Origin of the sequence: Acinetobacter sp. YH16044, from assembly GCF_013417145.1 — a bacterium.
GTDB classification, from domain to species: domain Bacteria; phylum Pseudomonadota; class Gammaproteobacteria; order Pseudomonadales; family Moraxellaceae; genus Acinetobacter; species Acinetobacter amyesii.
In genome coordinates this window covers 1-57,671 of record NZ_VPEK01000011.1, presented here as the reverse complement: position 1 = coordinate 57,671, position 57,671 = coordinate 1, and the positions used below count along the sequence as shown (strand labels likewise).

At 35.5% G+C, this 57,671-nt stretch carries 34 protein-coding genes (1 of these 34 running past the window's edge); 28 read left to right on the top strand and 6 right to left on the bottom strand.

What is annotated here, in order from left to right:
• The 3 genes in view from FTV38_RS08635 to FTV38_RS08625 are tightly spaced (each overlapping or abutting the next) and all read right to left on the bottom strand, a layout consistent with a single transcriptional unit that may run on beyond the window.
• On the bottom strand, window positions 1-1,489 hold the beginning of the coding sequence (locus tag FTV38_RS08635) for a tyrosine-type recombinase/integrase (protein ID WP_180022240.1). The gene continues 1,496 nt to the left of window position 1, outside the view; 1,489 of the gene's 2,985 nt are visible here — the first part of the coding sequence; the start codon lies at window positions 1,487-1,489; the stop codon falls past the left edge of the window.
• Window positions 1,486-3,705 (bottom strand): hypothetical protein, encoded by a 2,220-nt coding sequence (locus FTV38_RS08630; protein ID WP_180022239.1) that lies wholly within the window; start codon window positions 3,703-3,705, stop codon window positions 1,486-1,488. The genes FTV38_RS08635 and FTV38_RS08630 overlap by 4 nt, the downstream gene beginning before the upstream one ends.
• The gene (locus FTV38_RS08625; protein WP_180022238.1) at window positions 3,702-4,289 is read right to left on the bottom strand and encodes a hypothetical protein; all 588 of its coding nucleotides are present in this window, start codon (window positions 4,287-4,289) and stop codon (window positions 3,702-3,704) included. The genes FTV38_RS08630 and FTV38_RS08625 overlap by 4 nt, the downstream gene beginning before the upstream one ends.
• A 590-nt stretch (window positions 4,290-4,879) precedes the next feature.
• Here FTV38_RS08625 and FTV38_RS08620 point away from each other — a divergent pair.
• From FTV38_RS08620 to FTV38_RS08585, 8 genes are all read left to right on the top strand, one after another.
• Window positions 4,880-5,461: a class I SAM-dependent methyltransferase gene (locus FTV38_RS08620; protein WP_180022237.1), complete on the top strand. Its 582-nt coding sequence runs from the start codon at window positions 4,880-4,882 to the stop codon at window positions 5,459-5,461.
• 21 nt (window positions 5,462-5,482) lie between these two features.
• Window positions 5,483-6,508, top strand: coding sequence for an HNH endonuclease domain-containing protein (locus tag FTV38_RS08615; protein ID WP_151730876.1), 1,026 nt, complete (start codon window positions 5,483-5,485; stop codon window positions 6,506-6,508).
• A gap of 46 nt (window positions 6,509-6,554) precedes the next feature.
• On the top strand, window positions 6,555-7,832 hold the full coding sequence (locus FTV38_RS08610; RefSeq protein WP_151730875.1) for a DUF6361 family protein: 1,278 nt from the start codon (window positions 6,555-6,557) through the stop codon (window positions 7,830-7,832).
• Between the two features lie 3 nt (window positions 7,833-7,835).
• Window positions 7,836-9,668 (top strand): hypothetical protein, encoded by a 1,833-nt coding sequence (locus tag FTV38_RS08605; protein WP_180022236.1) that lies wholly within the window; start codon window positions 7,836-7,838, stop codon window positions 9,666-9,668.
• The gene (locus FTV38_RS08600) at window positions 9,655-12,882 is read left to right on the top strand and encodes a DEAD/DEAH box helicase (RefSeq protein WP_151816971.1); all 3,228 of its coding nucleotides are present in this window, start codon (window positions 9,655-9,657) and stop codon (window positions 12,880-12,882) included. The genes FTV38_RS08605 and FTV38_RS08600 overlap by 14 nt, the downstream gene beginning before the upstream one ends.
• 193 nt (window positions 12,883-13,075) lie before the next feature.
• Window positions 13,076-13,657, top strand: coding sequence for a restriction endonuclease subunit S (locus FTV38_RS08595; protein WP_151730872.1), 582 nt, complete (start codon window positions 13,076-13,078; stop codon window positions 13,655-13,657).
• A gap of 14 nt (window positions 13,658-13,671) precedes the next feature.
• The gene (locus tag FTV38_RS08590) at window positions 13,672-14,934 is read left to right on the top strand and encodes a class I SAM-dependent DNA methyltransferase (RefSeq protein WP_151730871.1); all 1,263 of its coding nucleotides are present in this window, start codon (window positions 13,672-13,674) and stop codon (window positions 14,932-14,934) included.
• Between the two features lie 132 nt (window positions 14,935-15,066).
• Window positions 15,067-15,669 carry a type I restriction-modification system subunit M N-terminal domain-containing protein gene (locus FTV38_RS08585; protein ID WP_151730870.1) on the top strand — a complete coding sequence of 201 codons (603 nt, stop codon included), beginning with the start codon at window positions 15,067-15,069 and terminating at the stop codon, window positions 15,667-15,669.
• Between the two features lie 107 nt (window positions 15,670-15,776).
• Here FTV38_RS08585 and FTV38_RS08580 read toward each other — a convergent pair whose 3' ends face one another.
• On the bottom strand, window positions 15,777-16,073 hold the full coding sequence (locus tag FTV38_RS08580; RefSeq protein ID WP_151816877.1) for a hypothetical protein: 297 nt from the start codon (window positions 16,071-16,073) through the stop codon (window positions 15,777-15,779).
• 243 nt (window positions 16,074-16,316) lie between these two features.
• Between FTV38_RS08580 and FTV38_RS08575 the strand changes: the two genes are divergently transcribed.
• Both FTV38_RS08575 and csm6 read left to right on the top strand, forming a co-directional pair.
• The gene (locus FTV38_RS08575; RefSeq protein WP_180022235.1) at window positions 16,317-16,871 is read left to right on the top strand and encodes a hypothetical protein; all 555 of its coding nucleotides are present in this window, start codon (window positions 16,317-16,319) and stop codon (window positions 16,869-16,871) included.
• 11 nt (window positions 16,872-16,882) lie between these two features.
• Entirely contained in the window at window positions 16,883-18,019 is a 1,137-nt protein-coding gene (gene csm6, locus FTV38_RS08570; RefSeq protein ID WP_180022234.1) for a CRISPR-associated ring nuclease Csm6, read from the top strand.
• 48 nt (window positions 18,020-18,067) lie between these two features.
• Here the strand turns inward: csm6 and FTV38_RS08565 are convergent, their stop codons facing one another.
• Together FTV38_RS08565 and FTV38_RS08560 are read right to left on the bottom strand one after the other, a co-directional pair.
• Entirely contained in the window at window positions 18,068-19,198 is a 1,131-nt protein-coding gene (locus FTV38_RS08565) for a hypothetical protein (RefSeq protein ID WP_180022233.1), read from the bottom strand.
• Window positions 19,199-19,462: 264 nt separating this feature from the next.
• Window positions 19,463-20,002: a thermonuclease family protein gene (locus FTV38_RS08560; RefSeq protein ID WP_151730646.1), complete on the bottom strand. Its 540-nt coding sequence runs from the start codon at window positions 20,000-20,002 to the stop codon at window positions 19,463-19,465.
• A 242-nt stretch (window positions 20,003-20,244) separates the two neighbouring features.
• Here FTV38_RS08560 and FTV38_RS08555 point away from each other — a divergent pair, with 242 nt between their 5' ends.
• From FTV38_RS08555 to FTV38_RS08470, 18 genes are all read left to right on the top strand, one after another.
• Window positions 20,245-21,042 carry a methyltransferase domain-containing protein gene (locus FTV38_RS08555; RefSeq protein WP_151816880.1) on the top strand — a complete coding sequence of 266 codons (798 nt, stop codon included), beginning with the start codon at window positions 20,245-20,247 and terminating at the stop codon, window positions 21,040-21,042.
• Between the two features lies 1 nt (window position 21,043).
• The gene (locus FTV38_RS08550) at window positions 21,044-21,805 is read left to right on the top strand and encodes an alpha-ketoglutarate-dependent dioxygenase AlkB (protein ID WP_151816881.1); all 762 of its coding nucleotides are present in this window, start codon (window positions 21,044-21,046) and stop codon (window positions 21,803-21,805) included.
• A gap of 124 nt (window positions 21,806-21,929) precedes the next feature.
• Window positions 21,930-22,610: a VWA domain-containing protein gene (locus tag FTV38_RS08545; RefSeq protein ID WP_151816882.1), complete on the top strand. Its 681-nt coding sequence runs from the start codon at window positions 21,930-21,932 to the stop codon at window positions 22,608-22,610.
• Window positions 22,611-22,639: 29 nt separating this feature from the next.
• A complete protein-coding gene (locus tag FTV38_RS08540) occupies window positions 22,640-23,314 on the top strand; it encodes a PP2C family serine/threonine-protein phosphatase (RefSeq protein WP_180022232.1) in 675 nt (224 codons plus the stop codon).
• 2 nt (window positions 23,315-23,316) lie between these two features.
• Window positions 23,317-24,744, top strand: coding sequence for a lipopolysaccharide kinase InaA family protein (locus tag FTV38_RS08535; protein WP_180022231.1), 1,428 nt, complete (start codon window positions 23,317-23,319; stop codon window positions 24,742-24,744).
• Window positions 24,745-24,748: 4 nt separating this feature from the next.
• A complete protein-coding gene (locus tag FTV38_RS08530) occupies window positions 24,749-28,087 on the top strand; it encodes a DEAD/DEAH box helicase (protein WP_180022230.1) in 3,339 nt (1,112 codons plus the stop codon).
• On the top strand, window positions 28,071-29,588 hold the full coding sequence (locus FTV38_RS08525; RefSeq protein ID WP_180022229.1) for a hypothetical protein: 1,518 nt from the start codon (window positions 28,071-28,073) through the stop codon (window positions 29,586-29,588). The genes FTV38_RS08530 and FTV38_RS08525 overlap by 17 nt, the downstream gene beginning before the upstream one ends.
• 7 nt (window positions 29,589-29,595) lie before the next feature.
• Window positions 29,596-32,088, top strand: coding sequence for an AAA family ATPase (locus tag FTV38_RS08520; RefSeq protein ID WP_180022228.1), 2,493 nt, complete (start codon window positions 29,596-29,598; stop codon window positions 32,086-32,088).
• Window positions 32,085-33,929, top strand: a complete 1,845-nt coding sequence (locus FTV38_RS08515) for a hypothetical protein (protein WP_180022227.1) — start codon at window positions 32,085-32,087, stop codon at window positions 33,927-33,929. The genes FTV38_RS08520 and FTV38_RS08515 overlap by 4 nt, the downstream gene beginning before the upstream one ends.
• 123 nt (window positions 33,930-34,052) lie before the next feature.
• Window positions 34,053-37,394 carry a DEAD/DEAH box helicase family protein gene (locus FTV38_RS08510; protein ID WP_180022226.1) on the top strand — a complete coding sequence of 1,114 codons (3,342 nt, stop codon included), beginning with the start codon at window positions 34,053-34,055 and terminating at the stop codon, window positions 37,392-37,394.
• A gap of 55 nt (window positions 37,395-37,449) precedes the next feature.
• On the top strand, window positions 37,450-39,033 hold the full coding sequence (locus FTV38_RS08505; RefSeq protein WP_180022225.1) for a class I SAM-dependent DNA methyltransferase: 1,584 nt from the start codon (window positions 37,450-37,452) through the stop codon (window positions 39,031-39,033).
• On the top strand, window positions 39,030-40,211 hold the full coding sequence (locus tag FTV38_RS08500; protein ID WP_180022224.1) for a restriction endonuclease subunit S: 1,182 nt from the start codon (window positions 39,030-39,032) through the stop codon (window positions 40,209-40,211). The genes FTV38_RS08505 and FTV38_RS08500 overlap by 4 nt, the downstream gene beginning before the upstream one ends.
• A 4-nt stretch (window positions 40,212-40,215) precedes the next feature.
• Complete coding sequence (locus FTV38_RS08495; protein WP_180022223.1) at window positions 40,216-40,680, top strand: single-stranded DNA-binding protein; 465 nt, start codon at window positions 40,216-40,218, stop codon at window positions 40,678-40,680.
• A gap of 16 nt (window positions 40,681-40,696) precedes the next feature.
• On the top strand, window positions 40,697-44,338 hold the full coding sequence (locus tag FTV38_RS08490) for a DNA polymerase (protein ID WP_180022222.1): 3,642 nt from the start codon (window positions 40,697-40,699) through the stop codon (window positions 44,336-44,338).
• A 24-nt stretch (window positions 44,339-44,362) separates the two neighbouring features.
• On the top strand, window positions 44,363-46,624 hold the full coding sequence (locus tag FTV38_RS08485) for an AAA family ATPase (RefSeq protein WP_180022221.1): 2,262 nt from the start codon (window positions 44,363-44,365) through the stop codon (window positions 46,622-46,624).
• Window positions 46,624-47,565, top strand: a complete 942-nt coding sequence (locus FTV38_RS08480) for a hypothetical protein (protein ID WP_180022220.1) — start codon at window positions 46,624-46,626, stop codon at window positions 47,563-47,565. Before FTV38_RS08485 ends, FTV38_RS08480 begins: the two co-directional genes overlap by 1 nt.
• Before the next feature lie 290 nt (window positions 47,566-47,855).
• Window positions 47,856-51,224, top strand: coding sequence for an STY4851/ECs_5259 family protein (locus FTV38_RS08475; RefSeq protein WP_180022219.1), 3,369 nt, complete (start codon window positions 47,856-47,858; stop codon window positions 51,222-51,224).
• 1 nt (window position 51,225) lies between these two features.
• On the top strand, window positions 51,226-57,525 hold the full coding sequence (locus tag FTV38_RS08470; RefSeq protein WP_180022218.1) for a DEAD/DEAH box helicase: 6,300 nt from the start codon (window positions 51,226-51,228) through the stop codon (window positions 57,523-57,525).
• The last annotated feature ends 146 nt before the right edge of the window (window positions 57,526-57,671 follow it).

Genomic DNA, 57,671 nt, shown 5'->3' with positions numbered 1-57,671 from the left:
ATTGAAGGGCTTTATGAAAAAGATGGGGTGAAACGAGATCCGTTTTACAGATTTTAATGGTCAGTAAATTTTCTAAATTTACTTCAGGCACATTAAAAAATAAGACTTGTTTATGGTGAAATTCATTTAAACGTTTTTGAGTATTTGAGCGAGTTTGTTCTGCTTTTAACGCTAAAATTTCAGCATAAAGTTCTTCATAATCAGTAACAGTGAACGCATTAATGTTTTTATCTTGGGTTAAATAAAGCCAGTGAAAGACAAATTGCGAGAAAAAGGTATTCAGTGAGCTGGGTTTAAGAGGCTGAAAGTCTGCATGAATTAATGCTCTTGAAAGCCTATTTTTACTGCAAATAATGTCATTCAGTTTAGCTAATTCATTGCTACTAAGTCTTGAACGAATGATTGACCAAAACACTATTCGCTCAATTGCAGGAGAGAACTCAGATGCATAAAGTTCAATGAGTTTTTGAACATAATCATTCTTTTTGCGAAGAATCATGCGAATGTCTTTTAAAAAGCTTGCTAATCCAGTTTCTATATCGCCTTTAATACTACGTTCATTTTGTTCGAGGGCTTTATATCGAGATCTTGTTGCAAAGGTATCAAATTGATGAAAGTAGACGGCTAGTTGGTTTTTGAGTGGGCTCGAACTTGGAATTTCATGCTTTAATAATCCTATGGACATTTGGTCAAGCTGAGCGTTTTCCAAAAATTGCGTGTAATAGAAGGCATATTTAATCAGCCATCTATATCGAATTTTTACATCAGGCAAATAGGTACGAATACAGTCGTTGATAATGTGTTCTGGGTCTAATGCTTGTGTAAACAAATCTTTTTCAAATTGGTTAAGTCTGAATAACCAGCATTTGACAATATCGTGTATGACGATCGTTTTTGTGTAAGTTGTACTGTAATGAGGATGATCAATTTTTTTATTGCCATACTGAGAGTTCGGTATTTCAAGACTAATGAAATGATCTTTGGTATCTAAAAAAGAGTCAAAATATTTTGTAGTTTCAATGATATGTGAAAATGCTTTTAACTCCGCATCATTCCAAACACCATTGAAGAGAATAGCGCTGATTAGTGCAAATCCATGGCAATGTACAGGGTGATTAATGGGTGTTGTATCCCAGAGATGAGTTAATTTTTTTGCAAATATGATGATTTCTTTGCCGTGCTTGATGGTTTCAATGCTTTGAAGCGGTACATTAGATTCATAGATGACAGGTGTGCTGGGAACTGGATAATCTGTACCATTGGCATGATTGAAACGTTTGATATATTTTGCTAAATGTAAACGGTCAATACGATAGTTTTTTAAATTCGAACCTGCTTTTTCTAACAATTTTTGGTCGATTTCATTGCAAATGATTTGAAAGTCCTTTGTTTTAATGTCTTCAAATTTTTCCGAAAATAATGTAAGCAGTGATTTAATTTTTGCTTTATTTTTTTGTTTGCGGCGCAGGCTATGCGGATGATTACTCATATGAAAGCAACCTCATTCAAATCAGACATACTATTTAAGTTTAATATTGCGACTAATTTATCCTGAGCCTTTCTGATTTGACTCAAGCTAGTTGGCTTAAAGCTAGAATATTGATCAAAAAGACCCTGCATATTTTCATCATGTCCAAAAATGGATTTGAGAATGTCTTCATCACAAAACTGTGCAAAGAAATAACGACAAAAATGTCGGGTCCAATTTTTTTGCAGATCTAAGTTTTCATAAATATGCTGCAGATCAGACAGGCCAAACGGTCTTAATTTATGTTTATCTTGGAAAAGGAGAATAGGAGCTTGCCCATTGAGAACATCTTGAATGGGTTGGATATATTCAGAAGGATAGAGTATTTGCATTAAGGTCTTAAATTTATTTAAGAATGCCAAATAATGCTGTATCTCTGCTTTAAGAAAATCATTAAAAGGAATACATCGTCCAATCGTACTCATGTAACGTTGCTCTTTATCTGCAACCCCCATTATCTGCATTTCAAAGTCAATATATTCTAAATTTGGGGGAAAGGAGTGACTTGGTCGAGCTGAGGTGATGATCATGCAGATGTGCCATAACCAAATAGAATAATGATTTAGGCGAACAAATGGGTCAGTGGCTTGTCGAACACAGCGGTCCAGTTCATTAAAGAATACTCGAGTGAATGCTACATCTGGGGATTGTTGACTTCCGAAAGAGATTGGACTGCTAAACTTATGTATGTAATTCGTTTCAAAAGTAGGGGCAATTAATTTTAAAGTTTGTTCATAGCTATCAAGTAAGTCTACGATTTGGGTAGAAAAATAATGGCCGGGTATATAGTGCCGAATACTCGTACCAGCTAATAATTTACTCTCTAGTTCGTAACCAAGTTCATTTAAAGTGATATCACTGATTAAGCGTGGAAGATTTTCTGCCGTTAAGTTAAATGTTAAATCCTGAGCAATCCTTCTTAAATATTCTTGCAGATCCGATTCAATATCAGCCATATCCCATTTTTTTAGCTGAATGAGTGTTGAGTAATATGATTGAGGCAAGGGAATAGCATAGCTGTTTGTGGTGTTCAGCTTATGCTCTTTGAGTTTGATGAGATTACTTTTAAAAGTAGAAACGTCAAATGATTGCTTAAAGTAACATTCAAATTTATTCAAATACAATTTTTTTGTGCGATTGGATTCACATGGTTTGTTGCTAAAACTTACTATGTCCTTATAGTGCGTGAGGCTTAGTACTGAAAATAACAATAAACTATGAATAGGTGAGTCTGTGGCATTTTCAAGTATGCGTTGCATAATGATCTGAGCAGTCAAAAGATCAAAAACACGCGGATTTGATTTACTCATCAAGTTATTTTTTTGTTGGTGTTGCGCTTGTGCCTTTAATTTGATTTTTTGGAAAGCAACGGAATTTTTCTCTTTTTCATCAAAGTTAAAGCCATGATCTTGAAGTGTAGATTGTTCCTGATCCTCAATATCATGAGTATCCTCATTACTGCGAAAAGTAGTGAGCAGTAAAACTTCATCATCAAATGACATTTTTTTATGTCTATAAGCGGGTTGATCAATTGACTTAGAAGACTTTCTAGCATGACTAGAATGTGTACGTTGTCTCTTTTGCTGTGTAACGATGAAGTTATACGCATTTTTAATGACACTTAAACGATTGATATCTTCTTCGGACAGACTTGGTAATGAGCGTTTGAATAGATTTTTATTTTTGCCAATTATAGCATCGAGCTGATCTACAAGAACTTGAGGATCTGATGGAATGACAGATAATGTTTCATACAGCTTATTTCTATTACTATTAGCCAAACGAAAACATCTACATATATCGCAAATAGTGCTTGTATATTTTTCGATGATCTCATTGAAATTGTTCTCTGTTATGTTCTCTGTATGAACAATAGACTCAAAACAGTAAATATTGAAAATCGCCCATTTCAAAGCAATTAATTTATTCTCTACTGAAACATTAAATAATGAAAACAAATAATGAACTAGTGGTAACTCAGTTTTAGTTCTCTTAAGTGCATTTTTCTGTATTAAATCTATGAGAATATTTCTTTCACTAGGTGTTATAAAATCTTCTAAGCGAATATTTTCTTCTATTATTTGATTATTTATTTGAGCTAATGCTGTATAAAAAGCCTTGAAGGCTGCTAAATCAACCTTATCGTAATCTAAATAGGCATGTCCAATCACGTTCATTCTGATTGATCCTTTAAGGCATTGAGCAGGTTATCTAATGAAAAATGCATACTTGATAGGTTTTGTGACAAGCTAGCAGGACTTTGTCTCATTGAAAGTTTTGTAATTTCTCTTAGGATATCCAGGGAGAGTTCGCGGTGCCCAAACACGTCATTTAATTGTTGAGCGGTGTAATTTTGATTCAAACATTTTGCGATAACATCAAGTTTTAAAAGAAAATTAAACTGTCTTGACTCTAGTAAATTTAAAACTTCATGCAGTGATGAAAGAATAGTTTCATAATGTTTAAAGTCTTGATAAACCTTGAATTTAAATTTCAGCGATGGGTTGTAGAAATAGCCGTATATGCCAGCGAAATGACTATTAAATAAATACGTATCTTCATTATCTGTAGTGATAATGGGGATCTCACATTTCGCATCTGACAATAGTTTAAAAGTGAACTCACGTTGTTGAATGTCAAGCTGTGAAAACAGCGCATGCCAACACACAAAAGCATGGATGCTTTGTGGATAACAATATAAATTCAGGTTTTTGGATGACACCCGAAATGTTTTTAGTACTTTAGTCGTTGAATTTGTCATGAGCAAAACCCAATTTTAAGACTGCTTTAAGATGACTATTTTCTTTGGTTGGTCGTATTTTGTGCATTTATTTTTAATGTATGCAGGAATTTTTTTAATGTAAATAGTTTTTTATAGTTTTATTTAATTTTTATTGCATTTATTTTTTTAAAAATACGTTTATTGTGGTTCTTTGGTAGCATAATACCCATGTTTCATTGAGTATTATAATACTCATGGCTTTAACTATTATTACTGCCCATAACTTTTTATTATGTGCAGTAATTTTTTTATAAATAAATTAAGTCATTGTTTTATTTGGATTATGGTGATAATTAAAAAATGCACGTGATTGATTATATGAAGCAGAAACATCTTAAAAATATGTAGATTTTTTGAATTTTATTCTGCATATCAAGATTACTGAGTTTTAGGGCTTGGATCTAGATGCTCTATTGACGAACAAAGTCAAGAAGTGCTGTAAACTAGATTCTGCGCATAGAAAATGAATGGTGAATAGCAAGTTATTCGGGCTTACATCGTGAAGTAGCTCTCCCTAATTTTTTTGTTTTTTAGTAGACTGAGTTTAGTTTTTAGCCTAAGCCTGAACTATGAAAACAATAGATTATTACAATCAATATGCAGATGAATTTACCCAAGCAACATTACACGTAGATATGGAAAGCTTGTACCAGCCTTTTTTAGCTGAGTTACCAGAGGGTGCTTGTATTTTGGATCTGGGATGCGGATCCGGGCGCGATACGTTGGCATTTAAAAATAAAGGCTACATGGTTGAAGCAATGGATTATTCCCAAGCCTTGGTTCAACAGGCTACGGAGTTAACAGGGCTTCAAGTTCGTCATGCAAGTTTTTATGACTTAGTTGAATCTGATCAATATGATGGTGTTTGGGCGTGTGCCTCCTTGTTACATTGTGAGCGAGATAAATTGCTAGATGTATTGCGTAGAATTCATCGTGCATTGCGCTGTACTGGCATTTGTTATATGTCTTTTAAATACGGCACAACGGATAGAGTAAAAGACGGTAGAGCATTTACTGATTTAGATGAAGAACAAGCTCAGGTATTTTTAGCTCAGTTGGATGGGGTTATGGTATTAAAACAATGGATCACTGTGGATAAGCGTCCTGATCGAGATGAAAAGTGGCTGAATGTACTTTGGAAAAAGAAATAAAATAATAAGGAAAAACCATCTATGTCCGAATTCTATGAGATCGAACCATCTTTAGAAAATTATTGGCGTTCTGTGATTCTGTTTGGACGTAATGTTGCCTCCTATAAATTTGCCTTAGCCAAATCACTTTATAATCTGAAAGCTGAAGGCAATACTGTTATTACCCTTGATCAATTGGCACAGCCTTTTAGTCACCATATTTGTGAACATTTGAAGCTTGTAGATAAACAGGCGACTTCAAGCTCAAGTAAATTCTTGGATTTTTGTCGTTCTTATAATGCCGGTGAAATAGATCAACAAACCTTAATTGCAAAAACCGTGCAGTATGGCTTCGTAAATGTGATCGATGCCTTTCACAACGTACATGGACAAGAATTGCCTAAACGATTCTTTATGGATGCCCGTAAAACCCATGGTGGCATTATTTTGACTGATGAAGTATTTCAATTATTTGAAGCACAGAATGCAGGTGATTTAGTGGATGAAACTGAAGCAAGATGGCGATTGGTCGAAACTGCGTGGGATATGAATTTACCGAAGCATTTGGTGCAGATTGAGCATGATGATCAGGGGATTTTGGTTGCGAATAATAAAATCAGACGTGTGAATGTCACTTCAGCGAAGTCAGCTTTAAATGGTTATCAAAAGAGTCGCTGTTTCTACTGTTTTGCACCGATTACTATTGAACAGTTATTTGAACATTCTGCCGATGTAGATCATTTCTTTCCACATAAGTTACGTGAATGTGATATTCAAAAACCAATCAACGGCGTAGCGAATTTAGTATTGGCGTGCCCGAGTTGTAATCGAGGGCAACAGGGGAAATTTGATCATTTACCATCGGTGAATTTATTAGAGCGTTTGCACAAGCGTAATGAGTATTTAATTACGAGCCATCATCCATTGCGAGAAACGCTGATTGCTCAAACAGGGTTTACAGAACCAGCGCGTCGTAGTTTTTTACAAGATGCGTATAACTGTGCGACATTGACGATGGGTGGTGGGAAAAAGTGGGAGCCAATTAAAGGTGGGATTAGTGTATTCTAATAGTGGAAGCAATCTATTTAAATCATAGCTTAAACTGAAACTTAATATGAATTTGGTACTTAAATCATCACTATCATGGATTGATAATAATAAAGATGCGAGAGAAAAAGTATTTGGGCTTTTATCTCAGTTTAATGAAAAAGACAGTCGTGATGAACTTGGAATAGGAAGTATTCGAGATCGGATTTCTGATTTATTATTTCCTGGTACCAGTACGATTCAAACTAGATTACGATATTTTTTCTTTGTTCCTTGGTTGTATCAGAAGGCCGAAAAACCTTCTTTAGGTGAGAGAAAATCAGAGGAAGTTATTGATGACTTAGAAAGAGATTTAATTGAGACACTGATGCAATCAGATGATCTTGATGGTGTATTTGGGAAAACATCTGGCAAAGAGTTAAAACGATTACCTAGTTCTGTTTATTGGTCTGGCTTAGAAAAGTGGGGCATCAAAAAAGAGTTTTGCTCACAATCGGAATATTTTGATCGGGCAAAATTTTTAAGCGCTAAGCGATTGGAGCTAGAGAAAGAAATTGCACATTCACAAAAACATCAAGACGATTGCACAGAAATCCAAATTCAAAAAAATAATGCTTCGATATGGGATATTAATTTACCAAAAGCGCCTCAAGATTTTCCACATAGTGCGAACTTAAAACTTACAAACGAAGAGGCTACATTTATAAAAGATCAACTGCGCAAGCATTGTGGTGAAAGCTTGTTAGCATATCTTGCTGATCATACTGAGTATAAATCTAGCAAAGAAATAAGTGCACCTTGGGACCATCCAGAATTTGAGCAGTTTGATATAGATACACAACAGCTTCTTCATCATGCAGAGTTTTTTGCCATATTGATCCATGGAGCTTATTTACTCTATAACATGTTGCTTGCTCAGCTAAGTAATGATGAAAAAGCCACTCAAAATTATGAAGATCAATTATGTGCATGGTATGCAGAACTACAGCATAGAGACTCGAAAAAATTTAGATTAGATAATTGGTCTTTAGATGAATTTTGGTCAACTATAGAAAGCAGCAAGGTCTCTTATGTTGAACCAATCATGATTAATCGAATGACTAAAAATTTTATTGAAACATGGTTCAATATTCTTCAGCGAAAAGAGCCTGATTTCTATAAGTCAAAGGAAGTAATAATCTTGATTAGAGAACGTGAAAAACGTTTAAAAGGGGCTAGATCAAGATTTAGCAATAAAAAAGCGTTAGAACAGTGGGGTGGAGCATCAGGGGTAAATGAGCTTAGGTATCGTTGGTCTACAGCAAAACAATTTTTAAAAGATTTATCTGTTGCTGGGGATAATTAAGTCATGCTAAGTCCGTATGATCGAAGTTTAAATACATCTTTTTTAATCCCGCCACATGGTATGACATTTGATGAGGCAATATTAACAACATATTCATTAGATCCAGCTGTCTTGTTAGAAATACCAGTCTATTTATCATTATTAGCAACAGATAGTAAGGAAATAGATCCTTATTCAGTATTAGCGTCTATCAAAAAGTTAAAAGACAGGATTACTGTATTTTCACAAAAAGGCTTAATACAAGTTCCTAAAGAAAAAAAACCAAATCCAGTCTTTAGTTACCTAGAAGATATGATTATCGAAAGCGTATCTCCCAGAGGCGGTGTTTTTCATCCAAAGATCTGGCTAATACGCTTTGTAAATGGGAAAGATACGGTATACAGATTGGTGATACTTTCCCGAAATTTAACCAGAGATAATTCTTGGGATATTGCTTTACAGTTGGATGGACTTGTTGAAAAGCAGCAAAATTCGAAGAATGATCCAATAATTTATTTCCTTTCAAGCATTATAGGTCGTATTCCAGAGGGTGAATTTAAAGCTAAAAAGACCCAACAAATGAATAAGATGATTGGTGACCTAAGGAAAGTTAAATGGTGTTTACCTAAAGGATTTAATGACATCTCTTTCCATTTTTTAGATAAAGGGCCGTATCCATGGAGTATTCAAAAGAATGAGAAATTACTGATTATTTCCCCTTTTTGTTCGGATACGGTGTTAAGACAGTTAGCCAATTCAAGTAAAACATGTTTTCTGCTGACGCGAGAAGAAGAGCTTTTAGCTTTAAAAGCTGAAACACTTCAAGCTTTTGATCAAGAAATTTATACCTTAGCTGATGGATTGGTTGATAATGATTCTGCAAATGATGAGCAGAGTGAAAGTTTCCAAGATGTGAAGGGGCATATATTAACGAAAGGCTTACATGCAAAAGCTTATATCTATGAAACTTTAGAAGCTAACCAATCTAAGACACATGTGGTCGTGGGTTCTGCTAATGCGACTAATGCAGCTTTGAATCATCAAATAAATGATGAAATATTGGTTGAACTCGTTAGTAAAGATACAGAGTCGATAAATGTTACCCATTTCCTTTCAACTATGACAGGTTATTTGACCCAGTACGATGATTTTACAGTAGTTGAAGATTCAAATCTGAGTGAAGATGATCAGTTCATCGAAGAAATTCGAAAACGTCTATGCAGTACAACAATTCGAGGTTGTTGTTTATCTGACGATAGCTCAAATGCTTGGGTCTATGTGCTGGAGTTAGATGTAGAGGAAGAAAATGCTCAGAGTAACTATCAAGACTATGAAGTAAGACTATGGCCAATCACTTTAAATGAAAAACGGGCCCAGCTTTGGAATATTAGTGGTAAAACTGAAAAGGTAGTTTTTGATCATTTAACGAGCTCTGAAATCTCTAGTTTGGTTGCGTTTGAGATTAAGCATAAGTCTCGTCAAGAAAATTTACGATTTGTATTGAAGATTAAGGTCACGAATCTACCGTTAGATCGTGATGCAGAGATTATTAAAGCCTTGATCAAGAATAAGGAAGGATTTATTCAATACTTAAGGTTGTTACTAGGTTGCTTTTACGATAACACCAGTTTAGGTACAAAAAATAGTGAAGCAGATTCTTATTGGCTTAGCCGTTTGTTGGATGATGAGTCAACGCTATTTGAGGATTTATTTCGTATTTATATGCAGGAACCTGAACGACTACAAGATATTCAGAATTTAGTACAAGATCTTGGCGGTGGAAACAGCGAACATATTCCTAAAGAATTTACTCAATTGTGGCATGCATTTGAACAAGCAATAAATGGAAAAAACTAAATTGAATACAAAGGCATTTTCATCTGAACCAATTCTTAATAATTTAAAAGATTTTCAGTGTCAAACAGTCCATTGGGTTTTTTCTAAACTTTTTGAGCGTGACCGAAATTCTAGATTTTTGGTGGCTGATGAGGTGGGTTTAGGTAAAACTTTAGTGGCACGAGGTGTGATTGCCAAAACGATTGAACATTTAAGTCATCAGCAAGAGCGAATAGATATTCTTTATATTTGTTCAAATGCCAGCATTGCGAGCCAGAATATTCGGAGATTGAATGTTACCAATCAAGATGATGTAGTGAGAGCAACACGCTTAACCTACTTGATCAGAGAAACTTCACTTTTGAAAAAAAGTAAGGTTAATTTTATCAGTCTTACACCTAGTACTGCGTTAGACCATACACGGAGTAAAGGTGGGAAAGCGGATGAACGAATCATCCTTTATACCTTACTTGTCCCTTTATTTGATTCGCTGCAAATAAAAAAAGGACTCAAAGAACTACTCAGATGTTATGTTGGACCTGAACGTTGGGAACAGAGCATCGAAGCATGTTTGAACCAAGGAGAGGGAATTTATGATCAGAGTATTGTGGCATCATTTAGGCATGAAATTGAAACCAATAAAAAACTAAAACAGCAGATTGAGTTATGTAGCCAAGATTTTTGTTGTGTAACGGCTTTAGAGAATCAAGCTGTTGTACATACAAGAGATCGTTTAATTGCCAAACTGAGATCAATATTGGCTTCAGTGAGTTTGTCTGCATTGAAACCAAGTTTAATCATTTTAGATGAGTTTCAGCGCTTTAAAAATTTACTGATTCAACAAAGTAGTGAGCCGATAAATGCTAATGAAGCAAAGATGATTGCGCAGAAAATTTTTTCAGATGATCAAAGTAAAATTTTGATGCTATCAGCGACGCCGTATAAAATGTATAGCGTGCAAGGAGAGGAAGAAGCAGATCACTATGCAGAATTGATGCAAATTCTTGGCTTTTTATTTAATGATCATGCTCAATTAGAATCTCTGAAAACTCTAATGCAGGATTACAGAAAAGAGCTAGCAATTGGACTTAAAAACAGAGAAAAAATTCTTAAGTTAAAAAGTAATATTGAATCCAACTTACTTAAAGTCATGTGCAGAACTGAAAGGGTATCTGTGAGTCATGACCATAATTCTATGTTGTCAGAGCCTAATGAGGTAGCAGTTCTTGAGGTAGATGATCTAAAATATGCCGGCTCAATTCGAGGATTGTTAGAGACCTTAAGAGTTAATAACATTACAGAATATTGGAAATCTATTCCCTATACACTGAATTTTATTAAAGATTATGATTTAGGGCGAAAAATTGAAAATGCTAAACTTGCTCCCGAATCAGAATTTACAGCAAAATTTAAGCTTGGATTAAAAGAAGCAAGTAGATTTAGTATAAAAAAAGATCACATCCAGAAGTATAAGCCAATTCCTTTGAACAATGCGAAATTACGCTTGTTGTTTAAGGAAACAGTTCAACAGGGAATGGCTGATCTATTATGGATGCCACCCTCTTTAGCATATTGGGAACCTTCTGGTTTGTATCGAGGCAAGGATCATTTATCAAAACAATTGATTTTCTCAGCTTGGAATGCAGTACCTAATGCTATTGCAACTTTGACATCGTATGAAGCCGAAAGGTTGATGTATACAAAGTTAAAAAATACTTCATATACACGAACAAAAAGGCCTTCAAGACCATTAGATGTAAAGCCTAATTTTTTATATCCATTCAGTCTTTTATACCCATCTATAACACTCGCAAAATTAGATCCGCTAGCATTTTCTCTAGTTCAGATTGATTCAACGAGAATAGGTCTTAGTTCTGTTAAATCACTAGTCATTAATCAATTAAAGCAACAATGCAAACGATTAGATCAGTATTGTGATCCCACAAGATCGGATGTTGATGCAAGTTGGTATTGGTTGGCGCCTATTTTATTAGATATTACATTTGAAGAACATTTAGATTGGAAATCGAGGTTGGCTACATGGGCAAGTCATTATTCTAAAAAAGATGATGAGTCAGAGCATACAGAAAGTACGATTATGTTAGGGGTTATGAATGTCATTCAGTCTATCGTAGAAAGTGTTGTGAATGGTCATGGTTTAGGTAAACGTCCAGACGATTTTTTCGAGGTGCTCTCCGATATTGTTTTAGCTTCCCCTGCTTTATGTGCTGCACGAGCTCTACAACGTATTTTAGATATAGAACCTCATGGAAATGAAGAAGCATTGTTTGTAGGGGCAGTGCGTATAACATCTGGTTTTCAAAGTCTTTTTAATGCACCAGAAAGCGTGGCTTTACTTAAGTCTATTCATGAAAAGTCATATTGGCGAAAAGTGCTTAAATATAGTCTGCAAGGTAACTTACAAGCGGTATTGGATGAACATATACATGTGTTGTTAGAGGCTTTGGGTTTAACAAATCGGCCTAATGAAAACCGTATTAAAGAGATTTCAGATTCGCTTTACTCTGTATTAACATTGCGTACAAGTCACGTCAGGGTACATCAATTTAAAGTAGATAATCAGCAAGTCATCGATGATGCATTCGACATGCGTTGTAAATTTGCTTTACGTTTTGGTAGTGGAAAAAATGAAGTAGGACAAGAAATCCGTATTGAAAAAGTAAGGGATGCTTTTAATTCGCCATTTAGACCTTTTGTACTTGCTTCAACATCTATTGGTCAGGAAGGTCTAGATTTTCATCTTTGGTGTCATGCAGTAATGCACTGGAATTTACCTTCGAATCCGATTGATTTGGAACAGCGTGAGGGGCGTGTGCATCGTTATAAAGGATATGCGGTACGTAAAAATATTGCTGAAGTACAGACACTGCATTCATTAAAATCTATCTATCAGTCTGGTCGGGACCCATGGAAGATATTGTTCGATCAAGCCTATCTAGGAAAATCTAAATCTAAAAATGACATGATCCCTTTTTGGATGACTGAAAATGGGACTACAACGATTCAACGTTATGTTCCTAGGTTGCCTTATAGCAGAGAAGAAAAGAATTTGGCTCGGCTTAAATCAGATTTAAGCCTGTATAGGATGGCATTTGGTCAACCTCGACAAGGAGACCTGTTAGCAAGATTTCAGGATGATCAACAAGAAATTGAGCAGTTGTCAGAGTTTTGGTTTGATTTGAGACCACCATCTTTTAAGAAAGATTCGGCATAAGAGCTAGATAAAAGTCGATGTTATAAAGATTTATAAGTTATTGATATATATATTATTTAAGTGATACTAGTTTAAGTTTTATTTTTATCTATTAAAAAGTTTTAATAAAACTATTTACAAGATGCTTTTCTGAAGCTACTATTTGCTTGAGAAAATATTAAATAGTTTTAATAAAACTATATTTGGAGTAATTATGAAACTACATGAAATATGTTCAAGTATTACAGTTGGAATCAATAAATTCAATGATACTCAAGATGAAAATCTCATACAGGTCAGTTTATTGACAGGTCAAAGCCTAAACGATAAAGGTTTTCTTGATGTAGATACTCGTACAACGAAGACAGTATTTGTCGATGAGGAGCTTATTGAAAAAAAGAAATTAAAAGAAGGTGACATTGTTTTTTTATCAAAGGGCACAAATCTACGAGCTTCAATTGTGACTGCGGAACAGGAAAAATTAAATTTATTTGCTCCTGCAACATGCCTAGTCATCAAGGTAATTTCGGAAGTTGCTTTACCAGAATTTTTAACTGTTTTCTTAAACAGTGAATATGGTCAAGCAGTCATCAATAGTCTGAATAAAGGTACGACGATTATGAATATTCCTGTGAGCAGTCTAAAGGATATTGAAATTTCAGTACCAGACTTAGGCATACAGCATAAATTGGCAGAAGTATTTCACAAAAATAATCAAGTCTTGCATGCAATAGAGCAACTGAAAGTTCAACAAATTAAAGCAACCAATGCCGCTTTTCAAAAGTTGATGGCCTAAATAGGAAATTAAAAATGAAAAATACAATCGAATATTTAGATGCCTTATCGACTATGACAGGTACGATGACACGTGGTACTGCATTAGAGCTATTTACTTTGATTGCTTATCTTGTAAAAGAGAATGGAGAGGAAAGTGAAAATATCCTGTTATCAACACACGATAACATCTCAACTTTTATTTCTGATTTCGTATCGGAAAAAGAATTACACTGGTTTTCTAAGGACGTAATTCGTTGGAACACAAATCAGCTTGTGAATATTGTTCAGGTGTTTTTAAGCCTGCGGGAACAGTGTTCGAATAATCAAGATTATGGGGAAAAAGCTTTTGAAGTATTAAAAGCGTTTGCACTTAATTCAAATAAAAATTGGGATATGTTTAACGTTGATTCGCAGAATATCCTCAATATTTTTAAAGTGGTCGTTGGCTCAGTAGAGGATAAGCTACTTTATGATGGTGCATGTGGTTTAGGGTTATTAGCTCATGAGCTTAATGCTCAAAAAACCATATTACGTGATATCAATGAAGCAACAGTAGGGGTAACAAAACTGCTTTTTGCTTTAAGTGAAAAAGAGGCAGATATTCAGCGGGAAAATTCATTAAGTGAAGGCTCTTCAAGCTATAGTGTTGATCTTGTCGTGAGTACGCCACCAGTCAATATGAAGGTCTCAGAATCCTTTGTAGCAGGACAAAATTATTTAAAAGAATTATTTATTACTGCTCGTATTCCTACCAGTGCATCTGAGAGTCTGTGGATTCAACAAGCACTGCATAACTTAAATGCGCATGGTAAAGCATACCTTCAGATTATCCCTGGCTGGCTATTCAGAGGGGGATATGATGCAGAACTTCGAGAAAAATTGGTTCAATTGAATTGGGTGGAGGCTGTTGTTTTACTACCTGCTGGTATGTTGGCTGATTCAAATATTGAAATGAGTTTACTTATTTTGAATAAAGCCAAAGTTAAAGAGACCATTCGTTTAGTCGATGCTCGAAGTTTTGGTGAGCGTCAGCGTCGAAAGCTTCATTTAAGTCTGAATGATGCACAGAAAATTAAGGAACTGCTCACGGTTGATCAAGAGACTGAGTGGTCAAAAGATGTCACTATCCAACAGGTTAAAGCCAATAAATATAGCTTACACTGTGCCGAATATTTTGATGTGCATATTGAAGTTGAGCAGTTAGATCTTGAGCATGAGCTCGCAGTACTGCAAGAAAAGCAACGTCAGTATTTGAGTGTGAAGGATGAATTTAATCAGCTCTTAAACAACATTTGAAAATGCAGTTGTTACTTTGATAAGTATCACTGATACCACTGAATTTAGACTTAAACATTTGAAACAGATTTCAGGTGTCAGAGCGGAGTCATGATGAATCAGCTCTGACACAAACCAATAAATTGAGGCAATATGAACATCTCTTTAATTGAAAAAGATTTATGGGAAGCAGCAGATGACCTGCGTGCCAACTCAAAGCTCACAGCAACAGAATATGCACAACCCATTTTAGGTATCATTTTCTTATCGCATGCAACGTCACGTTTTTACTCGTTAAAAAAAGAATTGTTGCAAGATCATCAAATGGCAAGTTATCAGAAACTTGTTGATGAAAACAAAATGCCAGCGGAAGCATTTGAAAAGCAACTTGAGATTGCTTTTAAAGCACGTAGTGCCTTGTATTTGAATCAAGAACAACGTTTTGATTATTTAGCAAACTTACCAACAGGCCATAACTTGGGTGCTGAACTTGATGCCATTATGGAATCAATTGAAACTCAAAACCCAATTTTAAAAGGCGTGTTACCAAAGACCTATCAGCATTTTGAAGAAGATCTATTAGAGCGTGTGGTTCGTATTTTTAACCGAGATACGTTATTAAATGCAGAAGGTGATGTGTTTGGTAAAATTTATGAATATTTCTTAAATAAGTTTGCTCAGTCTGGTGCACAAGAAGGGGGGGAGTTTTTTACACCGCCATCATTAGATCGCTTCAAACAGTCCTTATATGTATAGATTATTGCTAAGTTCCTCATGTTATCTGAACATTTGCTATAACATCGCTTTATAAGACTCGAACCTTTTGATTTATTTTATATTCTGTTAGAGTTTTTTATTTTCATTTACCGATGCTTTAATAAGCTAAAATCTTTATTTCGAAATAATGTAATGACACAGCCATTTGTTGCTGTCACTAGATGCATACCATTCATTTCTTTTAATTCAGGGCAAATATTTTGGAACTTAGAGATTTCTTTTTTTCCAATGCTGTAATAGACAGCACCATTTTGATAATTCTTGCGTCCGAATTTAAGTAAGTTGGCAACATGTTTGTTTTTTATCCCACGTTGAGATGAGCGTTTAACTGCATGGCCTGTTAGTCCCAAAAACACGTGTTCGGGGTTTATATAAATCGTCATAAATTTTTTCCTTTTGCTTGTATTTTGTTCTAATGAATATATTAAAATACAGCGAAGGAATATTGATTTGATAAGCTTACGTAGGTTTACTTATCCTTCCTAACATGAAAAATAAAATCGAATAACAAAACTGGACCTAAAGTGAGTTCATGCTTGGAAGCTTACATTTTTGCTTTCATCTTATAGATATTCTTTAAGATCATTGAGTGCTTTTGTTCCACTTATTATAAAAAGGTTAGTCATATGTACATTGCTTTTGAAGGCACTGATGATTTGCTAAAAGAAAAATTTTTTTTACAAAGCATTGAATTTTATAAAAATAAAAATGAACCATTTGAGGTTTTTCATCCTTTAGAGCCAATGCCTTCTTATGTGTGGTGGGAGCAAGTTTATTCCAATTATGCTAAGAATAAATTTTTTACGTCAGAATTATTGGTGTCTCGTGCAAAGTATCACTTAAGGAATGCAAAGTTGAATAGCCAAAGATTGATAGGAGTTGGCAGTATTTTTGCAAACCTGGTTGAAAACTGGCCAGAAAAACACTGTTTAGTTCAAGCACATGTTAGAAATCTTTTAAATGAATTAAAGCCCATACCTGTACCTGATAAGGTAATTTATATTGTCAAAAATTCTGATTTAGATGTGGATAAACATCAACGCTATTTGTATATATTTGAAAATCTAAAACAATATGGGCTTGATAGCATGAAAATATATTATCTTAATGAAAAAGAGCTAGAATCAAATTCTGTAAATAGCTGTGATCCACTGCTTGAAATTTTGATGAGCACTCGATAGGGAAAGGCCATATGCAAAAAAATATACTATTTTTAGTCACAGGAATGACACCGCAGATTGTCACAGAGACACTTTATGCTTTGGCAGCAGACCCTGAAGTAAGTGAAAAGTGGGTGCCAACGGAAATACATGTTCTCACGACTGCGAAAGGTAAAATACAAATTCGTTCTAGACTGTTTAATGATGGTATTTTTGCGCAATTTCTAAAAGATTTTCAATTATCCAATATTCAATTTGATGACTCCACTGTGCATGTGATTACACATCAAGGTGAAGAGTTAGAAGATCTTAAGACATTAGAAGATAATGAACTGGCAGCAAATGAAACCTGTCGTTTGATCAAATTATTTACTGAAGATGATGATTCTACCTTGCATGTATCGATTGCGGGTGGACGAAAAACGATGGGCTTTTATGCCGGTTATGCACTTTCATTATATGGACGAGCACAGGACAGTATGTCGCATGTACTAGTCTCAGAAGAATTCGAATTTGCAACAAACTTTTATTATCCAACACCTTATGAATATTTTGTCAGCAAACATAACTCTCAAGAACGTTTAAATGCACAACACGCTAAAGTTTTTTTAGCCAATATCCCTTTTGTTCGGTTACGTCACACCTTGCCAGATACACATCCCTTAAAAATGGAAAGCTATCAATTTTCAGATGTGGTTGAACAAATTAATCAAGCCAACCAAAAGCTTTCATTAGAAATTGATACAACACACCAATACATTAGAGTAAATGGTGGAGATGCTATCGATATTCCTGCTAGAGAAATGGCAATGCTCATATGGTTTGCTGATTATAAATGTAAAGGCCTTGTTGGTATCAAGGCACCAACCGGGAAGGCAAAAGGTGAAAATTCTCTTGCCGAAATACAAATTATAGATGAATTAACCGCCGAGTACTTATCGCACTATGATGAGTTAAAAGTTGGTGACACATCGATTGAAGTCAATAAAGAGTTCTTTGAATCTACAAAATCTAAGTTAAAAAAGCATTTAGAAAAAAAGCTAGGTGTTGAGTTGGCTGCGAGGATCGTACCAAAGCAAAATGGCAGGAGTATGCCTTTTTACCTGCCGATAGAAAAAGAAGACATTGTTATAAAAAATAATTTTAAGGATCGGGCAATATCTTTTTAATACATACAGGGTAGCAGATAGCCACCCTGTATTGATTAGACTCATTTTTCAGTAAATATCCTGCTTTTGCAGTTTATCAATTGCCTGATCCAGAATTTTAATATTATTTTTTAAATCGTGAATAATGTGTTGATAACTGTTTTGATTATCAACATTAGATGCATGCATGATGCTATTTCGGAATTTACGAACAAGATGTAAGTTATCACGTAAATCTTGATTAATGATGGCTTGATTGTATAGATCATCAATCATGACGGATACAGATACAGCTTTCGCTTTGGGATTTCTTAACTGTTCTTGTATGTCGGTGGAACAAAGGCGATGTAGCTGTTTTTCAAAATAAGTCCAATACCGTACAAACTCTCCTACGAGCGTGTAGCCATTTTTGATCTCATATTGTTCAACTCGGTTTTGTAATTCTTCTTGTGCTCGGTCTTTTTGAGCTAGTGTTTCTAAAAGGTTAAATTTTTCACGTTCATTATTTTTGAGTTCATTTTCGAGACTGCTTTTTTCACTGAGTAGGATATCAATTTCTTTACGATCAACTGAATTTGTAATTCTCTCATTTAGATCTTGAATGCTTGAGCTGAGAAGAAGGGCTTCGTGATCTTTCTCTTCGAGAGCGCTATTTAATTGTTGAACAGATATTTTCAGTTCAAATTTTTCTTGATCAAGACGCTGTTGTTGCTTAATCAAGCCAATATTAATCTTTTCAATTTGATGTCTACGCCAACCACCGTATAGTGCTACGCTTAATAGGGTCAATACAAATGGGAGCGCAGGATAGAAGCGTTCCCACGCAACTTTTCTAGCAAATTCATACCATGACATTCCTTTGATCATTGGGGGATTGCCACTGAGCCGACTGATCGCATCTTGGGCAAAATTCCAAGAGGAAAAAGTCATAGCATTTAAGGAGTTTAGCCAAAGATTAGGATAACTCGTCAATTTTGAAATTTCTAATTGGGGTTGAAGCGTTTTAAATTCTGTAAAAGTATGAGTCACGGTGACGGGGGTACGATGGTCATAAATGGATTCATCTTTTTTATGTAGGAGGAGTTGATGATTCGTACCATATAACGTAATCGTGCCACGGTTGGTATAGCTGCTGAGTGCATTGTAAAATTGTTCAAAACAAGCTTGCTCAGTTTTACTTTGTAAGCATTCTTTATTCATTGCCTCAAAGATAAAAATAATATCCTGATAGTGGAATTTTCGAGATTCTTCCAACTGTTTGTAATATTTATCCTGATTCAAAAACGTAGAGATGAAGAGTGTAAATAGCACAAATAGGCAAACTTTAAGATATGTGTGCATTTTAAAGTTAATACTTTTAAAATTTACCATTCACTATACCCTCTATATTTTTATAAATCATTAACTTAGATTGATATAGTAATAAAGAAGTATAGGATAAATAAAGTAAAATTTAAGTAATTTTTAATTGCATGGCGTTTGTTTTTTATAACGCCAGTCCCAAGGTGCGATAGGACAAGAGAATTTCCATAAACCTACTTTTTGAGATCGGGCTTTGAGTTCTGCTTGTGCATAATGCAGTCTATCGATCGCAGGTTGGTCTGCTTCAAAATATTTATAATGCCAAGCATAGCCATTGATGATCTGTTGCAGGTTGCAATCTTTTTTGTCTGCAATAACTTTTGCAAGAAGTCGCTGATATTTATCTGTTTTACTCCAGTTGATAATTAAAGGTTTGGCTGACAAACATTGTTCTAGACTTTTTAGACTCTGTTGCCCCATAGGTTGATCATTTTCTGGTGCATCTATACCCGTTAAACGAATACGTAATGTCTTACCTTGTGGATCTATGCCGGAGATTGTATCGCCATCAATCACTTCATATTGAGTAATCTTTATTTGCTGATCATAGCTGATGAACTTTTTTGGATTATCTACTGTTTCACAGCCATTGATGAGAAATAAAGTGCAAAGCAGGAATGTATTTTTTATGCCAATGTTCATTTAAATCCAGCCGCATACTCGACATGTTTTTAAGTATTTTAAGCAAGCTTCGTAAGCTTACGCAATGCATAATACGAGATTCGCTCAATTAGCACCGATTTAAGTAAAAATTACTGATTTAAAGACATTGATTGGTCATATAGCACATTTGGTTGCATGCAAGCTTCCATAAACTCTTCTCACATTAAAAATCTAAATATCATGAGCCCATAGACACGAATTTTAATATACAGGGTACGCTGATGAATAATTTAGTGATTAATGAAATCCACCATGATTTAGTAATTAATGCAATTCAGAAAAAAACTTTAAATATATCTAATTTAAACTTCAGTACCTTGCGTAAATTTGCAGGGATTGATAGTGATAAGCGTGATGAGCTTGATCGAGGTCGCTTAACGATTCATCGCCAAGATTTATTAAATCAATACCTTTACTCGTATGGATTAATGGTTCAGCGTCAATGGTTACACACCTTACCTAAGACTGTTGATATGTTAAATGACAGCCAATATCAAAATCTCCACATTTATGATTATGGTTGTGGTCAAGGGTTGGCAACATTGCTGTTTTTAGAAAATCTCACAGAGTTAGGCTCAATTGATGAGGTAACGTTAATTGAGCCGTCTCAAATTGCGCTTCAACGAGCACGTCAGATTATAGGTTGCGTGCAACCAGAAGCGGAAATTCATTCAATTCATAAAAAGATTGATGATTTGGACGAAAGTGATCTTCAGATCAACCCTGAAAAGATGAATATACATTTATTTTCAAATGTATTAGATATAGATAGTTTTGATCAATTTGAAGTCTTTAATAAGATTTTAAAAGATGGTGGTACGCATTATGTGATTGCTATCAGTAATGATCGAAACTGTTATGGTGGTACTAAACGGCTACAGTCTTTGTATAAAGCACTATTGAATATGGAACAACAAGAAGGCGAGAGCTTATCTGTTACGCATACACAATTTGAGCGATTTACAGATACCAAGAATATGAATCACGTTTATTTTTGTTTGAAAATTGAGATTAACTAAGATGAATGATTTGTTTGATGAAGTAATTGATACTGAAATTAAAAAACTTCCCTTTGATTTACCTAACGTTGATGGATTTTCTAGTCAGTGGGATGAATCACGCCAAGGCTTTATCATTCAGATTCCAAATGGTGTGCTCTTTTACGCACCTCAGTTTTTTTCTCAAAAAATCAGTGATCGTTCGGTGGAGTATTTTTTAGAAAATGATACTTACGAGATGCAAAAGGTTGATTGGAGTGAAATTCAACCCGATGACCTTAAAGAGATAAAATTCCATAATATTTTGTGGAAACAAGATTTTATTAATCTCTATGGAAAGAAAATACCTTTACCAAGATTGACCAGTTGGTATGGTGATGACGGAAAAGCTTATAAATATTCTGGGATTTTATCGCAGCCAAATCCATGGAATAAAGGTTTGTTATATATCAAAGAACGAATCGAAAAGGTCTTTGGTACACAATTTAATAGCGTCTTAATGAATTGGTATCGTAATGGTGAGGATTATCTGAATTGGCATACAGATGATGAGCCTGAGCTTGGGAAAAACCCCACTATTGCGTCTGTAAACTTTGGTGAAACCCGTGATTTTCAAGTACGTCATAAAGACGACCATCAGCTTAAATTTACTGTGCCATTACAACATGGCAGTTTGTTGATCATGTCCGGTGAAATGCAACACTTTTGGCAACATGCGGTACCGAAGCGGAAGAAAGTACAGCATTCTAGATTTAATCTTACTTTTAGAATGATTCGAGATTAAATAATTAGACTAAATGGTCAATTAAATTCATAAATATTATGTGATTAATATCATATAATATTGTTATAAATAACAAATAAGTTCTTGTAAAACGAATATTAAATTATTCAGAGGGGCAGAAAGAATGGCAATGCAGCAATTTGCAGTGGCAACAGCACGACCTTTACCAGTCATTATTTTGGCTGATGTCAGCGGTAGTATGTTAGAAAATAATAACATTGGAGCACTTAATGCCGCTTTAAAAGATTTTCTGAGTACATTATCTCAAGAAAGTCGTTTAAATGCCGAAATCCATGTATCTATTATTACTTTTGGTGGTTCAAAAGCTGAAGTGCATGTTCCTTTGACTCCTGCATGGAAAATTAATCAAACCAATGATTTAGTTGCTTCAGGTGGGACCCCTATGGGAGGGGCGTTTGAGTTGGCTGTGGAGATGATTGAGAATAAAGAAATCATTCCTAGTCGTGCATACAAACCAACAATTGTTCTTATTTCTGATGGTATTCCTACAGACAATTGGGAAGCCTCTTTTGATAAGTTGAAAAATTCTGATAGAGCACAAAAAGCATCGCGTATGGCAATGGCGATAGGCACGGGTGCTGATAAAAATATGTTAAAAGCATTTGTAAATGATTTGGAAGCATCGGAAGTATTTGAAGCACACAATGCGAAAGAAATACATCGCTTCTTTAGAGCGGTAAGTATGAGCGTGAGTAGTCGTTCACAGAGTAATACACCTAATCAACTTCCAACGGTAGATTTTTCGAAACTTCCAGATGATGAATTGGACCTAAGTGATTTTTAATCGTGTATCTATCACTTTGTTCAGTTTCAGTGATTGGTCCACGCAATTTACGTGAAAAAAAATCTAATCAAGATGCTGTGATGCATCGGTTCTGGAAAAAGAACTGGTGTATTGCTGTGTGTGATGGACTTGGATCTAAACCATTTTCTCACGTTGGATCAACTCTTGCCTGTCAGTCTGTATGTAATGTTTTAAAGCATTTGGATTTTTGTTTAGCTGAAAAAGAAGTTGCTAAGAAAATATATTTACATTGGCTAGAACTTTTGAAAGAAAAAAATATCTTACCAACAGATGCAGCGACAACTTGTCTCTTTGCATGGGGGAATGGAGATGGTGACGTAAGATTATTTCAGTTGGGTGATGGTGCTATCTACTATCAAACAGAATGTTTTGGTCAAGTGAGTTTGAAATCTGATGATTTATTTAGCAATCAGACCAATGCCTTGGGCTATTCAAAAAAATGGGATGATTGGGCTTATAAAAAAATTAATTTAACTAGCCAGAAACACGGCATTGTTTTACTTACAGACGGGATAAGTGATGATTTAGTGAATGAGCAGTTATTCACCTCAATGTTAATTCAAAAAGCAAAATTACAAAGTGTGCGTCAACTAAGAAAGTATCTAAAAAATGAGCTCAACCATTGGCCTACACCGCAACATAGTGATGATAAAAGTATTGGAATAATTTTTTGGAAAAAATAAAGATGACGCATGAAAAGCAAAAATTAATCGTGAAAGACTTCAATGGAGGTACGTATACACTACTAGAAGTAATTGGAGAGGGTGGTCAAGGGACAGTCCAAAGAACAGACCAAGTTAACTTAGTGGCAAAAATTACAAACCTATTGCCAGATGTTCAATTGAAAGAAATACGTAAGCAGTTTAAACATGTAATGCGTTTACCAATACGAGATTTAAAAATTGCGTTACCTTTGAGTTTATTAGACTTAGAAAATCATTCTAAATTTAATAACCATGCTGGCTACGTGATGGAGCTGATGGATGGCTTGGAATCTCTTTCCGCACAAATAGAGCGTATTTACAGCTTAGATGGGCAGCTTGATATTATCAAATATAGAGATACGGGGAGTTTTGCACGTCGTTTACTGATTTTAAAAGAACTTGCCCAAACTTTAGCTAAACTACACGGCAAAGGTTTAGCATTTGGTGACTTATCACCGAATAATATTTTTGTATCGAAGTCGACTGAACATCATCAGGTGTGGCTAATCGATGCTGATAATATTCATTATGCAGAACAATCTCATCAACATCATTTCTATACTAAAGGTTATGCAGCCCCTGAACTGATTCGCAATGAAACAGGAACTAATACACAAACAGATGCATGGTCATTTGCTGTCATTGCACTTCAATTATTGACACATACGCATCCATTCAATCATGGCATTGTTGTCGATGATGATCCTGATATTGCTGAAGAAAAAGCTGCACGAGGAGAATTGCCTTGGGTCTATGATGTTGAAGATGATTCAAATGAGATAGCAGTACAAGGTTTTCCAGTATTTGATATGTTGAATAAACGCCTATTTAGTTTATTTCAGCGTTGCTTTGGATCTAGTCGTTTATCAGACAAAATATATGAACGCCCAACTATGGTAGAGTGGCATTATGAATTAAACAGAACTTTATCTTTACTTCTAACATGTCAGCAAGAAGATTGTCGCAGTAGCTTTATCGTCAATCAGCGTGTGACTTGTCCATTCTGTAATATCCCGCACGAAAAAACTGAATATATACGCCTAAGATATTGGGGCTATGACCAAGATCCTGTAATGGTGGAACAACCTTGGTTCAAAACTGCCGAGCAAGTATTTTTAAGTTTAGGGGAAGAGAAGGTTATTTATCACGAGCCTCATAGTGATTTTAATAATGAGCAATCTAAACCTTGGTTTAGGATTGCCCTAACCGAAGATGGTTTAAAAATTACCCCTGAACCAGATGATCACGTTATCTTACAAAATGCTGATGCAACAAAGTCTTATACTTTACATAAGACGCAGATATTAAAAAATCATCAAAAAGGTAATAAAGACCTCTTCATTACACATTCTGCTTTACAAATGAATAGTGAAAAAATGCATTCTTTCTTTTGGCGATTCACTTGGTAGTATTATGAAATTACATGAGTTTAAGCTTGCTCAGCTACAAGTGATTCAAGCTGAGTGTTTGGAAAAATTAGATATTCCTGAAAATTATCAAGTTCAGTTGTTTTTAGAAGATGAACAGTGTTATTTAGAATTTGAAAATCACATTTATCCTATAGAGTTGAACTCAACCAATTCTATTACGGCATCGTCGGCAAAAGAATTAATTAAACAAAGTGGGGTGTGGTATTTTTCCAAAAAAAACCATTCAACGCTATATTTATCAGGTTTTATTCCGGATGCACATACTTTTTTAGATATAGATATTGCCATCGATGAGGCGATTACTCATGTACTCGCAGATGATGGAAAAATTGCACTGAATGATGTTCAGCTTGCTATAGATTGGTTTAAAGAAGAGTTTGTAGTGGATCTTTATGATTCCAAATCTATGGTTTTCTCGATTTTTTATACCAATCAAAATGAGCGTCAAATTTTATTGGTCGGTCAAAATCATCAATTAGAAATTAATGAAATCCATGGTTATTGGCAAGTAGATAAGATTAGTAAAAAACGACCTAGAGGCAATTATCGTTTAGTAACTTTACAGGGTGAATTGCAATTCAAAGACCGTTCAATTGCAAAAAGAATGGATAATTTGGCCCATGAAATTGCATTAAAAGAACATACAGCTCAACATGGTGACTATATTGAAGTATGGAAGCAATATAGTAATGCTCAATGGGAAGATGCAGTTCATCGTGCTAATCAAATTAATTATTTGAAATATTGTGCTTATGAAGCTGGTCATAAAGCAGGTTATTGGTATATTTATGTTGATGATCGTGAAAAATTATCAGATTTTGAAAAAAAATGGGATCGATTAGATCGAAAAAAAGATGAGCAAGTACAATTAAGTTTGAATATTGCTGATTGGTTAGATAATCAGTTAGATGTTAAAGAAACAGGTTTGGATATTGAAAAAAAAGCTTGGCGTGCACAAATTATTCAAATTGAGCCGAAAAATAACCGTATTTTGCTGAAATTTGCAGAAAAAAGAGATCGACGTCCTCCGTTAGATCAAGATAATAAGCGAGGCTTTTTATACTTATCTATATTTGCAGTAAATATTCAACGTAAGCGACAACAAGAAGCGCTGAATTTAATTATTAGTCGTCGTAATCCTATGCCTAGCTTACATGCTCTCTTACAAGGGATAGAAGTTGAGCAACCAGCTAGAAATTGGCGAAAAGAAAAATGGAAGAGCCCTAAAACCAAAGCGCTTTTTAAAGGTGGACGTCCGACGATTAAACAACAAGAAGCCATAGAATTAGCGTTAAACAGCGCTGATTTGACAATTATCATTGGTCCACCTGGAACTGGTAAAACTCAGGTGATCACTGCATTACAGCAACGTATTAGTGAGCTATCTCATGAATCGATTCAACGTAGTATTTTACTCACCAGTTATCAGCATGATGCCGTTGATAATGTAGTAGATCGCAGTAATGTGATGGGTATTGCTGGTTTACGAGTCGGTGGAAAAATTAGAAATGATGACGATGATTCTACTGGAGTAGATACAATTGAAAAATGGGCAACACCAATTCAGAAAGAGCTAAATCAGTTAATTCGGAACAATGACTTCATAAGTTTATACCATAATCTAGAAGAGCATTTACTTAAATTGCGTTTTGGTTCTATAGAGCAAAAACAAAAAAGTATCTTTGAAATACAAAATATTCTAGAACAACTTTCTGATAAATATAAAATTTATCTCTCTCATGATTTAAAGCAATGGTGGGAAGAGTTTAAACAACCAAAACAATCATTGTCTATTGCAACAAAAATGATGGAACTTTATCCACTCATTTATTCATTGCGTACAAAAAATTCTAGTTTTGTTGATGATGGTGTTCAACGCTGTCGCTTAGTACTAGCATCCTTAAAGTTATTACAACAGCAAGATCAGACACAAACAATTTTGTTAGATGAAGAACAAAAGGTTTTAGAACAATTTATACATTTAAATATAAATGAGGAAATTGATTTTAGCCCATTAATAAAATTAAAAAATACACTCATTGATCGATGTTTGCCTGATTTTAGACCAACACATTTACAGCGTTTATTAGATGAGAGCGACTGTCTAAAACTAGATTGCATACTCAAAGACATTAATGATCAGGCCAAGAAATTAAAAACCTTGGCACATTTGATGATTTTGGATAAATATCGTTATCGCTTAATGACCTCTACAGGTGATATTAAGGAAACGATAGCTCATTATACCGCTGTTCTTGCGGCAACTTGTCAGCAAGCTGCTGGTAATGCGATGCAAGATTTAAAAGCTATTGATAAGACCATTGTTTTTGAAAATGTGATTGTCGATGAGGCGGCAAGAGCAACGCCTTTAGACTTAATGATTCCGATGGCAATGGCTAAACGACGTTTAATTTTAGTAGGGGATCATCGCCAATTACCACATATGTTGGATGATAAAATTGAAAAAGAATTATCACAACAAGAAGACTGGAAAACGGTACAAAGTGAAATGCTAGAGCAGAGCTTGTTTCAGCGCTTAGTTGAAAATATGCAACGTTTAGAAGAAGAAAAACAACAACCTCAGCGGGTGATCATGCTAGATACCCAATTCCGTATGCATCCTATTCTAGGCGATTTTATTAGTAAAAACTTTTACGAAAATCATAAATTACCGCCGATTAAGTCTGGCAGACCAGAGACAGATTTTGTCCATGCAATTAGTGGCTATGAAGATCTCGTTTGTGGCTTCAAATGCATTCAGGATCAAAAGCAACAACGCTTAGGCACCAGTTGGCATCGGTCAACTGAAGCAGAATGGATTGCTCAAGAAGCAAAAAGAATTTTGGATGAAAAACCTGAATTAAGTGTCGGTGTAATTAGCTTTTATAGTGGACAGATTCAATCTATTTTTAAAGCAATGGAAGATCCTCAAGTCAGATTGACAGTTGGAAATAAAATAGCAGAAAACTATCGAATCATTTCGACTGGTAAAAATATAGGAGACGAACGCTTACGGATTGGAACGGTAGATGCCTTTCAAGGGAAAGAGTTTGATGTCGTTTTTGTTTCATTAGTACGTACTTTACCAAAAGATTTTAATGTCGAAGGTTTAGGTGATCGTGAGAAAGATGAAGCACTGACACGTGCATACGGATTTTTGCGCGTAGATAACCGTTTGAACGTTGCACTTAGTCGTCAACGTTCGTTATTGATTGTTACAGGGGATAAGGAACTCATTGCACATTCTGCAACTCACGAAGCAGTGCCTGCATTACCTGCATTTTTAAAATTATGTGGAGGTCAGCATGGCAAAATTTTCTAACCAATTTTTATCTTATTATGATGCTGTTCCAAAAGGTAATGCTGAAAAAAATATGGTTTTTTTACCAATCTGGATTTGGAGAATTTGGGCACCGATTGCTGGAAAAAAAACAGATATTAATGTCTTTCAAAAGACTATTTTAGAATTTTTGCATATTGGGCATCAGGATCGTCAAGAACTAGCACAGTGGATTGGTGTAGACATAGAATTGATTAATCTTGTTATAGATACAGAATTAGTGCCTCGTGGCTTAATTCAGATTGATCTAAAGGATAAAAAAATTACGCTGACTCCTAAGGGCGTGCAGACATTAGATGATGAAATTGAGCGTACTGAAGATTTACAAGCCTACTATTTGGTACAGGATGCAATTACAGGGGAATTGTGGCATCGCTTAATTCCCAATGAGCTTGCATTGTTAGATGTACAAGAGAACAACTCAAATATTTACATCCAAGGAAGCCGAGATTCAGGTAAATCCATTAATGTTTTTTTAGTTGAGCCTAGAGAAATCAAGGAGCCCCAAGCGCCGACACCTTATAAAATTAATCAAACGATTAAAAATCATAATATGGCTTTGCGGGGAACTTTAATACGTGATGATGATCCTAAAGGCAAATATTTAGATGGACAGAATCTTAAAAACTTCGAGTTTTATCCTCAAAAACCTGAAGCATTTTTCATTTTATCGCATTTAGATGAAAGTCTAGATTCATCGCATGTCTGTCAGTTACAAGATCCATGTCATGTATCAAAATATGATGAATGGATACAAAGTTTGCATTTCGATTTAGCAACTAAACATCAGGGTTTTGCTAAAAAAATTAAAAGATATTTAAAACAGGATATCGATAGTGACGAAACGATAGAGGAGTTTGAAACTCGTTTGTTAGAAGAAACCTCTTTTGAGCTGGCTGTAGATTTCCCATTTTCTGAACGTATTGAAAATCTGTCACAGCATTTAAATAGGCTACTCACACGAAAGAAAAATTTGGAAGAAAAGCGTAATTATTTCGATATTGATGATTTATTAAACCAATGTCAAAAAGCGTTAGAAGCATGCTTTAAACATATGTTATGTCATTGGAAACATAAGCATGCAAATACAACGCCTAAACAGCTAACCCGTGAGCAAATAAAAACTGTTTTAGTGTTACAAGTTGGCGAGTATTTCTGTGAAGATCTTTTGGAAAAAATAAAAACAGTAAATTCATCACATGTCTTTAGTGCAAACGGATATTCTGCTGGAAGATTTCCTCAAGTTAATGTGTCTTTAAAACCACTTATTGTTTCAAGCTTATTGTGTGTGACGGAATATCAACAGCATCCATTAATTCTTCGGAAACAGCATCAGCAAGATTTACAACAGCTCATAGAAATATGTGAGTTACGTAATCAAGGCAGTCATGATTCAGGTGAAGAAGTCGATATAACAACAGCATTAAACCTATCTGAATTTACTTTGGATTGGATTTCATTTTATACAGCAATTGAGGCGTAATATTTAAATGGCAAAAGCATCAAAAAAAGCAAATCGTTTTCAAAATAATGACATACCATCGAGTCAAGTTGAGACGAAAGAAAAAGTAATTATTTCACCTTTATTTCAGCAAATCACAGGTGTAGTTGTTGATAAAGAAAAGGAAGAGTTATTCGCACGTGATGAAGTTTTACGTCATGAAGTACATGGTGCCTTGCAAAAATTAGAAGTTGCTTTAGATGAAACACACAAAACTAAAATCGATTATGATGAAAAAGTAAAATTACTTGCCGATGAAGATGAACGATTAATGTCGCAAGAAATTCGTCTACAAAAGCAAGAGCAAGAACTTAAAATTTCAGAGCAAGAAATCAATCTCAAAAAAGCTGAATTGATAGAAGAAAATAAAAAACTTGCTTTAGAAAGATCATATCTAAAATCTGAGCAATTAAAATTACAACAGGAACTAGCTCAGTTGGCAGAGCTGAAAGCAAATGCTGAATTGGGTTTTGCGATTGAAAAACAAAAGGCTCTAGAAGAAAAGAGAGAAGAATTAGATCGGCTTCAAGCAGAAGCATTAAATAAATTATCGATTAACGCTCAACGGTTAGCAGAAAAAGAAAAAGTATTACTTGAACGTGAAGAAAATCTCCGTCTCAAAGAAGCCGAAGCACTTGCAGGTTTTACTCTTCAAAGACAAGAAATACTTGAGCAACAACAAAGTGAAATTGAAGTCTTGAAAAATAACTGGCTTCAAGAGAAAGAGCAACAAAAGCAAAAATTAGAGCGAGCACAGCATCAGCTTGTTTTTGAACAAGTTGAAATTGAACAAGCACAACAGAAACTGAAAAATGACCAAGATCAGTTTGATGCAACGATTGAAGCAATGAGAAATAGTATTCAACGTGAATTTAGTGTGCAGATCACCAAATTAAAATCATCTCATGAAAGTTTGGAACATAGTCATAATCAAGCTCTAGCAGAAATTGATGCCTTAACCGCAAAATTACAACAATATGCAGACTTAGAAAGACAACTTGAAGGATTAGGTGTACTTGAAATTCAAGAAGAATTGAGTCATTTACGTGAAAAAAACCGTGAATTAAGAATCAAATTAAGCGAACGATCAGAAGAAGGCTTGGAAGAAGAAAACGAGCGCCTTGAAGAATTGTGTGATGATCTAGAATCACAAGTTTTTGATTTGCGTCAAAAAAACAATGAATTGGAAAGTGAACTAAATAATTCACGTCTGAGTGTAATGGCCAAACATCATTTACAACAAGAAAAACGAGTTCTAGAAGAGCACAAGCGAGTTTTAGACACGAGTATTAATCAGTTGCGCACACAGATTGATGATTTAGTAGAGAAACAGCAAGGCGAATTACCCTTTAAAAGCCTTAGTGAAATGGATCAGATCTTTAGAAGTGAAGCGAGAGGTTTACAAGTTGTACCTGAGCTTCAACGATTTGTCTCTATCATGCAGTCAAATATTGCTAAACAAAAGTTTTACTACAGTCTAAAAGACATTCGTTTATTTATTGCTGGTTTAGCAATGAGTAAGCTTCATCTGCTACAAGGTATTTCGGGTACAGGTAAAACCAGTTTGGCGCGAGCTTTTGCAAAGGCAATTAACAACGCAATAGGTGAAGATCAGGAAAAATTATACTGTGAGATTGTCCGAGTACAGGCAGGATGGCGTGACCGTGAAGATTTATTAGGTCACTTTAATGCATTTGAAAAACGTTTTTATACCAAGGAGGCACTACAAGCATTGTACCGTGCTCAACAGCCCAAGTTTAAAGATACTTTACAGATCATTCTGTTAGATGAAATGAATTTATCTCAGCCTGAACAATATTTTGCAGATTTCTTATCGTTAATGGAAACACCAGATCGTGCGGAAATTAATTTATTAGATAGTGCGAATGAAAAAGCACCAGAACTATTTGTCAATAAACGCGCCATTAAAATTCCACAAAATGTCTGGTTTATTGGTACAGCCAATCATGATGAAACGACAAAAGAGTTTGCAGACAAAACCTACGATCGTGCTCATGTCATGGAAGTTAAACGTAGTGAAGAAGAAATTGATATTACAAATGCCAATACTGAACAGTACTCGTTTACATCATTGATGCAGAGCTTTGAACAGGCCCAAAACAAGCATAAAGCTGTGGTGAAAAACATCTTTGTACAATTGCAAAATAGTTTGCTTGAAGAAGCTTTAAAAGCGGTCAGTGTAAGTTGGGGGAATCGTTTAGAACGTCAAGCATATAGCTTTATTCCTGTATATATCGAGATGGGTGGCTCAATATCAGAAGCACTTGATCATCTCTTTGCGACTAAACTGTTCCGCAAAGGTAAGGTTACAGGTCGATATGATACTCGAGCGGAGAAAATTGAAGACATTATTTCGTGTTTACAAGACGTTTGGTCTGATCTAGGTTTTACTGGTGAACAGCCTGTGATGAGCTTAGAGTTACTGAATCAAGATGTTGAGCGTTTAAAAGGTAATCTATGAAACTTATAGATCGACTTACGCAACAATCTTTACAAGCAGAGGAACTATTGCATCTTGATGCAATAGTTCCAGAACGATATGTTCTTCTAGAGCAAGATGAGCAAATTCAATCTGTAATGATACCAAAATTCAGTTTTTTGTTTGCTGATGGCGGTACAATTCGACTGAATTCAAGTAAAACACTACATACGTATATACCTGATATAACACTGACTATTACTGAATCGATCAAATATATTAGTGAACTTGTTAAAGCCTGCTGTCTTGAAGCATCTTTCGAGCGTTTACCAAACCCACTTGTACCAAACTGTATTTTTGATTCTGAAACTCAACTCAAGCCTTTAGAGATAATGCTTCAAGATGTGGTTGAAAAGGGGCATTTACATCATATTGCTTATAATCCACGTATGGATATGCGTTATGACGAAGAGCTTGTTGATGTCAGCCGTGCTAAAAAAATTTCAAATAATGCACATCGTTACTTAGCTGGACATTCTGAAACTTGGCAACAACGTAGCTTGGTCGGGATTCGACCAAAAAAAGTGTTGGCTAGACTTAGTGATGATGAGCTACTGATCTATGAAAATAAGGTATTTGCGCAGTTGCTCGATAAATTAAGATTTTATGTGGCTTCACGTCTAAATGATTTGGTTGAACAACAAGCAAATTTACAAGCAGCTTTAAATTTAGGGGTTTCTTCAGAGGTATATTATAAGCTGAGTCATGAATTATATGAGCTTTGGGCAGATAATCTGACTAAAGATGAAACGGAAAGTATTTTGTCTCAACTCGAGGAAACGATTCGTTATAATCAGCAACTATTGTCAACGATTAAGACGCTTCAATCCTCAGGCCTGTATGTACAGATTCCACCACCACATCGTAAAGTAGCGGATCAACTGCATAAAACTAATATCTTGAATTATGATCAACATTATCGACATTTAAATCGATTATGGTCAACGTTGTATGAACAAAAAAATAAAACACCAAGTTTTAAGGAAAAAATAGAAAGCTATTGGAAATTTCAGCATGATTATGTCGAAGAATATAGTTTACTCATTATTCTTAAAGCATTTTCTAGCTTAGGTTTCCAGATTCATAAGTTTGAAGATCAAAGCTCTATTTATTCAATTCAAAGAGGTAATTTAGATTTTAATTTGAAATTGGATGAAGAGCTGAAAATTTGGAAAATAAGTTCGCAACGAGACATTTTAAACATTGTCCCAATAGCGAACGAGATTGATGAAGATAGTTTAGAAGAATTAGAACATCGCCACAATCTAGTGATTTTTGCATTAGGTACTGAAGACGCACCTAATCAATTTGATAAATTGGTTTGGGTGAATCCATTTAATTTTGAAGCTGTAGAAAAATTTATCGTCATTCTATTAGAGTGGATGTATAAACCGATATTGCAATCTTATTCCAAAGCTTTGCTACTTGGTAGAATCCCGCAATCTGTCAGAAACGAACTTGCTTTGCATGATTATGCCGAAGATAAGGATGAGCAAATACTATTGGTTAATGCGCTAAGTCCTCAACAATTAAGTGCTTTAGAGTCCGTGTGTATCTCATCCAATACTGAGCATATTTATCAAGCGATCAAAAAGCAGCATGATGATTACCTTCATATTACGCACTGTCCAATTTGCTTATCTCAGGCAGATTTTCATCCCCGACCAACAAATCAAACATTTACTGCTGAATGTACGAATTTGGAATGTGGGGTGAATTACAAATTGGTGAGTAATGCTCATCAAGATAAAGCGTTTTATTTACAGGCATCTGGTGACTGGAAGAAGGGTGGACGATGGCATTTAAATTTTAAAGTGCAATGATGATGGAAATAGATAGATATAGCCTCTGATTGGATCAACGAGCTATTACTATCTATATTCCTTTTTACTTATGTTATTTTTACATCAAGACTTTATACAAATAAGTTTCAAAAGAGGGATGTAATGCAATCTCAAAACTTTGAGTTTTTAAGAGAGAAATTTTCACTTTTATCGGATTTAGGCGCGCTTGCAGAAGCTGTACTTTATACAGATCCTGGAAGTACGACCACACGTTTACGTGCTTTTGCTGAGGAAGTGGTTAAATCAATCTATGAGTTTGAAGATTTACCTCGCCCTCAAAATACAAGTTTTGCAGAGTTGCTCAAAGCAACTGATTTTAAAAATTGTGTTACGCCATCATTGTTATACAAATTAGATCATCTACGCTATCAAGGAAACTTAACTGCACACGGTGCATTAGGCCAAGAAAAAAATGCTCGTAAATGTCTTGAGACTGCTTTTGAGATTGGGCAGTATTTGATGGTTAACTATTACAAGGTATCACAAAACGCACTCCCATCATTTGAAGATATTGAAAAAATATCTGCGACTGAAAAAGAGCTGAATCAACAGTATGAAGAAAATCAAAAGTTAAGAGAAGAACTAGATCGAGAACGCTTAAAAAATCTAAAAGTAGAAACCATCACAACTGAAATCGCTCAACAAAAACGTGCACGCAGCTATGAAGTTGCGCAAAGTTTGCAATGGAATGAAGAAAAAACCCGAAAATTCATCATCGATAACATGATCTTAACGGCAGGGTGGGATTTAACAGACACACAGCAAGTCCAAATCGAATTTCCTGTGGAAATGAAAGATGGTACGAAAGGCTATGTTGATTATGTATTTTTCGATTTAGAAGGTCAGCCAGTCGCTGTTTTAGAGGCCAAAAAAACCAGTGTCAGTGTCCATCAAGGTCGCGAGCAAGCACGCCAATATGCGGATGCTTTAGAAGGAATGGGATTTAAGCGCCCAGTGATTTTCTATAGTAACGGTTATGAGACCTATATTTGGGATGATGCACGTTATAACAGTTATCGTCAAATCTATGGCTTTTATAGTCGTGATAGTTTGGCAAGCTTACGTTTCAAACATCAATTTGCCAATAAAGAGTTAGAGCGCAATAACCCTGATTTATCGATTGTTGAACGCCCGTATCAGATTGAAGCAATTAAGACTTTAAGCCGTAAATTTCAGGATCAAGGTCGTAAGGCTTTAATTATCCAAGCAACAGGTACGGGTAAAACGCGTGTCGCGATTGCTTTAGCTGAATTGCTGATTCGGGAACACTGGGCACAGCGTGTTTTATTTTTATGTGACCGTCGAGAGTTGCGTAAGCAAGCTGATGATGCTTTTAAAGACTTCTTGGGGAGCGAACCACGTTGTGTAATTGGCGATACCAATAAAGTACCAATAGATTCACGTATTTATATTGCCACATATCCGGGAATGATGAATCGCTTTGCACAGTTTGATGTAGGGTTCTTTGATTTGATCATTGCCGATGAAAGCCACCGCAGTATCTACAATCGTTATAAAGATTTGTTTGATTACTTTGATGCCTTGCAAGTGGGGTTGACTGCAACACCTGTGAAATTTATCAGTCGAAATACCTTCCAAATGTTTGACTGTGTGAATACGCAGCCAACTTTTGAGTTTGGATTAGATAAAGCCATTGAAAATGATCCGCCATACTTAGTGCCTTTCAAAGTCAAAGATGTCACAACAGAATTTTTACGTGAAGGGATTCATTACAACCAACTTTCTGAAGATCAGAAGAAACAGCTTGAAGAAGATCTTGGGATGGAGGTTGCTCAACAAACCACGATTAAAGGTAGTCAGATTGGTAAAAAGATTTTTAGTGAATCTACCGACGCCTTTATTTTAGAAAACTTGATGCAAAATGGCATCAAAGATGCCAATGGCAGTTTGATTGGTAAAACGATTATCTTTGCGCAGCGTCAGGATCATGCAGAGCATTTAGAACAACTGTTCTGTAAGCTATATCCACAGCATGGTGCACGCGTATGTAAGGTGATTCACAACAAGATTCATCAAGTCGATCGACTCATCACGGAGTTCAAAGAACCTGATAATGATTTCCGTATCGCAATATCTGTAGATATGTTGGATACAGGAATTGATGTGCCTCAAGTGGTGAACTTAGTCTTTGCAAAACCCGTGATGTCATGGGTGAAATTCTGGCAGATGATTGGTCGTGGTACACGACTTTGTCCAAATCTATTTGGTGAGGGTAAAGATAAGAAAGAGTTTTATATTTTCGATCATTACGGCAACTTTAAATATTTTGAAGAAGAATATGAAGAGCCGATCGATGTGAAGTCGATTTCTTTATTACAAGCGATGTTCCTTGCACGTTTAGATTTTGCAAAAGCAGCTTTCACTCATAGCAATTTTGACGGTTTTGAGATTTCAACTAACTTACTCATGGCGGATATTAACGATTTGCCAAATGACAGCATTACCGTCAAGAAAAACTTACGTGTCGTGCATCAATTGCAACAAACACAGTTGGTGAAAGAGTTTAGTGCAGCCACACAGCATATTTTATTGGATCAAATTGCACCGTTGATGGATGCACGTGTATTGAAAGATAAAGAAGCCATTGCTTTTGATAAGCTGATTGCTCAGACACAAGATAGCTTTATTCGTAAATCGAGCGCTTTTGAAACGAACAAGGCACAAGTTCTTGCAGAAGTATCATCTCTCGCAGTCAATATTCAGGCTGTGCGACAAAAAGCAGAGCTGATTAAAGCAGTACAAACACAGGTGTATTGGTCTGAAATTACGGTCGGTCAACTTGAGCATTTGCGACTAGATTTAAGACTACTGATGCAGTTTAAACAAGCTGGAAATACCATAGGGGGTGTGTGGGCAACACCAACCACAACAACCTCAGATGGTGAAGTGCAAACTGTCGAAAAACAGGTGAAGCTCAGTAATAACGAAGCAATGCTTTATCGGAAAAAAGTCAAAGAAATTTTGGATCAAATGATCGAGAGCAACTCGGTATTGCAGAAAATCCGTCAGCAACAACCGGTTGAAGAAGGTGAGTTGCAGATGCTGACCTCTACAGTTTTATCTGAGCACCCAAATATCGAAATTGATGTACTCAATAAATTTTATGGTCGTACAGCAGCGGAATTACATCTGACCATTCAAGATATTGTTGGATTAGATCCGCTTGCTGTTGAAACACACTTTAAAGATTTTTTGCACAAACATCCGCAACTGACAGCTCGTCAAGTGCAGTTCTTAAATTTATTGCAAGCTTACATTTCGCAAAATGGCGGCATCATGATTGATAAACTTTATGAAGCACCATTTACAGGGGTTCATCCACAAAGTATTGATGGTCTGTTTACACCAGATGATGTGACAGATTTAATTCATGTGATGAAGCCTTTTGTTAAAAAACAACCACCTGAGCAACGCATTGCTTAATTAAACTGCCTTGCTCAACTAAACTGATGAAAACTCTGCTGTTATTGGAAATACTATGCTGACTGGATCTATTAGAAATGATATCGATAAACTCTGGGAAAAATTTTGGACAGGAGGCATTACCAATCCTTTAACCGTGATTGAGCAAATTAGTTATTTGATGTTTGCCCGTATGTTAGATATGCAAGAAGATGTTGCTGACAACAAAGCGGCAAAAGGGTTAACGGTGACAGGTCGTTTATTTCCACAAACGCCTGAAGGTCAAATGCTCCGTTGGAAAAACTTTAAAAATCTCAGTGGTTCAGAGTTACATCAGCATTTAAAAAGCAAAGTTTTTCCATTTTTTGCAGAGTTAGGTTCCAAAGCATCTGAGCACAATTCGCTAGGTGTCAGCAGTATCGGTGACTATATGCAGGATGCCGATTTAGAAATTAAAAATGAATCGGTATTAGTCTCTGCGGTCAACATGGTTGATGCATTACCATTAATCCAAAGTGATGTGAAAGGGGATATTTATGAATATCTACTGAGTAAACTGACTACAGCAGGGATTAACGGTCAATTCCGTACACCACGCCATATCATTGATGCCATGATTGAGATTGCAGATGTTCAACCGACTGAAATTGTCTGTGACCCTGCTTGTGGTACAGCCGGCTTTCTAGCTCGTACTCGTGAATATTTAAACCGTCAGCATTCAAGTGAGTTTGGTGTTGTTGTCGATGAAGACGGCAATAAAAACTATCTTGGTGATTTGCTCACGCCATATATGGATCATATTAATCACGATATGTTCTGGGGCTTCGATTTTGACAGCACCATGCTTCGTGTTTCGAGTATGAATATGGCGTTACATGGCGTAACCAATGCCAATATTTTGTACCAAGACAGTTTAAATAAGTCGATTAAAGCCCATTACCCACAGCAAGAAGAAAACTTCTTTGATGTGATTTTGGCAAACCCACCATTTAAAGGCAGTTTGGATGAATCCAACATCAATCCACCTTTATTGAAAATGGTGAAAACCAAGAAAACTGAGCTGTTGTTTGTGGCGCATATTTTACGTGCTTTAAAACTTGGTGGTCGTGCGGCAGTCATTGTACCTGATGGTGTGTTATTTGGTTCATCTACGGCGCATCAACAACTACGTAAAACCTTAATTGAAAACAATCAGCTTGAAGGCATCATTAGCTTACCAAGTGGTGTATTTAAACCGTATGCAGGTGTAAGTACAGCAATTCTGCTATTCACTAAAGGTGGCTCAACAGAACGAGTGTGGTTCTATGATGTTCAAGCGGATGGTTATTCTTTAGATGATAAGCGTACCCCATTAAAAGGTGAGGGTGCAAACGACTTACCTGATGTGATTGCGCAGTGGAAAGCGTATCGTAAGCTTGTGTTGGCGAATGCCACAGCAGAAGAAATTACAGCGCAATTTGGCGATAAGTCGAAAAAAGCCTTTCTGGTGGATGCTAAAGACATTATTGCCAACAAGTTTGATTTTTCGATTAATCGTTATAAAGAAGTGGTGTATGAAACGGTTGAGTATGCTGATCCGAAAGTGATTTTGGCTGAACTGAAACAGTTAGAAAATGAAATTCTTCAAGGGATGAATGAGCTTGAGGAGTTGATTAAGTGAGCTATCCTCTAATTGAATTAGGAAATTTGGCAAAGTTCATTAATGGTGATCGAGGAAAAAACTATCCATCAAAGGATTCATTTGTCCAAGATGGTATTCCGTTTATTAATGCTGGATGTCTTTCAGATCTATGGTTATTGGATAAATCAAATTTCAATTACATATCTGAAGAGTCTTATGGTCGTTTAAGTAGTGGTAAAATTCAAAGGAATGATATTTTATTCTGCTTGAGAGGTTCACTTGGTAAATTTGCTGTTGTACGTGACGATGAAAAAGGAGCTTTAGCTTCATCTTTGGTGATTCTACGATCTAATGAAAAAATCCATATAGAATATTTAAAACATTATTTAGCCAGCCACTTATGCCAAACTGAAATTAATAATTATCAGAATGGTGCGGCACAGCCTAACTTATCTGCTAGTGACTTAAAAAAATTTCTTATACCTCTCCCACCATTAGAAGAACAACGCCGGATTGCTTCAATTCTTGATAAAGCAGATGACATTCGCCAAAAACGTCAGCAAGCGATTGCAAAGTTAGATGAGCTTTTGCAAGCCACGTTTATTGATATGTTTGGGGATCCTGTTTCGAATCCAAAGAAGTTAAAACTAAAGAAATTATCAGAAGTAGGAAATATTTCTACAGGGAATACTCCATCTAGAGCAGATGAAGACAACTATGGAGATTTTATTGAGTGGATTAAATCTGACAATCTAAATCATGATTATGATATTGCTACCCAAGCATCAGAATATCTAAGTGAAAAAGGTAAACAAAAGGGGCGAGTTGTACCTCCGGGCAGTATTTTAGTCACCTGTATCGCAGGCAGTTTAAGTTGTATTGGAAACTTGGCTATTGTTGATCGAGAAGTCACGTTTAACCAACAAATTAACTCGATTACTCCAAATGAAGATATCCAGACTGAATATTTATATTATTTATTGAAAGTTTCAAAACCTATAATTCAATCATTCTCAACTAATAGTATGAAAGGAATGATTAGCAAATCTACATTTAGTCAAATTGAATTACCAATAGCACCTAGTGAGCAACAACTGAAATTTGTGGATATTTTCAATAAATTCTTTGAGTTAAAAAATAAGGCGAATAAAAAATTATCTGAATTAGATAATTTGTTTAGTGCTTTACAGCAAAAAGCATTTAATGGAACACTATAGTTAAATGTCGGAACATCAAGTTTTTAATCGATCAGTGAATCGTGTCTTTATTCTAGGTACGATTCAAAATATACAAGTGAATAAGTTTGGTCAAACATCAGAACACCACTTTATTGTAGAAAGTAAAGAAGGCTGGACTGATAAATTTGGCAATCAGAAAACACAAGTAGAGCAGCACTATATCGTTTTAGATCATAGTTTTGCTGAAGACTGTCAAAAGTTAAACATTGGGCAATCCGTGATGCTTCAAGGTCGCCTAAAAATGAAACAAAATGGTCAGTATCCACAATTTAAATGTACAAGCTATATTCAAGCAGTACAGCTATTTGATCTTGAGGCTCTGATTGACTTAGATGAAATAGAGCATGACGATGAAATAGAGCATGACGATGGTCTACCGTTTCCAAAACAGCTTGTAAATTCTTTGTGGTCTAAAATAATCAGACCACCCTTTATTCCGTATCATTAAGGAATAGGTTCTAAATATGTTAATCCAATTCATACATCCCAAAGATACCAATCAAACAGCCGTAAAAACCTTAAGCCAGCAATTACAGCAATTTTTTAATGTCACTGATTACCGTATCAATGTGGGTTGGATTCACTCACGTACGCGTTCAGATCAAGGCTTTAACATCCGTTCGGTTAAAGGCTCAGAACGTTATTACTTACATACAGGCAAAGAACAAACAACACATCAAATTGGCGATTTAATTCTTTTTAGCTATGCAGATTCAACGCGTTGCGAAGATCGTTTGGACATCGTTACACACATTGGTGTCGATGAGCTTTTTGATACACAAAACTCATCACTGATAATGAGTTTCTTGGAATTTTTCTATGTCATATATGCTATTACTTTAAAATCTGACCTGTACAAAAAACTGTACGATAAAGTATGCCAATTATTACTTAAACAACAATATGAATATGCGGTTTATCAAAATGTCTTTGCAGTTCGAAGTTTAGGTAATACCTTACTGCTAGAGCATCATGCTTTAAGCAATCGCTATATCAGTGGCTATTTATTAAATGCAGAAGAATTACCTGAACAACTCTTAATCCGACTGCTTAAACAAAGTATTCATCAACCTGCAGAACTTGATGCATTATTACAGTACGCAGATCACAAAGGCATTCATCAACTCGGTTTTGCTGTTAAATTAGTTGCAGGGCTTACGTTAGATGTAAATGACATTAGTAACATTCAGCTGACAGACCAATACAACTTTTTAAATGCCTATATCCCAAAACATCCGTTATGGCGTGAAATGGTTTTGGCACATCCTGACACGCTATATAGTGATGACATTGCACAAAAATTTATTGATGAATTACCTGAAGATAAAACACAGTGGCTAGATGCTTTAAATCAGTTACCGTTAAATATTCGAAATAGTCTAGCGAACAGATTGGCAGAGGAACACTTTGCTTATGTCTATCAGTTGATCTCTGATGAGCAACTTTATATTGATCATATTATGCAATGTATCGAACAACAGGATTCGACACATTTTGCAGAGTATTATCACTATGCGATCGCACACCATTTCCATCATGTGGTGTGTATGCTTAAAATATTAGAATACAAACTATTACAACGTCCATTACCATTGTATGAATTGAATAAAATTATTAATGCGTATAGTGAATCACTATGTAATCAACATAGCCAAAACAATCATTTACAGAAAATTCAATATACGATTTTTGCAAAATGTGGCTACAAGGCAGAAATTGAAAAAGAGAAGGAGTCGTCTTATCAAGTAAAGCCAACTAGCTACAAAGCAAATCGATTAAAACCATTATCCTTCTGCGAAGGTAAAATTTGGTTTAAAAAAATCAATCATGAATATATTGAAGTGAATGGTAAAAAAAGACCAGTTAATAGATTTGATGAAGCAGAGATTAAAGACCAAGAAAGAATTGTTGAAACAAGTCTAGATCGCAAAGTGTTATGCCGCCGCCATGACTGTAATCATTGTGAAAAAGACTCCGAACATAGTATTGAAGCAAGTATTTTCTATCGTATTTTAAAAGAAGTTCGGTTTGACACGACACAATTACACGGACGTTTCAAAGAAAATAACCAAGTCCTGCGTACCATTGCAGGCTTAAACCGTTGGAATGAAATTCTAGATCGCCTAAGTTGCCAAAAATGTCAAAGTCCTTTTATGGTGTCTGAACATCATAAAAATTCGATGGGGAAAATGGCATACTCAGCAACGTATTGGCATTGTTCGAATACGGCGTGTCATGAATATACGCACGTCGTTAAACTGACACATTGTTTGTCGTGTATGGGCGTGATTGATAGCCGTGAATCAAAAAATGCGTGTAATCCCTATGAATTGCTGTCCTATAAAAAATTTTACTTATGTAATAACTGTGCATCATGCTGTTCAACCCATGGTTTTAAAGGGACCTGTCCTCATTGTGGTTTAGAAGATGCTTATATTCATGTTTCTGCAAAAGAAAGAACACATGCCGCATGTCGAGGCTGTAAAAAAACAGTGTCTATTGAAAAATATGCCTTTGAAAACTTTGTAAAACGTAAGCAATTACCAGTGAAAAATGAAAAAATTGAAACTGAATCGCTTCTATCCGAGTTTAAAAATGGTGTGAGAACACTATACGTTTATGATCTCTATCAGGCTTTGCTACATCAACGCGTGAAGTATGAAAAATTAAAAAGCTATGATGTGATTGTTGACGTTAAAATCTTAGCCAAAATGGCATTTTTGGGTTTAGAACACAAAAACTATCAGCCATTTGTTGAAGCTTATGAAATACCAGATGTCAAAGAAGATGACTTCGGTAATGTGGATTTTGAGACTTTTGAAAAGCTTAAAGCGATTGCCGATAAAGCGCTGAAACGTCCTTATTTTCATCATCTTTATAAAACGATTGAATTACCATTTACCATTGCGTTATATCACTACTCAAAATCAGGGCTACATATACCTGCAAAAAAACTCAGCGCATTTGCTGAAAAAATTGAAAAGGCACGTAATGGGATTAGTTTTGATATTCAACAGCAAACAGGTGTATTTACTTCAGATACAGGCGAAATTAAGCAGTATTTAAAAGATAAATATCAATATGATGTTTTGATACAATCGAAGCAGGATGAAAGTCTGGATCATCTCTTAAAGAAAGTTCAGCAAGATCCTGTGGCACATTTATATCACCAATTTGACAAACTCAATCGTGCATCTAGCTTAGTCAAAGCATTTGCCAATACTACGCAAGATCGAGTACATCCTAAGTATCAAATTTTGGGAACAGTGACAGGGCGTTGTACAGCAAAAGATCCTGCCATTTTGTCTTTCCCTAAAGCCTTTCGCTCTATTTTTGCCAATCAAGAAGGGTATACATTGTATTCCTTTGATTATGGGCAAATTGAACTTGGGGTTTTGGCAGGGTTATCAGATGATCAACAACTGATTCAGGACTATAACCAATCGGATATTTATCAAGAGTTGGCGGATGAAATAGAGATTAGCCGAGATCAAGCAAAACTCTTCTTCCTTGGTTTAATTTACGGTATTCAAGATGACAATTTAAGTAAAATGATGTCTATGCCAAGTCATCAAATTACTCAGGTTCGTCAGCAAATCTATCAGCGTTATCCTGCAATTGATCAATTAAGACAACAGTGTATAGAATTCGGTCAGCAACATGGTTTTATTAATAATATTTTTGGGCTACATCGTGCAAGTGTAAAAAATAGACCAAGTAATGCTTATCTAGATCAGTGGGAGAACAATTGGTTCTTTAATTTCCCAATTCAAAGTACAGCAGCAGCAATTTTTAAATCAGCATTGGTGCAAATTTTCCAAACAGATGTGAAGAAAACCATGCAATTGGTATGTCCACTATATGATGAATTCTTAGTACAGATCCCTAATGAAGATCGAGAATATTATATTTCACTGATCTATTCCTGTATGAGTGGTACACTTTATGATGCTTTTAATATCTTAGAGCCCAAAGTCGATTTGCAGATGTATAGTGAAACGTCTTTAGATGAATATCATTCAGATGCATGGTTGCAATGGTTTGACCAAGTTGCTGTAAACTCAGACAAATTAGTGACTAAGCAAGATGTTGAATTGCCATTTTAAAAATAAGAGAAATCATCGCACATTATGAAGATTACTAAAATTTCGCTTACAAACTTTCGTGCATTTAAACAAACTCAAACCATTGAGTTTGCACCTGTGACCTTACTGTTCGGTCCAAACAGTGTGGGTAAAAGTACCGTACTCAAAGCATTATTCTATGTGCAGCAAATCCTGTCCAAAGGACAGTGCAACCCAATGTACTTGGATGCTTTGAATAAAAAGTACATTGGTGGCTTTGAAAACCTGGTGCATAAGCGAGATCTGAATACCAACATTACACTTAAAATTGAATATGATAAGGGCGATGCGATTGGAAGCAGTTATGCATACCTGTATGAATTGCTCAGCGAAGAACTGGACATTCAGCTCAGTAGTCCTGTTGTTGATGCTAAAACGATTGCCATAGAGTTTGAAATTGCATGGCATAAGTTTGAAAAAACAGCCTATATCAAAACTTACCGTGTTGAATTTGATGGTGACATTATTGCAGAGGTTACCAGTTCAGGACCGAAGCAGGCATTCCTTACTTTCTTAAATTATATTCATCCATTGCTTCTGCCTGCGAATCATGAGGAATGGTTGCAAGTTCAAAAAGATTCAGAGGCTAATTTACATCCATACAATCGATTATTGTTAGATGGTATAGATGTTTATGAAATTGAGGAAGTAGATGAAGATGAGTTAAAATTTGACCGCCAACTACGTACCCACTATACGCGGTTACTAGAAAAAACCGAGGATCCTGAGGAAAAGAAAAAAATAGCGTTTGAGTATATGGGGCAAAGGTTAATATATCGTATGGAAAAAGACGGTATCAATCCAGAGGATTTCATTGCAGATGACTTATCTATCAAGTTTTCAAGTAATGACTATTTTGTGAGTGCCTTGCATGAGCTTATCAATCTGAATGAGCGAAATCAACGTAATATGATTTCGATTCAAGATCATCAGAAATATAGCCTTCTGCACAATGTACTTTCAATTGAAACAGCCATTGGTGCTTTGCCTCCTTTATCAAAGAAAATTCGTACAGATCTAGAATTAGACACGATCAAGCATAACGAAATTATTACAGAGCTTTTAAGTGATGTTTTAGTTGCACCGTTAGATAATCTTTTGAAGTTATTAAACGAAAGTTTGTGTATCGGTCCAATTCGTAAAATTCCAGATGCAAACTATCAACCTCTACCATATATTGAACAAGCAGATTGGTATGATGGCTCTGCTGCATGGAGCATGTTAAAGAAAGCCTCATTTGATGAATTAAAAGAAATTCATAAATGGATGTCTGATCAAGATAAATTAAATCTTGGTTACGGTATCTCTGTCAAAGTAAGCAAAGCATTTGAATTATATAATCCTATTTATAATACGCATAATATTGAAAGTTTATCACCTAAGGTTGATGACTTAATTCGATGGCATTTAAGTGATAAGCGTTTAAATGAGATGGAGGGTGTCTTAAAGGCAATATCTGAGATAGAGAATCGAGTTGTAGATCCAAGCAATGAAGCAGAATATAAATATGACTTTGAACAAAAAAGCATTATTAAACAATATCGCAGACTAGAAAAAGAGGAACGAAATTTAGAATTTCTTCTAGAAGATATGCAGTCTAGAAAAGATTTGGAACAGAGCTCGGATGTCAGTTTGGAAACTAAAGAACTTCTGAATGAATTTGATGAAAATAGCGAAATCAAAGATCTTCTAAAAAACAAAAGTTACGATGAAGTAATTAACGAGTTATCTCGTAAATATGAAGCAGTTAAAGCAGAGCGACATGCAGTATTAAGTGAGACAGACATCTTAAGATTAGAATCAATTCAATTAATCAAAGGGTATTCAATTTGGGATCAACAAAATGATATATCTGTCGAACCCAATGAAATTGGTACTGGCGTATCTCAATTGATGCCACTTATTGTTGCGGCAATTACCCAAAAGAGTGGTTTAGTTGCATGTGAACAGCCTGAGCTTCATTTGCATCCACGCGTACAGGTTGCTATTGGTGATTTGTTAAGTCAAAACACTGAACATGTAAATTACCTGATTGAAACACATAGTGAGCATTTGATATTAAGACTTAGAAAACGAATCAGACAGAATACAGATAATGAAGTTCCAGAGGGATTAAAAGCCTTTAGTCATAATGAGATAATAATTAATTATTTAGAGCCTTCTGAGGATGGTGTAAAAGTTAGACGCATCCGTATGGATGAAGATGGGGAGTTTAGAGAACCATGGCCAAATGGTTTCTTTCACGAGAGATTGGATGAGGCACTATAATGATTTACGAATATGCTTTAGATCCAAAAGTTGTAATTCAATGGTTAGAAAATGAAAATCATTTAAATTGGCTTAAAAGTATAAATGGTATTGGTATTGGTACACCACATTTCATAAGTACCTTTCCAAACCAAAAAAAACGTAAATTTATTAAAGGATTAGCTAAGCTAAAAGATGATATAAACGATCAAAAGGCTCTGGAGCGTCTAGATCGTTTTTGTGAATATTTGGATAAAGGGGGCATGCTTGAACGGTTTGGAGAATCTGTTCAGGCTACAGTTAATGAATGGCAGGAAAGAGTTATATACGAACATAGTTTAAATCCATTTAAAGCTATTGTTACGGACAATAAACTTGAAATTACAGATTGGCTCACACCTGAGAATATATTTTTTTCGAATCTTTGGAATGTACCCTCACAGGTAAGTTTTAAAAGAACGCATGATGAGTTTTTAAAAATAATTTCTCAATTTATTATTTCTAGCTCAAAAGATTTAATTATTATCGATGCATATTGTTGGAAGGAAAATGCAATAAATGTAATAAAAAGTCTCTTAAATTTATTTGAACATAAGAAATATCCTTCATATCCTTCTATGAAAATTTATTATAAAGAAAATAGACAAGATAGCTCTCCAAGCCCAGCATATATCAAGAAACAACTGCTATCGGGCCTGAATAATACTGCGCAAAATCTAGAAATAACCGTCTTTCAAATAAAAGAAACTGATCAAAGTGATGCTTTTCATAATCGTTATATCTTAAATGAGTTAGGCGGAATTCAGTTAGGTCACGGATTAGATTTATCAGGAAAAGAACATCATACAGATGAAGCTATATTATTATCGAAAGATATTTATATGAAGCGTTGGAAGCAGTTTTATTATCCAGATCGATTTGAAATTTTAGATGAAGTTAAATTTAGTGGGATTACCGATTAAGTAAGTTGTAGTTGTGGCAGAATGTGCAACCACGGTATTGATATAAAATAAGTCTGTTTTAATTCTGACGTTGAATATGATTCTAGACAATCGAACTGTAGAGTTATAGATGGTTATATATGTCTACAATTTTGATGGGTATTCATTTATCTGTAGATTTGTGTAACAAAGCCTAGATAAAATAGACTTTAGTTGAACTAAACGACAATTAACGACGCCTTTAGGTTTATATAGATAATTGAATCGATTATATTATTTAATTTGAAGCAGAAAATAATAATGGGGGCATTATGGAATTGTTAGCATCTGATATCTTTGGGGAACAATTGAGTGCTAGACATATTCTTAAGCGAATTTTTGAGTCGCGTAAACTTACTGAGCCAACAAGTCATCCCCTGTATACCTATCATATTACCCTAGAAGAATATCAAGACCTAAAGCGTACGCTGAGATATAGCCAACAAGATCAAAAAAGCCATAAACCTGGTCGTGAATGGTGTGCAGTTTTTACACTATTTGTTTCGGAATGGTTTCGTCGAGAGTATAAAAGTGGTTGGAGTTGGGGGCCTGTATATGATGCACTGGGCTTTCAACCTTTACATGATATTCGCTACGTAGTTCAGCATGGCTTAGAAGGTTTTTGGAAACGTCCGATCCTTAAATTTGAAGGCTCAAATCATACCAATTATTTAGGTTCTGCATTTAAAGAAGGGGGATTCCCTTCAAATCTTTTAATGGAGCAAGGTAATCATTATCAGGCAGTATTTAAACGTATTGTGGCGCAGTTTAGTCACTATAGACATTATAACCCTGAAATAAATGACCAATTGATTCAAGCGTATACTCAATATCTGCCTCAAGCATTCAAGGAGCATGAAACACGAGTGCTTATTTCAGATATGGCAGAACATCTTGTTCATTTAGTAGAAACACACCAATTGGATAATACAGATAATCCAGCAGCTTATTTATCCGTAAATTTCCCCAAGTGGAGGGAAGTATTTCCTCTACCATTAGAAAGTAGTGTGGCGGAACAGTTTTTAAATCAGTTACTCGTTACTTCTAGTACTGAATTGAAGCAAATGAAAACAAAGCAGGATGCTTTATCCTGTGCGAATTTTTTTAACCGTAATTCTAATCAAATATTAACTGAAGTTTTCCTGCCGAACTCACTAGAAATCACTTTGGAGGATGTTAAAGGGATTCCTCCTCGGGTAGAAATTGTGTTGTATGAAGCACATGAACCCTTAGCAAAACTTGGCACAGCCACGTTTATGGCAAGGCCTGAGGCTAAGAAGTCAGTGAATGTACGTATAGGTGCACAAACGCGTATTATCACTAGGAAGAATTATCAACATGGATTAATTCTGGCACTACAAAATAAAGATCAGATTCTTTATCAAAAAGAATTACCTCAAACTTGTTTAGAAATCGGTAGTGTTCCTGTTGCATTTGCACAGGATGAAGGAGAGCTTTGTCCATTTATTGGGCAGGCTTCATTCAAGACAGCAGAATCGGAAATTATTTTACTCTTACCGCCATCATATCAATTTACTTCTCAGGACTGTGTCACTGGGCATTTGTCGAATGCTTTTGGCCAGCATGTTTACAAGGTAAAAGGTGATATTGAAATTATTGGTGATAATCAAGAGCAATATCAGATTCAATGCTCTAAATATCACGAAAAATCAGAACTTGTAGATCTTTTTGGTACGAAGTTTACTTGGCCTACGGTACCTGCGTTGGCTTTTTTAGGAAGACCTAAGGCACGTTATACAGAAACTGGTTTGCAGTCAAAAAATGATAGTTTAGCTATTTATGCAGAACAAAAGCTTTTAACTCATCATGTAGGTTCTAGTGGATATGGTGTAAAGACTTTAACTATTAAAAATACCGCACAAAATGTGGTATTGCGGCGTAAGGTTGTAATTTTTCCTGAAGACCTAAAAATTGAATTGTTGGCAGGAGATACCCCTAATGAAGCAGATATTCGTCTTCTAACCAAAAGTAATATTATTTGTTTAGGAATCACTGCTGATCATCAAGCAGTGAGCTTTAAGGCGCGTAAACTGAATGATGATATACATGGGCAATATGGTTATGAATATCATCTAAAATGCAATGAGCATCCACCTGAAAATATCAAACTTAATTTGATGCTGAATTTGGGAGATCAGGTAGATTTATTACTACCATTTCCATCACATGGTGCAACGCTCTATAACGGGAATCACCAGCCAATTAAACAAAAAGTATTAACTGTAGATGATTTGCTCGGTTCAAGATTATGTCTATATGCGCCAGAAGATAAGCCGACCAATTTTCGGATGATAATTAGGTTGAAAAGTAGTCATAGCCGTGATGTAGATGCCCCATACTACAACTGGAAATTTTTGGTGAGTGGAAAACCACATCAAGAATCACTCATTCATTATCGAGCTGAAATAGAAGAATTATTGGCATTAACAAAAGACTTAGATGCACGGATTATTCTTGAAGTTACTGGGGGGAAACAGTCTTTAAGTTATGAGATTAAACATTATCAAACCGAGTTTGAAATAGATGAACAAGGTTATTATTTTTTAAGTGGTCTGAATCTTTCAGGTTCACAAGTGGTTGATCCAGTCATTATGGTTTTAAATCAACCTGAACAGGCTGTTTTACCACTCGAACCAGTTACAACTGAAGGGGTTGAAACAGGTAAGTATAAATTACCAAGATTGAGCAATGTGGGTCCATGTTTAATTATTCCTAGAGATGAAAGGTCGATTAAATTTAGACCGAAATTCATAGCGCAGCAGGTAGGTAAAGATTCATTGTCTTTTGAATCTGCGGATACGCTACATACTGCCGTACGTAATTATCATCCAACATTTAACCCAAATAGTATTGCGGATTACTTAGAACTTATGGCGAGTGATTTGCAGAACTCCGGATGGCTGTATCTTTACCACTTATATTCGAAGTACAACCATTTACCGTTGGTCACATTTCAAGTGTGGAAAGATTTGGTAAAAAATCCATCGTGTTTGGCACTGGCGATATGGTTACTTGATTTTGAACATGATATTTATCAACGCTTCGAACGAGAGTTCGATTTAGTATGGGAGTTAATCCCTATAGAAGCTTGGAAAAATGCAATCTCTAAAACTTTTAAACTTTATGTGAGTCAAGGTATCCCTGAGGGCATTGTTAAAAAAACGCTGAAAGCAAGATATGCAAAGTTATCTCAAGACATTTCAACGCTAAATCCAAGTTTAGAAACTTATTATTTTGATGAGCCGGTTCTAAATGGATTAACGCAGAATCAGTTGAATAATATTGTTAACGGTCATTATCTTCAGAATTTATTGAGATACCAGCCTGAAGGCGAATTGTGGCCAATGTGGTTCCAACAACAACTCACAGCGTGGTTTGAAAAAGATAACCTAAATCTTCCATTAAAACCTATGGTCAGTTTGCCACAGTATTCCTCAGTTATTCTTTTACCAATTTATCTTGCGCTAAAAAATGTAGGTCTAACCAGTTTTGTACTTGAAGATCAATTGAATACCTTAACTCATCATAAAATCCGACAATTACGTGACTTTGATCAGACTTGGTTTAACTCAATTTTTGAAATAACAACATCTTATTTATTAAATTTAAAGGCTCACTAATATGCAACCTTATTATTCCGATTTATTAGAACAAGCATGTCAGCGTACAAAAGAATCAACGTTAAGCGTATTAGGGATCAACGATCCTGAGTTAAGAGAACACCTTGCTGAACAAATGTCTCAGCTTCCGGGAAGCAAATTTTCATTTTTAGCTCCACCTGTTTTTGAGCATACTTTTGCTTGGAAACAATCACCGGTGACGATGTCAGAGTTGAGTGGAAAATTATTAGCGAAGTCAGTTGTAAGTGCTTTGGATGCGCAGAGTAACGGTCGCTATCGCTTTGGGGCAGAATTTAAGCCTTTTGAACATCAACTAAAAAGTTGGAAAAACTTATTAGCGGATAAAAAATCAATTGTTGTCACATCTGGTACAGGTTCAGGTAAAACAGAATGTTTTATGGTACCAATTCTGAATGATTTATATGAATTAAGCGAAAATATCAATGCGCCGTTGGAAGGTGTGCATGCTCTATTCTTATATCCGCTTAATGCGTTGATTAATTCTCAAGAAGAGCGGTTAAGTGCTTGGACTCAACATTTTGGCGGAAAACTCAGATATTGTTTGTATAACGGGAATACCCCTGAATCAGAGAGTTCAAATAGAACATTACAAAAGGACCGTCCTTATCAAGTTTTATCACGAGAATTGATGAGAAAAAGTCCTGCTCCAATCTTGGTGACCAACGGGACGATGTTGGAATATATTATGGTGCGTCAAATTGATGCACCGATTATTGAAAAATCTAGAGCAAAGAAAAGCCTGCGTTGGATTGTTTTAGATGAAGCTCATAGCTATGTTGGATCACAGGCAGCAGAGCTTGCCTTGCAGTTACGACGTGTTTTAGAGGCCTTTGGTGTTGAGGCCAAAGATGTAAGATTTGTCGCAACTTCTGCAACCATTGCTGACAGTAATGCAGAACAACAATTAAAGACCTATTTATCTCAGTTGGCTGGTATTGAGGAAAGTCAAATCGAAGTGATAGGTGGCCAGCGTGCAGTCCCACAATTAAAACTTGAAACGAATCACAATAAACTCAGTTTAAAAGAATTATCTGAAATTGAGAGTGATTTAGAAGTTAGTGCTAAACGTTTTGAAGCATTGGAATCGAATCAAACAGCACGAGCAATTCGGGAAATCATTGTTCAACAAGGTACAGAAAGTTATAAGCCATTAACATCTTTGGAAATTAAAGAAAAATTAAATGCCGACTATGCTATTTCAGTGGATCAAGTCGAAATTATTGCTTGGATTGACTTACTAACAAATACAAAAGCGCAAGAAAAAGAAGAGGCTTTCCTAAAAGTACGAGCTCACTTCTTACAAAGAATTACGCATGGCTTGTGGAGTTGTATTAATCCTCATTGTAATCAAAAAGAGGGTACAGCATTAAAAAAATGGTCATACGGTAATGTATATGCAACATGCGAACAAAAATGTAAATGTGGGTCACCAGTATTAGAACTGACTTTCTGTAAAGACTGTAATTCACCACATTTGTTAGGGCAACTGGTTGGCGCTAATGATGGTATTCGTCAGCTTAAACAAGTTGGGGAAGCTAAGATTGATGAGTTTTCGCTGCTAACTGAAGAAGATGAAATTGAAGAAGCTGACATTAATAATATTTCGAACAAGTTAATAGATTACAATCAATCAATATTGCTAAGTGTAAATGATAATGGGGAGATGCTGAATCTAGATCGTGGAGGCTTTGAAAAATATCCAGGGGAAGAAGAATTTAATCTTTGGGCGACATCAAATAAATGCCACTACTGTGAGCTAGAGACGCAAGAAGGATATTTGCCTGTAAATAGAAGCATTCTTGGTGCACCTTTTTATGTTACTAAAGCAATCCCGACTATTTTAGAATTTTGTCCTGATATTACGATTAAAGAGTTAGAAGAAAATGGTGTTACGAACATTTCACCTCAAAGCTTACCTTCATTTGGACGTCGTTTAATTACATTTACGGATAGTCGCCAAGGCACAGCAAGAATGTCTGTACAGATGCAACAGGAGGCACAGCGTTCACGATTAAGGGGCGCTGTGGTGGAAATGTTAAAAAACCTACCTGATTTATCGGGTGGAGAGGTGTCTCGAGAGGAAATTGAGGAGCAAATAGAACAAATAAAACACGATCCAAAGATGAAGATGTTTTTGACATTGCTTCAACAGGAACTATTGAAATTAGACAGCTCAGACGAAAGTTCGATTTCATGGAAAGAGATGATCGAGAAGCTTACAGCTTTATCCGATTTTAACTTTTCAATACTGAATGCGATGAAGTATTACTCTCCGGAAGTATTTGGAGATCAAACTGAAGGACCACATAGATTGATCTCAATGTTATTGTTGAGTGAATTTAGTCGACGTCCACGTAATCGAAATAGTACTGAAACGTTGGGGTTAGTAAAAGTTGGTTATAGTGGATTAGAAAAAGTTACAAGTGTTCCTTTATATTGGGAATCAAAAGGCCTTAACTTACAAGATTGGAAGGACTTTTTAAAAGTCGTTCTAGATTTCTATGTGCGAGAGTATTACTACATTCATATAGATAGAAGTATTTCAAATTGGATGGGGAGGAAAATTGTTACTAAACGATTGTTTGGACCCGATTCAAAATTTACAGAAGATAAATTTAGTAAACAATGGCCTTTGGCATCTAAGCGAAAGAATAATCGTTTGGTGAAGTTATTAGCTTTAGGCGCACAATTAGATTTAAATGCTCCAATAGATATAGATATCGCCGATGAATGGTTAAAATGTGCTTGGAAAGTTTTAACTCAAGATACGGCTATTTTAGAAAATGATAATGGTCAATTTTTCATTAGACCACAAAAGTTCAAATTTTCTTTGAATGAGCAAGCGTTCATTTGCCCAGTTACACATAGATTAATGGATACTACATTCAAAGGTATTACCCCATATCTACCGATGGGTATTCCAAAAAGTAAAGAGGCTTTCATTTGTCAAAAGATTAAAATGCCGAATTTGAAAGTGTTTAGTTCCAATAAAGACCATCATGACAACGTTCAATACATCCGTGAATTAATTGCTAATGATGAGACAATTAAGGAGCTACGCTCTTTAAATTTGTGGAATGATCTTTGTGATCGAATTGTTGAAGGTGGTATGTACTATCGAGTTGCAGAACATTCAGCACAGCAAGCAAGTGAGCGATTACAAGACTACGAAAAGCGATTTAAAACAGGTGAAGTTAATGTAATGAACTGTTCAACCACCATGGAAATGGGGGTTGATATCGGCGGTATTTCAGCAGTGGTGATGAATAACGTACCACCGCATCCTGCAAATTATCTACAACGTGCGGGTCGTGCGGGTCGTAGTAAAGAATCAAGAGCACTTTCTTACACAATCTGTAAGTCGAATCCACATGATCAACAAGTATTTCATAACCCTAAATGGGCTTTTGAAACTAGTATCCCGGCACCTTATGTCGCTTTAAACTCTAAGAGATTGATCCAAAGGCATGTCAATTCCATGTATCTCTCATTCTTTTTAAAAAATGAGATTGGAAATACAGATGCTGAAAAAACTAAATTAAATTTGAAGTGGTTTTATTTAGCAAATGGTGACGAAGATATTTCTGTTTGCAATCGATTCATTAATTGGTTAAAAGCCAATATTTATACATATTCTTATGCGCTAGAAAAATTAACTAAAGGTACTGATTTGTCTTTTGATTCGATTGAAAGCATTTTAGGTAACACTGTCCAAAAAATATCTGAAATGCGTGATCAATGGTTAAAGGAATACAAGCGTCTTGAAATACAGATAAGTGAAGCAGTGAAAGGTAGTGCTTACGCTTATAGATTAAATATTGAAATGCGTAGACTCTGTGATGAATATTTATTAAGAGAACTTGCTGCTAAATGCTTTCTACCAGGGTATGGCTTCCCAACTGATATTGCATCATTTGAAACGACCAATGTCATTGACTACATACGTCAAAAGCAAGATAGAGATGCTGAAAAGCAACGAAAGTCTAGAGAAGATAATGTGTCTTTATTACGTGATATGCCAAGTCGAAATTTAGCTGTTGCAATTCGGGAATATGCACCAGGTTCAGAAATTGTATTGGATGGAAGGGTTTTTAAATCCAAAGGGATATCATTAGCTTGGCATAATATTCATAGTTCTGATGCAAAAGAAGCACAGAAATTTGATTTGGCATGGCGCTGTGTACATTGCGGTCAAAATGGATTTAATACAGATAGTGCAGTCGATATTAATAATGTTTACTGTGATAATCCAAGTTGCGGTGAAAAAATTCGCATAAATGAGCAACGTAAAGTTCTGCAGCCAACAGGTTTTGTTCATGATTTTTATGAAGAACCTAGTAACGATGTAACAACACAAACCTTCATACCTGTCCAAACCCCTTGGATCGCTGGTAAGGGGGCAAGATTAAGCTTGCCGAATAGTGCCTTAGGATTTATGGTTGCCGATACATCGGGGCATGTATTTAATTATAGTTCAGGTTTATATGGGCATGGTTATGCTGTGTGCCTTGAATGTGGTCGAGCAGAATCCCAAAAGGAAAAGGAAAAATTTCCATTGTCTCTTTCACCAGAGCAGAAACATTATCCATTAAAACCATCTAAACATGATCGAGAAAATGGGCAAAGAAAGTTCTGTGAAGGCAGTGAGCGTTTAATCAAAGATTTACATCTAGGTAGCTATATGACTACAGATATCTTTGAATTGGTGTTACATCACCCTGAACGTAATGAATATCTTACAGATAGTAAAGAAAATGAAAGTATAGCATTTACTTTGGCTGTGGCTTTCAGAAAAGCATTAGCGAAAAAGTTAGGTATATCAGCTAATGAATTGGGATATGGTAAGCGTCCAATATTATTAGATGGTAATCATCAGATTACAGCTATTCAGGTGTATGACGTCATTAGTGGTGGAGCAGGATTTGCGAGTTCAGCCCCTCGTCACATTGAGTCGTTATTATCTAGTATGGTCGATGAGCTTGAATGTCCGAAATATTGTGAGTCTGTATGTGCTCATTGTCTTTTGGATTCACAGTCACGACATCATTACAGTTTGTTAAATCGTCATGATGCTAAAAAGTGGTTAGGTGCAAACTATAAAAACTTTATTTCTACTGAAGAATTGTCATTCTTCTCTGGAGCACAATATTGGCCATATAGCTTGAAAGAATGCATTGAACACCATGTATCATTAGGTGCTAAGAAACTAATTTTGAATTGGGGTGGAGAATCTGATAGTTGGGAGTTGTTATCTCCTAGTGTTAAAAAAACAATTGCTAGATGGGCAGAGGATACAGGTTTAGAAATCGATATTTCTGTACCACAAACTATCATAGATTCTAAAGCATATTTGGCTGAGCTGAAATTTTTACAAACACACTTCAATGTACAATTTGTCGATGGTGACAATATTCATCAATCTATTGTGGCACAACTATATTTGACAGATCGTATTGTTACAGTTGTTAGTCCTGATATGAATAGTCGTATACCAAATGAAGAGTGGTTGAATACAAATGCGATAGTTGGAGTTAGTGAAACTTATAAGTTACTGAGTGAAAAAGTCATAACATTACCAACTTTAGTGGAAAAAAATCAAAGCTCGATTGTGGGATTAGATCTTCTTGATCAATTGAATGTTGATTTATGTAGTTTTGGTCGTAAGTTCTGGAATTTGGTTGCTGAAAGTACTAGTGAGTTCGGAGAAATTTGCCGGAATGAAACTATAAAAAGTATTGAGTATTCAGATCGTTATATCAAGTCAGCTAGCAATATGTTGTTAATTGTCAGTTGGTTAAAGGGGCTTGAGGATCAAGTTAGAAATATTGGTCAGTTGAAGATTAAGACAGTTATTTCTGATGATGCGACAAAAGATTTACCAACGATCCTTCATCATGATTACCATAGTGTGAAACAATTTGAGAAGGTTTTTGAAAAACTATTAACTGATAATTTAGATATATCCCAAAAAGAAATAGATTTAATGACCTATGATAATGGTAAGGCTCTGTATCACAAGCGAAATTTAACTATAACTTTTGAGTCAGGGACTATATTTGATATTCAGCTCGATCAGGGGCTTGGCTATTGGAGATTATTTGAGAGCCATAAATTGTCACAACGAAATGTCTATTTCAATGCTCAAAAGGACTTCATAAGTGTTGCGAATGGACTTACAGATTTACAGAAATTTCTAGTTGTTAGAAATGGTGAACGGAATCCAACGAATATTTATGTGAAAAGAAGAGAGGCTAGTGTATTTATTGCTTCAGCTTATTAGGGTCTGTTGACATTTGTTGATTAAAAAAATAGCGAGATAGTAAAATTAAATCGCCAAACCCAATTTTACACTCGCTATGCCTCGAACAATGCTAAATGATCAACACTGGTCCAAGTTACTTGCTATTTTCCGTCACTTTAATATTT

What these genes read in the sequence shown, in the direction of transcription:
- FTV38_RS08630 (WP_180022239.1), bottom strand. Translation starts at nt 3,705, where the DNA reads ATGAACGTGATTGGACATGCCTATTTAGATTACGATAAGGTTGATTTA.
- FTV38_RS08625 (WP_180022238.1), bottom strand. Translation starts at nt 4,289, where the DNA reads ATGACAAATTCAACGACTAAAGTACTAAAAACATTTCGGGTGTCATCC.
- FTV38_RS08620 (WP_180022237.1), top strand. Translation starts at nt 4,880, where the DNA reads ATGAAAACAATAGATTATTACAATCAATATGCAGATGAATTTACCCAA.
- FTV38_RS08615 (WP_151730876.1), top strand. Translation starts at nt 5,483, where the DNA reads ATGTCCGAATTCTATGAGATCGAACCATCTTTAGAAAATTATTGGCGT.
- FTV38_RS08610 (WP_151730875.1), top strand. Translation starts at nt 6,555, where the DNA reads ATGAATTTGGTACTTAAATCATCACTATCATGGATTGATAATAATAAA.
- FTV38_RS08605 (WP_180022236.1), top strand. Translation starts at nt 7,836, where the DNA reads ATGCTAAGTCCGTATGATCGAAGTTTAAATACATCTTTTTTAATCCCG.
- FTV38_RS08600 (WP_151816971.1), top strand. Translation starts at nt 9,655, where the DNA reads ATGGAAAAAACTAAATTGAATACAAAGGCATTTTCATCTGAACCAATT.
- FTV38_RS08595 (WP_151730872.1), top strand. Translation starts at nt 13,076, where the DNA reads ATGAAACTACATGAAATATGTTCAAGTATTACAGTTGGAATCAATAAA.
- FTV38_RS08590 (WP_151730871.1), top strand. Translation starts at nt 13,672, where the DNA reads ATGAAAAATACAATCGAATATTTAGATGCCTTATCGACTATGACAGGT.
- FTV38_RS08585 (WP_151730870.1), top strand. Translation starts at nt 15,067, where the DNA reads ATGAACATCTCTTTAATTGAAAAAGATTTATGGGAAGCAGCAGATGAC.
- FTV38_RS08580 (WP_151816877.1), bottom strand. Translation starts at nt 16,073, where the DNA reads ATGACGATTTATATAAACCCCGAACACGTGTTTTTGGGACTAACAGGC.
- FTV38_RS08575 (WP_180022235.1), top strand. Translation starts at nt 16,317, where the DNA reads ATGTACATTGCTTTTGAAGGCACTGATGATTTGCTAAAAGAAAAATTT.
- csm6 (WP_180022234.1), top strand. Translation starts at nt 16,883, where the DNA reads ATGCAAAAAAATATACTATTTTTAGTCACAGGAATGACACCGCAGATT.
- FTV38_RS08565 (WP_180022233.1), bottom strand. Translation starts at nt 19,198, where the DNA reads ATGAATAAAGAATGCTTACAAAGTAAAACTGAGCAAGCTTGTTTTGAA.
- FTV38_RS08560 (WP_151730646.1), bottom strand. Translation starts at nt 20,002, where the DNA reads ATGAACATTGGCATAAAAAATACATTCCTGCTTTGCACTTTATTTCTC.
- FTV38_RS08555 (WP_151816880.1), top strand. Translation starts at nt 20,245, where the DNA reads ATGAATAATTTAGTGATTAATGAAATCCACCATGATTTAGTAATTAAT.
- FTV38_RS08550 (WP_151816881.1), top strand. Translation starts at nt 21,044, where the DNA reads ATGAATGATTTGTTTGATGAAGTAATTGATACTGAAATTAAAAAACTT.
- FTV38_RS08545 (WP_151816882.1), top strand. Translation starts at nt 21,930, where the DNA reads ATGGCAATGCAGCAATTTGCAGTGGCAACAGCACGACCTTTACCAGTC.
- FTV38_RS08535 (WP_180022231.1), top strand. Translation starts at nt 23,317, where the DNA reads ATGACGCATGAAAAGCAAAAATTAATCGTGAAAGACTTCAATGGAGGT.
- FTV38_RS08530 (WP_180022230.1), top strand. Translation starts at nt 24,749, where the DNA reads ATGAAATTACATGAGTTTAAGCTTGCTCAGCTACAAGTGATTCAAGCT.
- FTV38_RS08525 (WP_180022229.1), top strand. Translation starts at nt 28,071, where the DNA reads ATGGCAAAATTTTCTAACCAATTTTTATCTTATTATGATGCTGTTCCA.
- FTV38_RS08520 (WP_180022228.1), top strand. Translation starts at nt 29,596, where the DNA reads ATGGCAAAAGCATCAAAAAAAGCAAATCGTTTTCAAAATAATGACATA.
- FTV38_RS08515 (WP_180022227.1), top strand. Translation starts at nt 32,085, where the DNA reads ATGAAACTTATAGATCGACTTACGCAACAATCTTTACAAGCAGAGGAA.
- FTV38_RS08510 (WP_180022226.1), top strand. Translation starts at nt 34,053, where the DNA reads ATGCAATCTCAAAACTTTGAGTTTTTAAGAGAGAAATTTTCACTTTTA.
- FTV38_RS08505 (WP_180022225.1), top strand. Translation starts at nt 37,450, where the DNA reads ATGCTGACTGGATCTATTAGAAATGATATCGATAAACTCTGGGAAAAA.
- FTV38_RS08495 (WP_180022223.1), top strand. Translation starts at nt 40,216, where the DNA reads ATGTCGGAACATCAAGTTTTTAATCGATCAGTGAATCGTGTCTTTATT.
- FTV38_RS08490 (WP_180022222.1), top strand. Translation starts at nt 40,697, where the DNA reads ATGTTAATCCAATTCATACATCCCAAAGATACCAATCAAACAGCCGTA.
- FTV38_RS08485 (WP_180022221.1), top strand. Translation starts at nt 44,363, where the DNA reads ATGAAGATTACTAAAATTTCGCTTACAAACTTTCGTGCATTTAAACAA.
- FTV38_RS08480 (WP_180022220.1), top strand. Translation starts at nt 46,624, where the DNA reads ATGATTTACGAATATGCTTTAGATCCAAAAGTTGTAATTCAATGGTTA.
- FTV38_RS08475 (WP_180022219.1), top strand. Translation starts at nt 47,856, where the DNA reads ATGGAATTGTTAGCATCTGATATCTTTGGGGAACAATTGAGTGCTAGA.
- FTV38_RS08470 (WP_180022218.1), top strand. Translation starts at nt 51,226, where the DNA reads ATGCAACCTTATTATTCCGATTTATTAGAACAAGCATGTCAGCGTACA.